Genomic DNA, 57357 nt, shown 5'->3' with positions numbered 1-57357 from the left:
CGGCTGCTGATGACCGTGCTCGCCGTGATGCTCGGCGTCGCGTTCGTCTCCGGCACCCTGGTCTTCGCCGACACCCTCTCCGACGCCTTCCGCAACCAGTCGGCGAAGAGCTACGACGACGTCGCCGTCTCCGTCTCCTCGTACGCCGACCCGGACGACCCCGAGGAAGAGCCGGGCCTGTCCGGCAAGGTCCTCGACGAGATCGCCGCCGTGGACGGCGTCGCCGGGGTGTACGGCCGCGTCGAGGGCTTCGCCGGGGTCGCCGACCCCGACGGGAAGCTGATCGGCGTCGGCTGGTCCAACAAGGGCTCCAACTTCGCCCCCGGCAAGAACGGCAAGGACGCCGCCTACACGTTCACCGACGGCTCCGGCCCGGTGAAGGACGACCAGATCGCCCTGGACGAGGAGTCCGCCGCCAAGGGCGAGTACAAGGTCGGCGACCGGGTGCGCGTCGCGACCAACGGCCCGGTGAAGGAGTACACCCTCAGCGGGGTGTTCACCACCGAGGACGGCGCCGTGAACGCCGGCGGCAGCCTCGTCCTGTTCGACACCGCCGTCGCCCAGAAGCAGTACCTCGAGCCGGGCTACTTCGAGAGCGTCACCGTCACCGCCGCCCCCGGCGCCGACGACGCGCGGATCCTGGACGCCGTCAAGCCGCTGCTGCCCGACACCGCCGAGGCGCGGACCGGCCGGGCGCTCGCCGACGAGCAGGCCGAGCAGATCGAGCAGGGCATGGGCAACCTCAAGCAGGTCCTGCTCGGCTTCGCGGGCATCGCGCTCTTCGTGGGGATCTTCCTGATCTCCAACACGTTCACGATGCTGGTCGCCCAGCGCACCAAGGAGATCGCCCTGATGCGCGCCGTCGGTGCGTCCCGCCGGCAGATCACCCGCTCGGTGCTCGCCGAGGCCGCGCTGGTGGGCCTGGTCGCCTCGGCCGTCGGCTTCGTCCTCGGCATCGGCCTGGCGGTCGGACTGCGCTCCGGCATGACCGCGTTCGACATGAAGATGCCGGACGGTCCGCTGGTCCTGTCCGCCACGCCGGTGATCGCGGCGTTCGCGGTGGGCGTGCTGATCACGACGTTCGCCGCCTGGCTGCCCGGCCGCCGGGCTGCGAAGATCCCGCCGGTGGCGGCGATGAACAGCGTCCACGCGGTGGCCACCACCAAGTCGCTGGTGGTGCGCAACTCCATCGGTGCGGCCGTCACCGCCCTCGGTGCGGTGGGGATCGTGGCGGGCGCCTCGACCGGCGGCGACGACGGCCGCGTGTACATCGGGGCGGGCGCCTTCCTCGCGCTGATCGGCGTGATCATCCTGATCCCGCTGCTGTCCCGGCCCGTGATCGCGCTCGTCCGCCCGCTGCTCGTCGGCCCCTTCGGGGTGGCGGGCAAGCTGGCCGGCCAGAACGCGGTCCGCAACCCGCGCCGCACCGGCGCGACCGCCTCGGCCCTGGCCATCGGGCTGACGCTGGTGACCGGCCTGTCGGTGCTCGGCGTCACCGTCGGCACGGCCATCGACAAGATGACCACGGACAACATCAAGGCCGACTACATGGTCCGGATGGCCAACGGCGGTGACCTCGACCGGTCGGCGCTGACGGCACTGGAGAAGGCCAAGGGCGTGTCCGCGGTCTCGCCGCAGCAGGACGCCTACTTCAAGCTCGACGGCAAGGACTTCGTCTCCGCCTCGGCGGTCACCCCCGGCGACCTCGAGAAGGTCCTGACCGTCGACGTCGTCAGCGGCAGCGCGGACTCCCTCGCCGAGGGCCGGATCGCGGTCGCCGAGAAGACGGCGAAGAGCCGGGGCTGGAAGACCGGCGACAAGCTCCCCGTCACCTTCGGCGACGACGAGAAGGCCACGCTGACGGTCGGCGCCGTCTACAAGGACAGCGAGTTCCTCTCCCCCGTCCTCATCGACCGGAAGGTCGTGGACCGGCACGAGACGAAGCCGTCCATCATGCAGATCTTCGTGAAGATCGACGGCGGCCAGACCGCGGGGAACGAGCAGGTCCTCGTCGACGCGCTGGGCGACAACCCGGCGATCACCGTGATGGACAAGCAGGACATCCGCAACGAGTTCGGCGGCGCCATCAACACCCTGCTGAACGTCATGTACGGCCTGCTGGCGATGGCCCTGATCATCGCGGTGCTGGGCGTGGTCAACACCCTCGCGATGTCGGTCTTCGAACGGCAGCAGGAGATCGGCATGCTGCGCGCCATCGGCCTGGACCGGCGCCGGGTGAAGCGGATGGTCCGGCTGGAGGCCGTGGTCATCTCGGTGTTCGGCGCGGTGGTCGGCATCGGTCTCGGGGCGTTCCTCGGCTGGGCCATCGGTGAGACCTTCGCCGACCAGATCCCCGGGTACGCGCTGGTCCTGCCCTGGGACCGGATCGGGATCTTCCTGGTGCTGGCCGGTCTGGTCGGCGTCCTGGCCGCGATGTGGCCGGCCCGCAACGCCGCGCGGCTGAACATGCTGAACGCGATCAAGGCCGAGTGACCTCGCCGCTGCGCGGTACGCCGAAGGGCCGGGTCCCCGTCACGGGGAGCCCGGCCCTTTCCGCTCATGTCCGGCTCAGTCCCGGGCGGGCGAACCCCAGGTGCGGGCCCGCAACGGCATCCCGGAGGCGCCCGACTCCGGGGTCCGGACGGCCAGGACCTGGTTGACGCCGATGCGGTTGCGCTCGAAGGCCAGGGCGGAGGCGGCCATGTACAGGCGCCAGACCCGGGCCCGCCCGGGGCCGGTGAGCAGCACGGCGCGCTCCCAGTCGGCCTCCACCCGGGCCACCCAGCGGCGCAGGGTGAGGGCGTAGTGCTCGCGGATCGACTCCACGTCGCGCACCTCGAACCCGGCGCGCTCCAGCTGGGTCACGGTGACGCCGACCGGCTGGAGCTCGCCGTCGGGGAAGACGTAGGAGTCGATGAAGGAGTCGACGCTGTACGCCGACTCGTCGCGCTGCGGGCGGCGGGCGATCTGGTGGTTCAGCAGCCGCCCGCCGGGCTTGAGCAGGTCGTACAGGTCGGCGGCGTACTCCAGGTACCGGTCGGCGCCGACGTGCTCGGCCATGCCGATGGAGGAGATCGCGTCGTAGGGGCCGTCGCGGACGTCGCGGTAGTCCTGGACGCGGATCTCGACCTTGTCGGTGAGACCCTCGTCGGCGACGCGCTTGCGGGCGTAGGCGGCCTGCTCCTGGGAGAGCGTGACCCCGACGACGCTCACCCCGTGTTCGCGGGCGGCGTGGACGGCCATCGAGCCCCAGCCGCAGCCGACGTCGAGCAACCGCTGACCGGGCTTCAGGCCCAGCTTGCGGCAGACGAGTTCGAGCTTGTCGTGCTGGGCCTGTTCCAGAGTGCTGTCCGGGGCGGGCCAGTAGGCGCAGGAGTACACCATGGACGGGCCGAGGACGATCTCGTAGAAGTCGTTGCCGACGTCGTAGTGGTGGCTGACGGCGCGCCGGTCGGTGTGCTTGGTGTGCAGGTGGCGCCGGGGACTGCGGACCTCCTCGGGGGGCGGGGAGGGCGGCAGCGGGAGGCCCCCGAGCCGGATCAGGCCGCGGACGGCGGTGCGCACCTCGGGATCGCGCAGGGCCTGGGCGAGGGTGCGGGCGTCCTCGCCGCGCTCCCAGACGATGCCGGCGAGCAGGTCGAGCATGGTGTAGAGGTCGCCCTCGATGTCCAGGTCGCCCGCCACCCAGGCGCGGGCCAGGCCCAGTTCGCCCGGCTTCCACAGCAGGCGGCGCAGGGCCCGGCGGTTGCGTACGACCAGCGCCGGGGCGCCCGGCGGACCCGCCTGTGAACCGTCCCAGGCGCGGATGCGCACGGGAAGCGGTGCTCCCAGCATCTGTGCGAAGAGGCCCTGCAGCCGCTGCGCGGCGTCTGCCATGGTGTACACCTCCGTGACGAGGATCCCGGCATGTCCGGACACCACGTAAACACCTGCGAAGCCCCGGTGCAGTCCCCGGCACGCGTCATGTCCGGGCAAAAACCGTTCTTCCCCCGCCCGGCGGGACGGGGCCCGGGCACACCGAAGGGCCTCCCGCACCACGGATGGCGGGAGGCCCTTCGGCGGACTGCTCGGGGAGCCGGGGTCAGGAGGCCTTGGCCTTCTCCTCGGTCTTCTCCTTCGGCGCGGCGGCGACCGGAGCCGGCTTGGCGGCCTCGTAGAACTCCTCGCGCGGGGTCTCGATCGCTCCGAGGGAGACGACTTCGCGCTTGAGGAACATGCCGAGGGTCCAGTCGGCGAACACGCGGATCTTGCGGTTCCAGGTCGGCATCGCCAGGCCGTGGTAGCCACGGTGCATGTACCAGGCGAGACGGCCCTTGAGCTTGATCTTCATCTTGCCCATGACGATCATCGCGACGCCCTTGTGGAGGCCGAGACCGGCCACCGCGCCCTTGTTGGCGTGCGAGTAGTTCTTCTGCGGGAAGCCCCGCATGCCCGACACCACGTTGTCGCCGAGGACCTTGGCCTGGCGCAGCGCGTGCTGGGCGTTCGGCGGGCACCAGGCGTTCTCGTTGCCCGCCTTGCGGCCGACGAGGTCCGGAACCTGGGCGTTGTCGCCGGCGGCCCAGATGTAGTCGGTGCCCTTGACCTGGAGCGTCGGCTCGCAGTCGACGTGGCCGCGGGGGCCGAGGGGCAGGCCGTAGCGGGCGAGGGCCGGGTTGGGCTTGACGCCGGCGGTCCACACGATGGTGTTGGAGTCGACCTCCAGGCCGTTCTTCAGCACCACGTGGCCGTCCACGCAGGAGTCCATGGAGGTGGACAGGTAGACCTCGACGCCGCGGCCCTCGAGGTGCTCCTTGCCGTACTTGCCGAGCTTGGGGCCGACCTCGGGGAGGATCTTGTCGGCGGCGTCGACCAGGATGAAGCGCATGTCCTCGCGGGACACGTTCTTGTAGTACTTGGCCGCGTCGCGGGCCATGTCCTCGACCTCGCCGATGGTCTCGGCCCCGGCGAAGCCGCCGCCCACGAAGACGAAGGTGAGCGCCTTGCGGCGGATCTCCTCGTCGGTGGTGGAGTCGGCCTTGTCGAGCTGCTCGAGGACGTGGTTGCGCAGGCCGATGGCCTCCTCGATGCCCTTCATGCCGATGCCCTGCTCGGCGAGGCCGGGGATCGGGAAGGTGCGGGAGACCGCGCCGAGGGCGACGACCAGGTAGTCGAAGGGCAGCTCGTAGGCCTCGCCGACCAGCGGGGAGACCGTGGCGACCTTGCGGTCCTGGTCGATGGTGGTGACCCGGCCGGTGAGGACCTCCGCCTTGGGCAGCACGCGTCGCAGCGGGACGACGACGTGGCGCGGGGAGATGTTGCCGGCGGCGGCTTCGGGGAGGAAGGGCTGGTAGGTCATGTACGACCGGGGGTCGACGACCGTGACGGTCGCCTCGCCGTAGCGCATCTTCTTCTGGATGCGCCGAGCTGCGTACAGGCCTACGTACCCACCGCCTACTACGAGGATCCTGGGACGCTCCGTGGTGCTCATGCCATCGAGTATCCACCCGCCTCAGGGGGGTGGCTCGTGCGCCCCTTCACAAGGTTGTGGAGGGGGTGTGCTATCCTCCGCCGCCCGCGTGATCCATGTCATGGTGACAACCGGGAGCGATTGTGCACCCCGGACCGTTGTCAATGCCGCGTGAGCTGCCTCTCTGGGTCTGACGACCCCCTGTGAGGACGTCGGGAAGTGGCGTGCGGCACCCCTCTCCGGAGCCCTCCATATCATGCTTCTGAACATGTTCAAAGGGCAGTTCGGCCCCCGGACGGGTCAACGAGGGCCCTTCGATCCCCCGCAGGGGCCGAAATCCTTGTGAAGAACTTCACGAACTTTCCCGACGGGCTGTCGCCGAGGAGCCCTCCGGACCCCCCGGCACACGCTCATCCGTAGCCCGTGCCTGCTCAGAAGGGGCTAGGCGACCGACCACGCGATGCCGTCGAGGATGTCGTGTTCGCTGACCACGACCTCCTGCGCCCCGGTGCGCTCCATGATCGACAGCAGGACCAGAGCCCCCGCTGCGATCACGTCGACCCGGCCCGGGTGCATGGACGGCACGGCCGCCCGCTCGGCGTGGGTGGAGCGCAGCAGCCACTCGGTGATCTCGCGGACCCTCTCCAGGGAGACCCGGGAGTGGTGGATGGCCTCGGAGTCGTACTCGGGCAGCTCCTGGGCGATCGCCGACACGGTCGTCACGGAACCGGCCAGGCCGACCAGCGTGCGGGCCTCGCGCAGCGGCACGGTCTCCTCGGCCAGGTCGAGGGCGGCCTCGATGTCGGCCCGCATCGCGGCGATCTGCTCCGGCGACGGCGGGTCGCTCACCACGCCGTCGCGGACCAGGTGCCGCTCCGTCATGCGCACGCAGCCGATGTCCACCGACCGGGCCGCACGGACCCGGTCGTCGCCCACGACGAACTCGGTCGAGCCGCCGCCGATGTCCACCACCAGGTAGGGCGTGGGGAGGTGGTCGCTCCCGGCCAGCTCCCTGGTGGCGCCGGTGAAGGAGAACTCGGCCTCCCGGTCCCCGGTGATCACCTCGGGCTCCACGCCGAGGATGTCCAGCACGCCGCGCACGAACTCGTCGCGGTTCCCGGCGTCCCGGGAGGCGGAGGTGGCCACGAACCGCAGCCGCTGCGCCCCGTGCTCCTTGATGATCCCGGCGTACTCCCGGCAGGCCGCGAAGGTCCGCTCCAGCGCCTCGGGGGCGAGCCGGCCGGTGCGGTCGACGCCCTGCCCGAGCCGCACGATCGTCATCCGGCGGTCCAGGTCGGCCAGCTCACCGGTGGCCGGGTCCGCGTCGGCGACCAGCAGGCGGATGGAGTTCGTACCGCAGTCCACGGCGGCGACACGGGTCACTGTCCGTCCTCCTCGAGCGGCTTGACGGCGAAGTGCCCCGAGTCCGTGCCGTCGGCCCGCCACCCGTCACCGCTCGGCGGCCCGGCGGGCGTCACGCAGGCCCCCTTGCGCCACCACTCCGGCAGCATGGCCAGCGCCTCGTCGCCCAGCGGGTTCACGCCCGGGCCCGCGGCCAGCGAGTGCGCGACCAGCACGTGCAGGCACTTCACGCGGTCCGGCATGCCGCCCGCGCTCGGGAAGTTCTTCAGCTCCTCGATCTCGTCGCGACGCCGGATGTAGTCCTCGTGGGCCGCCCGGTACGCCGCCGCCAGCTCCGGGTCCGCGGCCAGGCGCTCGGTCATCTCCTTCATGACGCCGTTCGCCTCCAGCGTGCCGATCGCCGAGTTCGCCTTCGGGCACGTCAGGTAGTACAGCGTCGGGAAGGGCGTGCCGTCGGGCAGGCGCGGGGCCGTCTCCACGACGTCGGGCTGTCCGCAGGGGCAGCGGTGCGCGATGGCCCGCAGTCCGCGCGGGGGCCGACCGAGCTGCTGCTTGAAGGCCTCGACGTCCGCGTCGGTGGGCTCGGTGCGCGGGGTGGTCGGCGGGGGCGTTTCCATGACTGTCTTCAGGGTGTCTTTCTCTGGGTTCTCTACGGGATTCACTGGGGCGCGTTCACCGGCCTGAGTCGTCGGCCTTGTCGACCCCGTCCCAGACGTTGGCGTACCAGGGGCGGTCGGCCGCGCCCAGGTCGGTGCGCGACTGCTTCGCCGCGTCCGGGTCGACGACGATGAATCCCGTCTCCCCCGGCATGACGTAGTGCAACCGCTGCCGGATCTGCTGCTCCGCGTACGCGTCGTCCTGCCAGCGGGCCTTGGCGTCGCGCAGCCTCTCGACGCGCTCGCGGGTCCGCTGCTGCTCGCGCTGCAGGTCCTCGATCTCGGCGCGCTGGGAGACGTACTGCCGCATCGGCCAGGCCAGGGCCACGATCAGCGAGCACATCACCAGCGCGAGCAGCGCGGCCCGGCCGGTCAGCCGGGAGCGGCGGGCCTGGCGCCTGGTCTGGGAGCGGTAGACCCGGGCCGCGGTCTGCTCACCGAGCAGCCGGATCCTGGTCGTGGTGGAGAACCGGTCCCGGTCCTTCACGGCCATGTCAGTCCGCCTCCCGCTCCGCCGTCATACGCGCGTACGTCCCCGGACACGGTACGGGACCGAGTACGGGGACGTACGTACGACGCTGCTGCCGACGGGCCGGGTCTGTCGCCGTCAGCCCTTGCCGTGCTTAGTGGTTCGCGGAGCGAAACCGCGGGAAGGCGCTGCGGCCGGCGTAGACCGCGGCGTCGTCGAGGATCTCCTCGATGCGCAGCAGCTGGTTGTACTTGGCCACGCGCTCGGAGCGGGCCGGGGCGCCGGTCTTGATCTGGCCGCAGTTGGTGGCGACGGCCAGGTCGGCGATGGTGACGTCCTCGGTCTCGCCGGAGCGGTGGGACATCATGCACTTGAAGCCGTTGCGCTGGGCCAGCTCCACGGCGTCCAGGGTCTCGGTCAGCGAGCCGATCTGGTTGACCTTCACCAGCAGCGCGTTGGCCGCGCCCTCCTCGATGCCGCGGGCCAGGCGCTCGGGGTTGGTGACGAACAGGTCGTCGCCGACGAGCTGGACCTTGTCACCGAGCTTGGCGGTGATGGTCTTCCAGCCCTCCCAGTCGTCCTCGAACAGCGGGTCCTCGATGGAGACGAGCGGGTACGCGTCGACGAGCTCCGCGTAGTACTCGGTCATCTCGGCCGCCGAGCGCTCCTTGCCCTCGAAGGTGTAGACGCCGTCCTTGTAGAACTCGGAGGCGGCGACGTCCAGGGCCAGGGCGATCTGCTCGCCGGGGGTGTAGCCGGCTTCCTTGATGGCTTCCAGGATGAGGTCGAGGGCCTCGCGGTTGGAGCCGAGGTTCGGGGCGAAGCCGCCCTCGTCGCCGAGGCCGGTGGCCAGGCCCTTGCCCTTCAGGACCTTCTTCAGCGTGTGGTAGATCTCGGCGCCCCAGCGCAGGGCCTCGGAGAAGGACTCCGCGCCGATCGGAGCGATCATGAACTCCTGGATGTCCACGTTGGAGTCGGCGTGCGAGCCGCCGTTCAGGATGTTCATCATCGGCACCGGCAGCAGGTGCGCGTTGGGGCCGCCCAGGTAGCGGAACAGCGGCAGGTCGCTGGCCTCGGAGGCGGCGTGGGCGACGGCGAGGGAGACGCCGAGGATGGCGTTGGCGCCGAGCGAGCCCTTGTTGTCGGTGGCGTCCAGGTCGAACATGGCCTGGTCGATCAGGCGCTGCTCGGTGGCGTCGTAGCCGACCAGCTCCGGGCCGATCTGCTCGATGACCGCGAGGACGGCCTTCTCCACACCCTTGCCGAGGTAGCGGTTCGAGTCGCCGTCGCGCAGCTCGATGGCCTCGAAGGCGCCCGTGGAGGCGCCGGACGGGACGGCGGCACGACCGGTGCTGCCGTCGTCGAGGCCGACCTCGACCTCGACCGTGGGGTTGCCTCGGGAGTCCAGGATTTCCCGGGCTACGACGACGTCGATGGACGGCACGAGCATCTCCTTCTGATGTGACGCGGTTACGCGGGTCGCGTGGACCCGGCGAGGTGCGGGCCGCGGTGGCTCGCGACATGAGCCTAACCGGCTCCGGGCGATCGGCCACCGGGTCGCCCACCCCATGGACAGAACCGAGAGTAAATTGTTTCCGAACGGAACAAAGCCGGTTCGCCAAGACCGGCCGAAACCTCCGCGAAGGCCCGGCCGGAAAACACCCCGCCCCGGCGTGTACGGGGGAACACGCCGGGGCGGGGAGCCCGGCCCGTGGGGACGGGGTGGGCCGCTGCTTACTTCAGGTGCAGCTGCTGGCCCGGGTAGATGAGGTTGGCGTCCTCGACGATGTCCTTGTTCAGCTCGAACAGCTTCTCCCAGCCGCCCTTGACCTTCTCCTCGGCGGCGATGGAGCTGAGGGTGTCGCCCGTGACGACCTTGTACTCGCCGTCGCCCTTCTTGACCTTCTTGCCGGTCGGGGTGGTGACGGTCTTCTTGGCGGCCGGGCGCTCGTCGGAGCGGGAGGCCGGCTGCTGCTGGGTCTCGCGGGACTCGGTGCTCTGCTGGCTCTGCTGGCTCTGCTGGCTCTGCTGCGAGGAGCCGGCGGAGCTGCCGGAGTCGCTCGAGGAACCGCCGCCGGTGTAGCCGGCGCTCGACAGGCCCTTGCCGCAGACCGGCCAGGCGCCCTTGCCCTGCCCGGCGAGAACCTTCTCGGCGATCTCGATCTGCTGCGCCTTGGTGGCCTGGTCGGCGGTGGAGGCGTACTTGGTGCCGCCGTAGCCGGCCCAGGTGGAGGCGGAGAACTGCAGACCGCCGTAGTAACCGTTGCCGGTGTTGATGGACCAGTTGCCGCCGGACTCGCACTGGGCGACCGCGTCCCACTCGGAGGCGGTGGCGGCGGAGGCGTTGCCGGCCGCCATCAGCGGAGCGGCGACGGCGGCGGAGGCGACGCCGGCGACGGCGATGGCGCGAGTGGCCTTGGACGGACGACGGTGCTTGCCCTTGCCGGAAAACAGCATGGATGGATCCCCTCACCGACGCCTGCGAGGTGAGCTGTCGGGTTCGGGCCGGTTGAGTTGCCCGGCCACGTCCCTCACGGGACGCGGCTCCACCCCTAGCCCTTCCGGCTCGACGAGCCGGTCGGGCACCTACCTTGGGTCCCCCGCTCCTGCCTACGGCGCTTGACGCGACGACTGTTCCCGTGCGGCCGCTGGCAGGATTCGGCGTTGCGGCAGCCGGGGCTCGCGGTGGCGAGCGGTCACGACCGTAGACAGGCGATCGCCGGAATTTCAAAGACGATCAGGGCTTCTGAGATCTATCTCTCACCGTGTCCATACGGGACATAGGCCATGAAACGGGGCGTGAACTCGCGTCGTTTCGGGGGGACTTCCGCCCCCGTTCCCCGCACTGCCCGAACGGCTACTTCCCGTCCGTTTCGTCCTCCGCCGTGAGCGTCTGACCGGGGAGAACGAGGGCCGAATCGCCGTCGGCCGCGTTCCCGTCCCCGGCGTCCTGCTCGTGCCATCCGCCGCTGATCCGGAGGGAGTCGGCGATGGACCACGAGCTGTCCCCGACACCGACGATGTAGGCGCCCTCGGACTCCTCTCCGGGCGCCTCCTCGCCGCGCGAGGCGTGCTTGCCGGAGGACCCGCCCGTACGGCCGTCCGTGGACTCGGCGCTCTCGTCGGCGCTGGGGCCGCGGTGCCGGCCGGAGCCGGTGTCGGCCACAGCCGAAGACCCGGCACTCGGACGCGAGTTGTCGGATTCGTCACTGCCGGGCGCGGCCGACCGCGAGTCGCCGGGCCCCTGACCGGCAGTGCGAGAGTCGGACGACTTGCCGGAATCAGCCGATTCGTCCGCAGATGCTGACGGAGTGCCAGACGGTGCCGCGCCCGACGGAGAGGAGGACGGAGACGCCGCCGACGGGGACGGCGAGGCGGAGGACGCGGACGAGCCGGGGGAGTCGAGCAATCCCGGCGAATCCGTCGGAGCGGATTCTCCGGACGCGCCGGACGCACCGGACGCACCGGACGCACCGGAGGAGCCCTCCCCGAGACCGGAGAGGAGCCCGCACGTGTGCCAGGCGCCGACCCCCTGGTCGGCGAGGATTCTCTCGGCCACGGCTATCTGTTGCGAGCGGCTGGCCAGATCGGCGCTCGCCGCGTACTCGAGGCCGCCGTACCTCTCCCAGTCCTCCTGGGAGAGCGCGAGGCCGCCGAAGTAGCCGTTGCCGCTGTTCTGGCTCCAGGCCCCACCGGTCTCGCAGTCCGCGATCCGGTCCCAGGTGGTGCCGTCGGCGGCGCTGGCACCGGAGGCCCCGAGGAGCGGGATCGCGATGGCGGAGCCGGTCACTCCGGCCGCGACGAGGAGAGCCGGAGCCTGGCGGGGGCGACGGTGACGACCGTTCCCGGAGAGCATACGGAGACCTTTCGCAAGACAGCAGTGACCTCCGCGGCGCCGTGACCGGGCCGCGTTGATGGGTGAACGTATCGGCACACGATCACTTGTCACAAGTTCATGCCGCGCAGATCACGTGAAGATCACAGACATGACGGCGTGTCATGTTTGGCCGGGGCCCTCGTCGGTCATGGCGGCCGTCACACCGCCGTGAACTCCACCGGGAGGGTCCGCAGCCCGCGCATGATGAGACCGCCGCGCCAGCGCAGCTCGGCGGGGTCGGCGGCGAGCCGGAGGTCGGGAAGGCGCGTCAGCAGCGTGGCGAGCGCGGTCCGGCCCTCCAGCCGGGCGAGGGGGGCGCCGAGGCAGTAGTGGATGCCGTGGCCGTATCCGAGGTGCTGGTTGTCCCGGCGGGACAGGTCCAGTACGTCCGGGTCGGCGAAGCGCTCCGGGTCCCGGTCCGCGGCCGCCAGCACCACCAGGACCGGGTCGCCGGCCTCGACGCGCTGCCCGCCGATGGTCAGCGGCTGGGTGGCGAAGCGCCAGGTGGCGAGCTCCACGGGGCCGTCGTAGCGCAGCAGTTCCTCCACGCCGGTCTCCAGCAGGCCCTGCTCCCCGGCGGCGAGGGACGCCTGCAGGCGGGCCCGCTGCCCGGGGTGGGTGAGCAGGGCGTAGATGCCGTTGCCGATGAGGTTGACGGTCGTCTCGAACCCTGCGAACAGCAGGATGAACGCCATGGCCGCCGCCTCGTTCTCGGTGAGCTGCTCACCGTGGTCGGAGGCGCGGATGAGGCCGGAGATGAGGTCCTCCCCGGGAGCCGGCTCGGCGGGCAGCGCCTCGCGCTTGCGGTGGATGAGCTCGGCGAGGTAGCCGCGCATCTTCTTCACCGAGCGGGCGACACCGCCGCGGGGCCCGCCCTGGTGACGGATCATCATGCCCGCCCAGTCGCGGAAGTCGTCCTGGTCCTCGCGGGGGACGCCGAGCAGGTCGCAGATGGCGTAGATGGGCAGCGGGAAGGCGAACTCGTGGATGAGGTCCGCCGACCCGGTGCGCGCGAACCCGTCGATGAGCCCGTCGGTCAGCTCCTGCACCCGGGGCGCGAACTCGGCGACCCGCCGGGGCGTGAACGCCTTCGACACCAGCCGCCGCAGCCGGGTGTGGTCCGGCGGGTCGATGTTCAGCAGGTGCGTCATCAGCTCCGCCTTGCGCTCCCCCGGGATCCCGGTCCTGCCCTTGGCGTGGGCCGGTTCGTCGTGGTGCGCCGGGTTCTTGGAGAGCCGGGGGTCGGCGAGCGTCTGCTTGGCGTCCGCGTACCGCGTGACCAGCCAGGCCTCCACCCCGCTGGGCAGCCGCGTCCTGTGCACCGGGGCGTGCTCGCGCAGCCAGGCGTAGGCGGGATAGGGGTCGCTCGCGAACTCCCACGTGAAGAGTTCGGGAGCGGTGGCGGGCGTGCTGGGCTGGGGCTGGTCGGTCACGGTCCGACGGTATCCGGCCGGCCGGCCCCGCCCCGCCCGGGTCCGCTCAACCCTCGGCCTGCCGGATCGCGTCCCGGTAGGCCCGGGCCGCCGCTCGCAGCGCCGCCTCCGGGTCCACCCCTTCTGCCTCCGCGCGGACCGCCAGGGCCAGCAGTTCGTAGCCGATGCCCTCGACCGGGGGCAGCGGTATGTCGAGCCCGGCCGTGCGGGCCCGGGAGGCGAGCTTGGCCGCCAGGGCCAGCCCGGGCTGGCCGAGGGGGACGCCCTCGGTGACCGAGGTGCGCTGCTTCTCGATCGCCTTGGTGCGCAGCCAGTGGGCCTTGACCTCCTCGGGGGTCGTGGCCGTCGCGTCGCCGAAGACGTGCGGGTGGCGGTGGACGAGCTTGGCGACGATGCCGCCCGCCACGTCGTCGATGGAGAAGGGCGCCTGCGGGTCCTCCTCGGCGATGCGGGCGTGGAAGACGACCTGCAGGAGGACGTCACCGAGCTCCTCGCGCAGTTCGTCGCGGTCGCCCTCCTCGATCGCCTCGACCAGTTCGTAGGCCTCCTCGATGCCGTACTTGGCCAGGCCCTCGTGGGTCTGCCGGGAGGACCAGGGGCACTCGGCACGGATGCGGTCCATCACCTGGACGAGGTCGAGGAGGCGGGCGCCGGGCAGGTCGTAGGAGGCCGGGAGCAGCTCCAGCTCCGGCATGGTGAGGCGACCGCCGCCGGCGAGGCGGGCGAGTCCGTCGGTCAGGGCCGGCTCGCCCTCGCCGGTCGCCACGACGACCACCGTGCGGCCGCCTGCGCAGGCGTCGACCAGCTCCTGCGCGGTGGGCGACGCCTCCTCCACGGCGACGCCGGCCTCACGCAGGTACGGCAGTTGGGGATGGGTTCCGTCCGCGCACAGCACCCGGTCGGCCGCGTGCAGCGCCTGCCAGGCGGGCCAGGACAGCAGGCCGGGGGCGACGCGGTGGCTGGTGGTGAGCAGGACGACGCGGCCGGGGGCGTCGGCCGCGCCGGGGGCGGCCTGCCGGTGGCCCGGGACGGCTTCGGGGCTGTTGGCGTTCACGTTTCGAAGCTATCCCACGTGGCCGGCGGTGGCGGACGTCGTCCACAGGGGGTGGGACCGGAAGGCCGCCGCCCGGCCCGCGGGCCGGGAGTCGTCCACAGGGCCGCTCCGGTCCCTCCCCGGCGTGCTACATGGACTGCTGTGCCTGCGCCGCCGTCACGTCGCGGACCCACGGGGTCTTGGCGTCGGCGCGGCTGCTCTTGCGGACGTCCCAGGTGCCGTAGCGCGGGTTGAGGTCGACGTCGAGTTCCTTGGAGGCGTCCGAGAGGGCCTTCCAGAACTCGGGGCGGCCGGTGTCGGTGCCGAGCTTCTCGGCGAGCTTCTGGGCCTCCAGCTGGAGGCGGAGGTTTTCCTCCAGGCGCCGCGGCGGGATGCCGTACTGCTGGAGCCAGGTCGTCTCCAGCGCCTTGGCGCCGCCGGCCTGCTTCTCCAGGCCGGAGCGCATCTTCTGGATCTCTTTGCGGGTGACGGTCACGCCGGCGTCCCGGGCCGCGCGGTGCAGCACCCGGTCGAGCACCATGGTCTGCAGGGTGTCCCGGGTGAGGGTGCCGGTCCGGGCGATGGCCTGCCGGTACTGCGCCTCGTCCCGCACGGCCGCCCGCTGGGCCGCCCGGACCTCGCCCACCCGCTCCTCCAGCTGGGAGACGGTGATGCGCTGGCCGCCCACCACGGCCGCGGCACCGGGATGCGCGTCGTTCCCGCAGGCGGTGAGGAGGGGCGCCGCGGCGGCGATCGCGGCGGTGAGGACGAGCGCGGTGCGACGGCGGCGGTGCAAGGAGACCTCCCGAGGAGATTGTGCGACGGTGCACAAGGTCTTGCGGTGATCGATGGTAGGCAGTGGGCAGGCTCTGGCCAACCCATTCGACCAACGATTCACCGGGACTTCCGGCATCGCCGCGCCGCCTCCGGACCGGGCCTCAGCCCCGCACCTGCCCCAGCCACTGCAGCGTGCGGCGGATCTCCACCCCCAGCGGGTGCCCCTGACCGTGCGTGCGTTCGACGTCGTGCAGCAGCCGGGCCAGGGTGTCGTGGGCGGCGCCCCGGTCGCCGAGGGCCAGCAGCAGGTGCCCGATGCGGCGGCGCACGTCGTGCGCCAGCTCCGGGCCGCCGGCGGCGACGTACTGGTTCTCGTAGTACGGCAGCAGCGCCCGGTACTCGGCGAGCGCAGCGGCCGGTTCGCCGAGCTGTTCGAGGCACTGGGCGGCCTCGTAGCGGAACCGCAGGCACTGCGGGTCGGCCTGGCCGGCCTCGGCGGCGCGTTCGTCGGCGAGGCGGCGCAGCTCGGGCAGGGCGCGCCGGTACTGGCCGTCGTCCAGCAGGGTGGCCGCGTACTGCCGGCGCAGGGTGCGCACCACCGGGGAGTGCTCGCCGTGCTGCCCGGCCGCGACGGGCAGGATCGCGCCGAGGATGTCGACGGCCTGGGTGATGCGGCCCTCGCCGAGCAGGCGTTTGACCTCGTCGACGGCCCGGGCGATGTCCGTGTTCCCCGGCGACTCCGGGACGGAGGTGGCGGGCGCGGGCTGCGGTGCGGGGGTGCGGGCCCGGTCCGGCCACGGGGCGTGCGGGCGCAGGAAGGGGCGGGTGGGGTCCAGGGACGCCCCGGTGGGAGTGCCGCGCGCGGGCAGGAGCGGTTCCAGGCGCTCGTACACCTCCTGGGCGGAGGCGGGCCGGTGCTGCGGATCCTTGGCGAGCAGGCGCAGCACCAGGGTCTCCAGGGCCTCGGGCACCTCGGGCCGCAGCCGGCGCACCGGGACCGGCGGTTCGTACAGGTGCCGGTGCAGGACGCCGAGCGCGGTGGAGCCGGAGAACGGGACGTCGCCGCTGAGCAGTTCGTGCAGGACCACGCCGAGCGCGTACAGGTCGGTGTAGGGGCCGACCGCGCCGCCCATCGCCTGCTCCGGGGCCATGTAGGCGGGCGAGCCGATGGGCGTTCCGGTGTGGGTCAGGCGGGTGGTGTCCGTCTCCATGACGGAGGCGACGCCGAGGTCGAGCACGGTGACCGTGCCGTCCTGCTTCACCATCACGTTGCGCGGCTTGAGGTCGCGGTGGACGATCGGCACGGCGTGCACGGCGCTCAGCACGGCGCACAGCTGGGCCGCCACCGCGACCGCCCACGGCCAGGGGTACGGGGTGCGCCCGGCGAGGTGACCGGCCAGGTCGGCGCCGTCGATGTACTGCATGACGAGGAACAGCTCCTCGCCCTCGCTGCCCGCGTCGTGCACGGTGACCAGGCCGGGGTGGGCGACCTGTGCGGTCACCCGGCACTCCCGAAGGAAGCGGCGGCGCAGCTCCTCCGCGTCCTGGCCGGCCACCTTGTCGGGCCGCAGCAGCTTCACGGCGACGCGCCGGTCCAGCCGCTGGTCGTACGCCGTCCAGACCTGGCCCATGCCGCCCTGGCCGAGGACGGCGGACAGTTCGTAACGACCGGCGACGACGCGTCCCGCCTCGGCGCTCACCTGCCGCCCTCGGGTTCACCGGGGGTGCCGTCCGGCCTGCCCTCCTGCCGGCGCAGGTAGTCGCTGAGCTCGTCGAGTTCGGCGCGCACCTGGTCGATGCGGGCGGGTGCGGGCCGCTGCGGGACCGGCGGGACGGGGTGCTGCGGCGGCTGGGGCTGCTGCTGCGGGACGGGCGTGGCGGCCGGGTTGTAGGGCGTCGCCTGGTGCGGGTAGCCGTACGGGGTCTGCGAGGAGACGAGGGTCGGCCCCTGCGAGGGCGGGTAGCCCGCGAACCGGCGCTGCGCGCCGTGGTGGCCGATGTCCACGATGAGGAAGTAGATCGCGGACCCCAGGCCGAGCAGCATGATCACGGCGAGCGCTATGTCGGTGCGGTGGTCGCCCTCCGGGAGCGCGCCGATCACCACGAAGCAGATGACGGACAGGGGCAGGCTGACCCAGGCCGCGATCCAGTCGTACACCTTGCCGCGCAGGACGGCGGCCCGGAACAGCGGGACGCAGGCCAGCACGCCGCACGTGAGGACTCCGGCTGCGGCGATCAGCACGCGCAGGAAGATGACCGTTGCCGCGCTGCGGGGAGGCGGCGCCGCGCCGTGGCCGTACATGACTGCTCCTGGTCCGGTGTGGGCCGAATGGGACGGGTGCGTGCGGGTGACAGAGCACGGTGGGGAGTCCGAGCGTATAGCCCGACACGGACCACCGGTCACGGGTTGTACCGAACCGTTGTCGTGCTGATCACTTCGCGTGTCAGGAGTGCGGAAAGGGACGTGGGTCCTATCCCCCGCACTGCTTCAGCATCGTCTCCTTGTCCGGTGCCGTCACGGGCAGGTCGTACTTCAGGGACACCTGGGCGAAGCGCACGGCGTAGGCGCAGCGGATCCGCTTGTCCGGCGGCAGCCAGGACGCCGGGCCGGAGTCTCCCTTGGAGCCGTTGGTCGGCCCGTCCACCGGCATCAGGTTGAGCGGGTCGTTGGCGATCGCCTCCCGCTTGTCCCTGCTCCAGCGCGAGGCGCCCATCTGCCAGTCGTAGGACAGGGGCATGACGTGGTCGATCTGCACCTCGGTGGCCCGGGACTTCCTCCACTCGATGACCTTGCCGGTGTAGGGGTCGTGCAGCGTCAGCGAGACGACGACGCAGTCCGAGCCCGAGCGGAAGCGGAGCTTGTCGCCGTCCCGCTTCAGGAGGTCGTTGCGCGAGTCGCAGCCGTTGTGCGAGAAGGGGACCTCGCGCGGTGCCGAGTCCATCCAGGCGTAGCCGAACTTGTCGCGCTCGTAACCGGTGCGCGGGCCGCGGCCCTTGGTCCGCACCTTCCCGATCAGGGTGCGCGCCTCGGCCTGGTCGGCACCGGAGGTGACCGGTGCGAGTCCCGGCTCGGTGCCGTCCGGGTTGTCCAGCGGGTTCACCGCCCGGCCGTCCCCGGCGGCAGGCGCCCCGGAGCCCGAGGCTCCGCTCCCGTCCTGCGCAGGAGCGAGCCCTTCGCAGCCGGCCAGCGCCGCACCGGTGAACACCATCGCGACAGCCAGTGCCGCCCCACCCCTCAGACGCCTCACCGTGCGCCCCTCCCTGCCCTGTTCGTTCCGCCTGCGCACGGGCGGCCCGTGCCTGGTCCCACGGTAGCGAGGCAGAGGTACAGACCACAGGGGGTGACAAGGGGCATACGGCGCATGCCGCGCGTATCGTCGGCCCTGAGTCACCTCCGGAAGGAGTGCCGGATGGGCATCTTCGACACGTTCAAGAGCCAGGCGCGGAACCGGGGCAGGCAAGGCTCCGGCACCGCGGAACAGCAGATCGACGAGAGGACCGGGGGCACGTACGAGGACCAGGTCGACTCCGGCCGGCAGCGCGGCGAGGGCGCGCTGGACATGGAGCGCGACCGGAACCGGCCCGAGCAGCAGTAACGCCCCCGGGACGGGAGGCCGTCCGCTGAGACACCCTGCGGGGCCGCTCCAGCGGGCGGCTTCCTCGCGCACCCGCCGCCGAGTCGGGGAACTGCCGGGTGGGCCCGGGGGCAGGGGGACGGGTGGCGCCGGGCTCAGGCCTTGCCCGGGCCCGACGCCGACGACGGGGTCTTCCTCAGGATCCCAGCACCGACGTGAGGAACTCGCCGACCCAGGCGAGGAGTTCGCGGCCGACCAGGGGCTTGCCGCCCACCTTGGCCGTCTTCGGGCGCGGCACCAGGACCTGGTGGGCGGCCGGCTTGATGACGGCCCCCGGGTAGAGCCGCTTGAGCCGCAGCTCCTGCGACTCGCGCAACTCCACCGGCGCGAAACGGACGTTGGTGCCCTGAAGCACGATCTCGCCGACGCCGCACGCCCGCGCGAACATCCGCAGCCCCGCCACGAGCAGCAGGTTCTCCACCGGCTCGGGCATCTTGCCGTACCGGTCGACGAGTTCCTCGCGGACCGCCTTGATGTCGTCCTCCGAGTTCGCGGAGGCGATGGCCCGGTACGCCTGCAGGCGCAGTCGCTCGCCGGGCGCGTAGTCGTGGGGGACGTGCGCGTCGACGGGCAGCTCGATCTTGACCTCGAGCGGCGGCTCCTCCTCGATCTCGCCGCTCTCCAGCTGGCGCCGGTAGTCCGCGACGGCCTCGCCGACCATCCGCACGTACAGGTCGAAGCCGACACCCGCGATGTGGCCGGACTGCTCGCCGCCGAGGAGGTTGCCCGCGCCGCGGATCTCCAGGTCCTTCATGGCGACGTACATGCCGGCGCCCATCTCCGTGTGCTGGGCGATGGTGGCCAGGCGCTCGTGGGCCGTCTCCGTCAGCGGCTTCTCCGGCGGGTAGAGGAAGTAGGCGTAACCGCGCTCGCGGCCCCGGCCCACGCGGCCGCGCAGCTGGTGCAGCTGCGAGAGTCCGAAGTTGTCTCCGCGCTCGACGATCAGGGTGTTGGCGTTGGAGATGTCGATGCCGGACTCGACGATCGTCGTGGACACCAGGACGTCGAACTTCTTCTCCCAGAAGTCGACGACGACCTTCTCCAGCGCCGACTCCGACATCTGGCCGTGCGCGGTGGCGATGCGCGCCTCGGGGACGATCTCGCGCAGGCGGGCGGCGGCCCGGTCGATGGACTCGACCCGGTTGTGGATGTAGAAGACCTGGCCCTCGCGCAGCAGTTCGCGGCGCACGGCCGCGCCGATCTGCTTCTCCTCGTAGGGGCCGACGAAGGTCAGCACCGGGTGGCGCTCCTCCGGCGGTGTGGTGATCGTCGACATCTCGCGGATGCCGGTGACCGCCATCTCCAGCGTCCTCGGGATCGGGGTCGCGGACATCGTCAGCACGTCGACGTTCGCGCGCAGCTTCTTCAGCTGCTCCTTGTGCTCGACGCCGAAGCGCTGCTCCTCGTCGACGATGACCAGGCCCAGGTCCTTGAACCTGGTCTCGGACGAGAACAGCCGGTGCGTGCCGATGACGATGTCGACCGAACCCTCGCGCAGGCCCTCCAGGACCGCCTTGGCCTCGGTGTCGCTCTGGAAGCGGGACAGCGCCCTCACGTTCACCGGGAACTGCGCGTACCGCTCGCTGAACGTGCCGAAGTGCTGCTGCACCAGCAGGGTCGTCGGCACCAGCACGGCGACCTGCTTGCCGTCCTGGACGGCCTTGAAGGCGGCCCGGACCGCGATCTCGGTCTTGCCGTAGCCGACGTCGCCGCAGATCAGGCGGTCCATGGGGATCGACTTCTCCATGTCCTCCTTGACCTCGGCGATGGTGGTGAGCTGGTCGGGCGTCTCCGCGTAGGGGAAGGCGTCCTCCAGTTCGCGCTGCCAGGGCGTGTCCGGCCCGAAGGCGTGCCCGGGGGCGGCCATGCGCGCGCTGTAGAGCTTGATGAGGTCGGCGGCGATCTCCTTGACGGCCTTCTTCGCGCGGGCCTTCGTCTTCGTCCAGTCGGCGCCGCCCAGGCGGTGCAGGGTGGGCGCCTCGCCGCCGACGTACTTGGTGATCTGCTCCAGCTGGTCGGTGGGGATGTACAGCCGGTCGCCGGGCTGGCCGCGCTTGGCGGGCGCGTACTCCACGACCAGGTACTCGCGGGTGGCGCCCTGCACGGTGCGCTGGACCATCTCGATGTAGCGGCCCACGCCGTGCTGCTCGTGGACGATGTGGTCGCCCGGCTCCAGGGTGAGCGGGTCGATGGTCTTGCGGCGGCGGGCCGGCATCCGGGCGCCCTCGCGGCCGGAGGCCTTCTGCCCGGTCAGGTCCGTCTCGGTGAGGACGGCGAGTCTGAGGGCCGGATCGACGAAGCCGTGGTCGATCGACCCGCACGCCACGTGCACGACCGACGGGGAGATCTCGCCGAGGTCGCCGTCCAGGCGGGCGGCGATGCCCTCGCCGCCGAGCACCTCCACCGTACGGGCGGCCGGGCCGTGGCCCTCGGTGACGAACACCGCGCGCCAGCCGTCGGCGAGCCAGCCCTTGGTGTCGGCGAGCGCCTTGGCGGTGTCCCCGCGGTAGGTCTCCGGGGCGTGCATGCCGAGCTTGAGGGTGTCCCCGTGGAGCTCCTCGTCGGCGGCGAACGGCGACACCGACCACCACATCATGTCCAGCTCGCGGGCGCGGTCCCGGACGTCGGCGATGGACCACAGGGAGGCCGCGCCGACGTCGATGGGCGCCTCGCCGCCGCCCGCGGTGGCCGCCCAGGACGCCTGCAGGAACTCCTGCGAGGTGGCGACCAGGTCCGACGCGCGCGTGCGCACCCGCTCGGGGTCGCAGACGACGGCCATGGCGCCCTTGGGCAGCACGTCGAGCAGCAGCTCCATGTCGTCGACGAGGACGGGGGCCAGGGACTCCATGCCCTCCACGGCGATGCCCTCGGCGATCTTGCCGAGCAGCTCGCCCAGCTCGGGGTGGCGCTCGGCCAGGGCGCGCGCCCGCTCGCGGACGTCCTCGGTGAGCAGCAGCTCACGGCAGGGCGGGGCCCACAAGCCGTGCTCGGCGACTTCCAGGGAACGCTGGTCGGCGACCTTGAAGTAGCGGATCTCCTCGACGTCGTCGCCCCAGAACTCCACGCGCAGGGGGTGCTCCTCGGTGGGCGGGAACACGTCGAGGATGCCGCCGCGCACGGCGAACTCGCCGCGCTTCTCCACCAGCTCCACGCGCGCGTAGGCGGCGGCCGCGAGGGCTTCCACCACCTCGTTCAGATCGGCGCTCTGCCCGGTCCGCAGCGCCACCGGCTCCAGGTCGCCCAGGCCCTTGACCTGCGGCTGGAGGACGGAGCGGACAGGGGCCACGACGACGGAGACCGGGCCGGTCTCGGGGTCGTCGGGGCGTGGGTGGGCCAGGCGGCGCAGCACGGCCAGGCGGCGGCCGACGGTGTCGCTGCGGGGGCTGAGCCGTTCGTGCGGGAGCGTCTCCCAGGACGGGTACTCCACGACGCCCTCGGGGGGCAGGAGGGAGCGCAGGGCGGCGGCCAGGTCCTCCGCCTCGCGGCCGGTCGCCGTGACCGCGAGGACCGGGCGGCCCGTCTCGCGGGCCAGGGCGGCGACCGTGAAGGGGCGGGCGGCCGGCGGGCCGACCAGGTCGACGTGCATGCGGTTGCCGTCGGCGGCGGCCCTGATCGCTTCCGCGAGGGCGGCGTCCTTGGTGACGGCGTCGAGCAGACCGTGCAGGCTCATTCGGGGCTTTTTCCGTCCAGGGGGGTGGGCAACACGACGGGCCCGACGCGCGCTGCGGGCCGGGGGTCTCCAGCGTACGTCGCTGCGCGGCTCGGCGTCGGGGCCTGTGGATGACGCCCCCGGGGGTGAGGTGCTCGGCGTCGGTGTCCTGGCCCGCCCGGGGGGCTGCGGCTTCCGGACCCCCGGGACCTGCGCCCCCCGGCCGCGCGGAGCGGCCGGACAGGAAACCGGGCACGCCGGTCGTGACAGCACCCGGCGCCGGGAAGTCCCGTCCAGGACCTCCGGCGCCGGGTCCCCCGCAACCCCCGTGTGCGGTGGTTCTCGGCGGCGGTCCGCTACTCCGTCGCGATCGCGTTCAGCACGTTCATCCGCCCCGCCCGGAACGCCGGGACCAGGGCCGCGAACAGGCCCACGAACGCCGAGCCGACGAAGACGCCGATGATCGTCGGCCAGGGGATGTCCAGGACCATCAGGCCCTCCAGCTCCAGCAACTGCTGGGCCGTGGCGCCCCAGCCCATGCCCAGGCCGAGGCCCAGCAGGGCGCCGAAGAGGGCGATGACGACCGACTCCATGCGGATCATGCGGCGCAGCTGACGGCGCGAGAGGCCGATCGCCCGCATCAGGCCGATCTCCCGGGTGCGCTCCACCACGGACAGGGCCAGGGTGTTCACCACGCCCAGGACGGCGACGATGATCGCCAGGGCCAGCAGGCCGTAGATCATGTTGAGCAGCTGGCCGATCTGGTCCTTCAGGGCTTCCTTGTAGTCGGTCTGGTCGCGCACCGTGTACTGCGGGTAGTCGTGCAGCGCCGACTTCAGGGACGTGTAGGCGGCGTCCTGCTTGCCCTCCTCGGCCGAGGCGAACAGCAGGGTGTCCAGCGGCATCTTGTCGGCCGGGACGTACTCGGCCATCGTCGCGATGGACGTGTACATCGCGCCCGCGTCGATCACGACGTCGCTGCTGGTGATCGCCCGGACGGTGAGGTCGGCGGTCTCGCCGTCCTCGAAGGCCACCCGCACCTTGGAGCCGAGGGTGATGCGGTGGTCCTTGGCGAACTTCTCGTGGACCGACATCGAGTCGGGCTTGTAGGCGTCGGTGAGCGTGCCGGCGACCGTCTCGGTGCGCAGGTCGGTCGCGTAGGAGGGGTCGGCCGCCGTGATGGCGGTGTCCTTGAGGGTCTTGCCGTCGGGGGTGGTGAAGTCGGCCTGGGTCCACTTGTACTCGGTGACCCGCTCCAGGTCCGGGGCGGACTTGACGGCCTGGACCGCCTGCGGGCTGATCAGCTGGCCGCTGTCGGACTGGATGATGAAGTCCGTGCCGACGGTCTTGTCGAGCTGGTCGGTGGCGGAGGCCACCATGGAGGAGCCGACCACGGACAGGCACGCGACCAGGGCCAGGCCGATCATCAGGGCGGCGCCGGTCGCGCCGGTGCGGCGCGGGTTGCGCAGGGCGTTGCGCTCGGCCATGCGGCCGACGGGGCCGAACATGCGCAGCAGGACCGCGCCGAGGACGCGGACCACCGCACCGGCGAGCAGCGGGCCGACGACCACGAAGCCGATGAGCGACAGCACCACGCCGAGGCCGAGCCAGAGCGACCCCTCGGTGGCCTTGTCGGCGGCGGAGGCCAGGTAGAGGCCGAAGACGCCCGCGCCGGTCAGGACGGTGCCGATGACGCCGCGGATCCAGCCGGCCTTGGCGTCGGCCGGGGCTCCCGCGTCGCGCAGGGCGGCCATCGGGGAGATCTTCCCGGCCCGGCGGGCGGGCAGGTAGGCGGCGAGCACGGTGACGACGACGCCGAGGACGAGACCGACCACGGGGGTCGTCCAGGCCACGGTGAGGTCGTCGGTGGACAGCTCCATGCCCATCTGGCCCATGAGCTTCATCAGGCCGACGGCGAGGCCGACGCCCGCGCCGACGCCGAGCAGCGAGCCGACGAGGCCGAGCAGCAGCGCCTCGGCGAGCACGGAGCGGTTGACCTGCTTGCGCGAGGAGCCGATGGCCCGCATCAGGCCGATCTCGCGGGTGCGCTGGGCGACCAGCATGGAGAAGGTGTTGATGATCAGGAAGATGCCGACGAGGAAGGCGATCCCGGCGAAGCCGAGCATCGCGTACTTCATGACGTTCATGAAGCCCTCGACGTCCTTCTGGTTGGCGTCGGCGGTCTCCTTGGCCGTCTTGACCTGGTAGCCGCTGCCGAGTTCGGCCGCGACGTTCTTCTTCAGCTGCGCGTCGCTGACGCCGGTGGCCGCGGTGACGTTGACGTTGGTGTAGACGCCGGTCTCGCCGACCAGGGCCTGCTGGGCGGTCCTGGTGTCGAGGTAGAAGATCGCGGCACCGGGGTTGGTGACGGTGAAGTCGGCGATGCCGGAGATCTTCGCGGTGTGGTTGCCGACGGCGGTGAGCACGGCGATCTCGTCGCCGAGCTTCAGGCCGTGCTTGTCGGCGGTGTCGGCGTCGACCATGATCTGGTCGGCGCCCCGGGGCGCCGCACCGGAGGTGATCTTCATGGTGCGGGCGTCGTTGCGGTTCCAGCTGCCCACGACGGTCGGGGCGCCGCTGGAGGGCGACAGGCTGTCCTTGTCGGCGTCGACGACCGTCACCGAGGTGGAGAAGACGGTGCCCTCGGCGGACTTCACGCCCTGGGCCGTGCGGACCTCGCCGAGCACCGAGGCCGGGATGACCGGCGGCTTGCCGTTGTCGGCGGTGGTCTCACCGCTGTCGGAGGCTCCCTTGGCACTCACCGTCACGTCGGAGGAGGTGGCCGCGAACAGCTTGTCGAACGTGGTGGACATGGTGTCCGTGAAGACGAGCGTGCCGCAGACGAAGGCGACGGACAGCAGGACGGCGATCGCCGACAGGGCCATGCGCCCCTTGTGCGCGACGAAGTTGCGCATCGAGGTCTTCATGACGGTCATGACGTGCGCCCCCGGGCGTCGAAGTCCTTCATGCGGTCCAGGACGGCCTCGGCCGTGGGCTTGAGCATCTCGTCGACGATGCGGCCGTCGGCGAGGTAGAGCACGCGGTCCGCGTAGCTGGCGGCGACCGGGTCGTGGGTGACCATGACGATGGTCTGGCCCAGTTCGTCGACCGAGCGGCGCAGGAAGCCGAGGACCTCGGCGCCGGCGCGCGAGTCGAGGTTGCCGGTCGGCTCGTCGCCGAAGATGATCTCGGGCCGGGCGGCGAGGGCCCGGGCCACGGCGACGCGCTGCTGCTGGCCGCCGGAGAGCTGGGTCGGCCGGTGCTTGAGCCGGTCGGCCAGGCCCACGGTCTCCACCACCCGCGTCAGCCACGCCTGGTCGGGCTTGCGGCCCGCGATGTCCATGGGCAGCGTGATGTTCTCGATGGCGTTGAGGGTCGGCAGCAGGTTGAACGCCTGGAAGATGAACCCGATCCGGTCCCGGCGCAGCTGCGTCAGCCTCTTGTCCTTGAGACCGGTGATCTCGGTCTCGTCGAGGTAGATCTGCCCGCCGGTGACGGTGTCGAGCCCGGCGAGGCAGTGCATCAGCGTGGACTTGCCGGAGCCCGAGGGGCCCATGATCGCGGTGAACTGGCCGCGTGCGATGTCCACGTCGACGTGGTCGAGGGCGACGACCCGGGTCTCACCGGACCCGTACGCCTTCACGACCTGCCGCGCCCGCGCGGCAACGGCCGTACGCCCTCCAGTACCCCCGTGCCTGGGAATGGTCACAGCCGAAGTCACGGTATGTCTCCTATATCGGTCAGCAGATGGTGAAGGCGGTCGCCGGGCCGGCGGCCGCTGGTGCGGTGCCGGGCCGGGCGGTCCGTCCGACGTGTGCCAAGTCTCGTGGCGGGAGGGGGTCCTGCGCCCTGGTGTCCAGCGCAGTCTTTTGCTGAGGAAAACCCCACCCCCGCCGGTGTGCCCACCGCCCCCCGGCGGCGTAAAGCCAGGTTAAGGACGGGCCCCCGCCCCTCTCGTCCTCCGTCGGTACGAACCCTCCCCAGGTCGTAGTACGGAGGTACCCCTAGGGGCAGTCCACCGTGGGGTGGAGGCCGTCTCAGGGTCGGCTCCGTCCGTCGGCTCACCCAGGTTCCACCCTCCCGCGACGTCAGGGTCAAGTGGGAAGCTGTCCGGCGGCAGATAGGTGCAAGGGGCAGGCGGAGTCGAGGGGGAGGATCCGGGGTGGGGAGCACCAGTTCCGCGGCGCGTGAGACGGCGGCGCCCGCGGCGGACCGGCGGAGGTCGGCCGTCGTGGCGGCCCTGATGCTGTCGATGGCGCTGGCGGCGCTCGACGCGACCGTCGTGTCCACCGCCGTCCCGCAGATCGTGGGGGACCTCGGCGGGTTCTCCGTGTTCTCCTGGCTGTTCTCCGGCTATCTGCTGGCCGTGACCGTCACCCTGCCCGTCTACGGCAGGCTCTCCGACACCTTCGGCCGCAAACCCGTCCTGGTCGCGGGCTCGGTGCTGTTCCTGCTGGGGTCCCTGCTGTGCGCGCTGGCCTGGAACATGGGGGCGCTCATCGCCTTCCGCGTCGTGCAGGGCCTGGGCGGCGGCGCGCTGCAGGGCACCGTGCAGACCCTCGCCGCCGATCTGTATCCGCTGAAGGACCGTCCGAAGATCCAGTCGAAGCTGTCGACGGTGTGGGCGGTGTCCGCGGTCGCCGGCCCGGGCCTGGGCGGAGTACTGGCCGCGTACGCGGACTGGCGGTGGATCTTCCTGATCAACCTGCCGATCGGCGCGGTCGCGCTGTGGCTGATCGTGCGTCACCTGCACGAGCCCGAGCGGGAGCCGGTGCCCCGCGCACGCGTGGACTGGGCGGGCGCACTGGCGGTCTTCGCCTGCGGCGGCGTGCTGCTGACGGCTCTGGTGCAGGGCGGGGTGGCGTGGCCGTGGCTGTCGGCGCCCTCGCTCGGCCTGTTCGGCGCGGGACTCGCCCTGGCCGTGGTGGTGGTGCTGGTGGAGCGCCGGGCCGCGGACCCGATCATCCCGGGGTGGGCGTGGCGGCGCCGGACGATCGCCGCGGTCAACCTGGCCCTGGGCGCGCTCGGCCTGCTGATGGTCGCGCCGACGGTCTTCCTGCCCACGTACGCGCAGTCGGTGCTGGGCCTCGCACCCGTCGCGGCCGGGTTCGTGCTGTCCGTGTGGACGCTGAGCTGGCCGGTGTCGGCCGCGCTCAGCCAGCACGTGTACCGGCGGATCGGCTTCCGCGACACCGCGATGCTGGGCATCGGGGCGGCCGCCCTGATCCTGTTCGCGTTCCCGTTCCTGCCCTACCCCGGGCACGCCTGGCAGCCCACCGTGCTGATGCTGCTGCTCGGGGCCGCGCTGGGCCTGTTCCAGCTGCCGCTCATCGTCGGGGTGCAGTCGACGGTGGGCTGGGCCGAGCGCGGCACGACGACCGCCTCGGTGCTGTTCTGCCGTCAGACGGGCCAGACGATCGGCGCGGCGGTCTTCGGCGCGGTCGCCAACGGGGTGCTGGCCGCCCGGCTCGGCGGCTCCGGCGACCTCGACTCGGTCACCAGGGCACTGGACGCGGGCGTGGCGCCCGAGGCGACCCGGCGGGCCATCGCCGACGCGGTGCACGCCGTGTACCTGGGCGCGGCGGGGGCCGCCGCACTGGCGTTCGCGGTGCTGCTGCTCCTGGCCCCGCGGAAATTCCCGGTGCTCAAGGACTGAGCTCCCCTACGCTCGCGGCCATGGTGACCTTGGAACCGCTGACGGCGGATCACGCGGACGCGTTGCTGGCCTTCGAGCGGGAGAACCGCGCGTACTTCGCCCGTACGATCCCGGACCGCGGCGACGCCTACTTCACTTCCGAGGGCTTCGCCGCGCGGCACCGGGCGCTGCTGGCCGAGCAGCACGCGGGAGCGTCCCGCTTCCACGTCGTCCTCGAGCAGGGGGACGTGGTCGGGCGGGTGAACCTGCTGAACCTGGCGGACGGCAACGCCGAACTCGGCTACCGGGTGGGCGAACGGGCGGCGGGCCGCGGCGTGGCGACGGCGGCGGTCGCCCAGGTGTGCCGGCTGGCCGCCGCCGCATACGGGCTGCGGACCCTCACGGCGCTGACGACGTGTGACAACCTCGCGTCGCAGAGCGTCCTGGCCCGCAACGGCTTCCTGTGCGTGGGCGAGGCCGAGGTGGGCGGCCGGCCCGGACTGCGTCACGAGCGCCGGGACCTGGGCTCCACGCCGCCCCCGGCGCCCGGACGGGACGGTCACCGCGGGTGACACCCGAGGTCGCGGACGGCACCGGCTCGCCCGGAAAGCGGCCGAGGACCTGATCCTGGCGGGTGCGGGACGCAAGGACGACGGAACCGGACGGCGCGGCGGGCCGGAGGGGCCGCCGTGCCGCATCCCGTCGAGGGGGAAGGGAGCGCGGTGGCCCGCCGGATGCCGTGTCACCTTCGGCGAAGCCCGCGGCCGGCCGGAGACCCGTCGGTCACCGGGCCGGTCACTGCGCCGCCCGGCCCGCCCACGCCGTCAGGCGGGTGTGGACGCGGTCGATGTGCTCACGGACGGCGTCCCCCTGCCGCGCGTGCTCGCACAGCACCCGCTCCGTCTCCTCCTCCAGCGCCGCGGCCCGCTCACGGGCCCGCTCCACCGTCGCCGCGGCACAGGCGCGTGCCTCCTCCTCCAGCCGCCGGGCCTCCTCCTCCGCCTCCGCGAGAGCCCGCTTCGCCGCCGACAGCGCGCTCTCGGCACGCGCCACCGCCTCCGAGCCGTCCGCCTCCAGCCCCGCCGCGCAAGCGGCCTCCGCACGCTCCGTCCCGGCCCACCGCTCGGCCCGTTCCTTCTCCTGCTCGGCGAGCATCCCGGCGGTGCGCTGCCGCATCTCCCGCAGCGCGGCCCGCGCCTCGCCGCGTCGCCCGTCCGCCTCCCGCCGGGCCGCGCCCAGGATCCCGTCGGCCTCCGCACGGGCCGCGAGCAGCCGCTGCCGGGCCCGCTCGTCGGCCTCGGCGCGCACCGCATCGGCGTACGCCTGCGCCCCGCCCCGCACACCGTCCGCCGACTCCCGCGCCCCGTCGACGCGTTGGTGCGCCTCTCGCCGCGCTCCCTCGCGGACCGCGGCGGCCTCCTGCTGCCCGAGGGCGAAGAGCCGCCGCGCCCGCTCCCCGAGCGACCCGTAGGACTGCGGCACCAGTCGCGCCACGGCGTGCCGCAGCCGCGCCAGCTCCTCGTCCATCCGCCGGGCGAGCACCGTCAGCCGGGCGGCCCGCTCCCAGGACGCGTCACGGTCGGCACAGAGGGCCTCGGCGTACGCGTCGGCCTGCTCGGGACGGTAGCCGCGCCCCCGCACGGCCCGGAAGCCGTGCGGCGACACCGGTGCGCTCCTCATCCTGGGACCCCTCTCCACCACACGGACACGACGCCCGACGCGGCATATGCCTGTTCCGCGCACATCTTGGTGGATCGGCCATAACGGTGCATAACGCGACACTCCGCATCGAGGTCACGGGACCGTAGACGGTGCGACGGCCGGACGCGAACACCCCCGGCGCAGACACGAAAGAGCCGGGCCCGTCGCACCGCGCGACCGGACCCGGCTCCCTCTGCGCACCTCAGCGGTGACGGCGCCTCACAGCAACCCGTCCCACATCTGCTCCAGGAGCACCGACCACCAGCTCTCCGGCGACCCCAGCGCCGCCGGGTCCAGCGCGGCCAACTGGGCCTGGAAATCGACGGTCCAGCGGCCCGCCTGCTCCTGGTTCAGCCCGAACCTGAGCCGCCACATCCGCCCCAGCAACGCCAGGCACCGCGCGAACTCCGGCAGCCCGGTGTTCACGAACTGCGGCGGTACGGGCGCACCGCCCGGCCCGGCCTCCACCGGCACCGCCACGATGTTCGCCGTGCCGTACTGGACGCAGATCGCCTTGCCGAAGTCACTGCCCATCACCAGGTAGGAGCCGGCGTCCGCGGCCGGCTGCACACCACGCTCGGCCGCCAGCTCCGCCAGCGTCGGAACGGGCCGCCCGGGCTGGGCCTGCGCCCAGAAGAACGGGCCCATGTCCAGCGGCAGACCGGCCACCACCAGGGTGTGCGCCACGACCGGCGGCACCCCCTGCCGGGACACGGCGGCCTGCTCGAACCGGAACACCCCCGGCCCGAACGCGGCTGCCAGCTCCTGCGCGACGGCCTCCGGCGGGATGGGCGGCGCCGCCTGCACCGGCGGCAGCGGGGCACGCACCGGCGCCGGACGCGCGGGACCGTCCGCCACCTGGTGCAACTCCCCCTGGTGGGCGAGCAGTTGCCGCATGCCCTGCTGGCGGCTCGCGTGGTCCGTGCCGTAGGGCGCGATGGACGCGATCCGCGCCTGCGGCCACTGCTCGCGGATCATCCGCGCACAGTAGGCACCCGGCAGCTCGCACGACTCCAGCTCCGTGTGCAGCTCCAGCACCTGGTCCGGGGGCACGTTCATGGCCCGCAGCTCGTGGAAGATCTGCCACTCCGGGTGCGGCGTGCCCGGCGCCGAACGCCGGATCAGCTGCTGCTCGGAACCGTCCTGCGCGCGGTAGCGCAGCACGGCCTGGTAGCCCGGACCGACCGTCGGCTGCCCGGCCGGCTGCTGCGGATAGCCGTAACCCTGCGAGGGCCCGGGCACCGGCTGGCCGGACGGGGGCAGCACGCCGGGCGGCATCGCCCCGTGCGGCATCGGCGGAGCGCCGGGCGCACCCGGGGCCGCGGGCGGCGCGCCGGGGGCCTGCGGGGGCGGAGGCACGCCGGGGCCGCCCACCGGGGGTGCGGCCAGCACGGTCTCCGCGTGGTGCACGGGACCCGGACCGCCCGGGACACCCGGACCGCCCGGAGCGCCCGGAGCGGCAGGGGGGTGCGGAACGCCGGGCCGGTGCGGGGCACCCGGATGTTGGGGCGCCCCCGGCGCGCCGGGTCCTCCGTGGCCTCCCAGTCCTCCCGGCGCACCGGGAGGCCCGGGCGGCTGCGGCGCTCCCGGGCCCGTCCGGCCCGGGTCGGCCAGCATCGTGGCCGCGTGGTGGACACCGCCGGGGGGCGTACCCCCGGGGGCACCGGGCGGCTGCGGGGCGCCGGGCGCGCCCGGCGGCTGCTGCGGGGGCTGCGGCACCCCCGGGCCCTGCGCGGACCCTGCGCCCGAAGAACCACCGGGGCCGCCGGGCGCCGAACCCGCCGGTGTCCGCGGTCCCTCCGGGCCCAGCGCCGACACCATCTGCGTCGGCACGTACGCGCCACCGGGCGCACCCGGAGCGCCGGGACCCGACGGTGCGGCGGTACCGCCCGGCCGCGCACCCGGCGTACCCGGGGCGCCCGGCGGGGGCGGTGTGGACGGGCCGTTGCCCCGGCCGCGGCCCGGCGGCGGGGCCGCCTTGCCGGTCGCCGCGTCGGCGATGTCCCCGGCGTGCGGCACGAGCGGCCGCCCGGGCGGGGACCCGGCAGGACCCTGCGCGTCGGCGTACGGCGCCCCGCCCGCCGCGGGCGCAGGCGGAGGCGTGCTCCCGTGCGGCACCCCGCCCGGCGGCGTCCCCTGCGGCGCACCGGGAGCTGCGGGTCCGCCGGAGGTGGCTGCGGGTCCGCCGGAGGTGGCCGGTCCGGCGCCCGGCCCGGCCGGGTACCCGTACGCGGGACCGCCGGAAGCACCCGCACCCGGCGCGTTCGGGCCGCCGATCGCCGGCGAGACCGCCGTCGGCGGCAGCCGGCTGCCGCCCGACATCAAGGTCGTGCGGGCCTCGGGCGCCGCCGACGGGGGCGGCGCCTCCTCGTCGGTCCCGCTCAACGGCGGCGCGAACACCGTCGCGGGCAGCGGCACCGAACGGTCCTCACCCGCGTCGGCGTTGGTGTCCGTACCGGCCCAGGGCGTCGCCCCGGCCGGCGCCTCCGGCGCTCCCGCCGCCCCGGACGGGCCCATATCGGTCCGCACGTCGCCGCCCCCGGCCGCCGGCCACGCCGTACCGCTCCCGGGCGCGGCGGGTGCCCCCTGCGCGGCGGCGGGCGGGGCGTCGGCGGGCTCCGGCGGTGCGGCGGGCCCGGCGTCGGACGCCGGCGGGGACGCGGCCCCGGCGGTCGCGGCAGCGACCGCACCCGCGTCCGGCCCCGGCCCCGGCCCCGGAGCAGTCCCGGGCCCGGAAGGATTCCCGGGCCCGGAAGGATTCCCGGGCTCGGAAGCAGCGCCCGCCACCGCACCGGCGGTGGCCCCGGAGCCGGCCGACGCCCCACCGCCCCGCCGGTCCGGAATGCCCATCCGGTCCGCCGCCTCCTGCAACCACTCCGGCGGAGTCAGCAGGAACGACGTCTGGTTCAGGTCCACGCGCGCGGGCGCCGCCGGAGCCGGCTCGGGCGCCGCGTCGGCACGGCCGTACTCCTCCTCGTACCGGCGGATCACCTCGCCCACCGGCAACCCGGGCCACAGCGTCGCCTCACCGCTGTCCCGCGCGATCACCAGCCGCTGCCCGCCCCCGTCGGAGCGCGGCCCGTCCGCACGGTCCTCGGCCCACACCACGAACCCGAGGCCGAACTCCCGCACCCGCACCTCACGGTGCTGGTACGACGGCACGTCCCCGTTGATCCACTCCTCGGCGCGCTCCTGCGCCTGTGCGAAGGTCACCATCGCCGAGTCACTCCCCCACCGCCGGGGACGACACCGCGCCCACCGGCACCTCACGCGCGAACCCGCCGTCCACCATCAGGTCCGCCACCGTCTCCAACTCCGGCGGACTGCCCGCCAGCCGCGACAGGAAGTCGTCGAAATCGTCCCCGCACGGCAGCAGCAGCCGCTCCACCCGCTCCGCCGGCGGCAGCGACGGATCCACGTCCCGCGCGTCGTCGTAGGCGCAGAACCACACCGAGCCGATCCGCTCGCCCTTCACCTTCACCGCGAGCAGCCCGCCCTGGACGAACGAGACACCCAGATAGTCCTTGGTCAGATGGTCACGCAGGCACTTGTTCACGTACACCAGGTCGTTGACCGCCGCCTCGTCGCGCACCGTGAAGAACGGCTGGTCCACCAGCAGCCCCAGCTCCGCGTCCAGCGCCACTCCCACCGGCGCACAACCGCCCGCCGCCTTCAGGAACGACCGGTACGCACCCGGCAGCCGGTACCCGAGGTCCTCCTCGACACCCTGCACCTGCGACTCGGTCACCGCCACACCCGACTTCGGCAGCCCGAAGTGCGCCGGACGCGTCTCCTGCAACGGCCGCGTCCCCCGCTTGGACTGGTCCACACCCGACGTCGCCACCCCGCCGTGATGCCGCAGCAGCGCCTTCACCTCGACCGGAACCAGCTCCAGCCGCCGCGTGTCCACCACGTGGTGCCACGTCCAGCCGTGCGGCGTCGCCACCGCCGGCACCGTGTCCCACAACTCGTGACCCGACGCCGCCAGCGCCGTGTTCGCCGACACGTAGTCCGTCAGCCGCAACTCGTCCACACCGAAACCCTCCGGCGGCTCCGCGATCTCCGCGGCCGCACGCGCGTAGGGCGAGAAGTCGGGGTAACCACGCTCGTCGACCCGTACCCCTCTCGGGTGACGGGCCGCCCGGACCGGATCCGGGAAATGCACGACCTGCCCGGCGTAGGCCGCGTTCGGCGGCGCTGCGTGTCCCCCGGCCTGGCGGCCGGGAGGCGCCCCCAGCCCGAGCCGACCTGTCGTCATGGCGGTTGCCCCCTGCGGCACTCTGTACGACCCGTATTGACCACCCTTGGCGCACTACGGCCCGTATCGACTGTCACGTCTGCTGATGCGACTTCCTGCACGTCACTACGTCCCCGGCCCCCGCGGATCACCCTTCCGGTTCACTGCATCGAACCCCGAACGGATCACCGCATCGACCGCGGTGCCGACAGCCTATGCGGTACGACGGCACCGGTCACCGGCACCGGCCGCCGCCCCCCGGCGCGCCCGTGACCCCCCGTCACCCTGCCGTCACGACACACCCCGCTCCGGGCGTGTCGTCCCGCCCCAGCTTCCGCACCGGCCACGGCATTTGGCAGTCTGTGACCACCCGGGGGGATGCACGGAGGGGAATACGATCATGAACGCGACACAGACGGGACCACACACCGGCAGGCCCGCCGGCCACCGCGAAGGCGACCCGCGGGGCGGCATCCCGCACCCCGCCGACCCCCACGGCGGCGACCCCCGCATCGGCTGGAGCGCCACCGGAACGGGCCACGCCCCCGTCCTGCGCCACCGCCGCGACGGCATCCTCCCCACCGTCGCCGCCGCCCTCTCCGTCCGCGGCACCACCCTCACCGGCACCGCCGCCCGCGGCGACACACCCCCCGCCCTGCACCCCCTCGTCCAGGACTTCCTCGACACCCTCACCAGCGCCCAGCGCGACCGCTTCACCGGACGCTGCGCCGAGACCATCCTCATCTCCCGCCACATCGCCGCCGCCGACGCCGCCCGCAGCAAACGCGCCGCACGCAAACCCATGACCAACGGCGAAGCCCGCAAAGCCCTCAAGCACGCCAAACTCACCGCCCGCCGCATCCGCGAGGACGGCGACCCCCTCCACGGCAGCTTCGCCACCCCCTGCCGCGCCTGCACCGCCCTCAGCGCCCACTTCGGCGTCCGCATAGTCGACACCGCCGACCAGAACGCCTGACGCGCCCGCGGGCCCAGGCGGCCCCCGCCACCCCACCACACACCCCGGCGCACCCGGCACGCACCACCCCGTCACCTCGACGAGACAAAGGCAGATGCACACCGACCGCACCTCCACCACCCGCTTCGCCGTACCCGTCGACGCCGCCCTGCGCGCCGCCGGCTGGCAACCCGGACGCTGGGACATCAAACAAGCCGAGATCTGGGCCGACGCCCTGCGCGACCACGTCTCCCCCGCGGGCCACCGCCACGCCGTCTTCCCCGCCGCCGTCGAAGCCTGGGCCGAGTTCGGCGGACTGCACATCACCCCCACCGGCCCCGGCCGCCAGGTCGCCCCCGCCGCCCTCCACCTCGACCCGCTGCACGGCCTCCACATGGCCCGCACCCTCGGCGACCTCGGCCGGGCCCTCGACACCGAGGTCAGCCCCCTGGGCGCCGAGACCGACACCCAGGCCCTCCTCGCCATCGACACCGACGGCCGCGTCTACACCCTCGACCACACCGGCGACTGGTACCTCGGCACCGACATCGACCAGGCCCTGGCCACCCTCATCGCCGGCACCGCACCCGCCCGCCTCACCACCCACTGACCCGGAACAGCCACACCCCCCGGCCCCGACCACCCCGGCACCGACGCCCCCGGACCGGGGACGCACCGGGCACCGACCACCCCGGCCGGCCAGGAGCCGTGCGGCGCCGAGCCCGTCCAGCGGCGCCTCGCCCACCAGGGGCCGCACCTGACGGACGCGCTCCCACGACTGACGGACGCGCCCCTACGAGGCCGGAATCACCGCCGACACCCGGAAACCCCCCGCGTCCGTCGGCCCCGACACGAACACCCCGCCCAGCGCCGACACCCGCTCCTTCATCCCCACCAGCCCGTTCCCCCCGGACGGCAGCCGCGCCGACGACGCCGCCGCCTCGGGCGGCTCGTTCTCCACCTGCATCGCGATCTCCGACACCCGATGCGCCAGCCGCACGTACGTCTTCGCCCCCGCCGCGTGCTTGTGGACGTTCGTCAACGCCTCCTGCACCACCCGGTACGCCGTCTGCTCCACCACCGGCGCGTACGACCGCGCGTCCCCCTCCACCGACAGATCGACCACCATCCCCGCCGCGGCCGACTGCCCCACCAGCTCCTCGATCTCCGCCAGGCACGGCCCGTCGTCGTCCGCCGCCCGCGACGCCGCCGCAGCCGCCGCGGCCCCCACCGCCGCCAACGGCACCGACGCCGCCCGCTCACGCCGCTCGTCCCCACCGCTGCGCAGCACCCCGAGCATCTCCCGCAACTCGGTCAGCGCCTGCCGGCCCATGTCCCCCACCAGCGCGGCGTTCCGCACCGCCTTCTCCGGGTCCTTACGGGCCACCGCCTGCAGCGCCGCCGCATGCACCACCATCAGACTCACCCGGTGCGCGACCACGTCGTGCATCTCCCGCGCGATCCGCGTCCGCTCCTCGTTCCGGGCCCACTCGGCCCGCTCCTCCGCCCGCTCCGCCAGCAGCTGAAGCTCCCGCTCCAGACTGTCCGCACGCTCCCGCAAGCTCTCCATCAGCCGGCGCCGCGCCCCCACGTACAGACCCAGCAGCACCGGGGGCGCCGTGAAGCCCAGCGACATCGTGACCGCCGCGAACGGCACGAACCAGTCACCGATCTGCAGATCCCCGCGCGCCATGTCCTGCCGCGTCTTCACGAACGTCACGATGAGCGTCCCCACCAGGGACATCCCCGCCAGCGAGGCGATGATCCGCCGGGGCAGCTCGGCCGCGGCCAGCGTGTACAGGCCGACGACGCCCATCATCAGGCCCATCTCGGCGGGCGTGATCGCGATGGCCACCAGCACGACCGCGATCGGCCACCGCCGGCGCACCACCAGGACGGAACCGGCCAGCACACCGAAGACGACCCCCGCCGCCACCGGAATCCCGGCGTCCCTCGCGAACGGGATCCCCTCCAGCGCGCACTCCAGCGCGGACACCACGGCCAGACTCACGTCGAACACGGCACTGCGCCGCCTGGCCCACCACAACGGCCCTCCCCGGGCCGTCACATGGTCTTCCCCCGTCGCGGTCATGCCCCCAGCCTACGGGCGCCCCCCGCCGGTTTTCCGCTGAGTTTCCCGTACTGGGCCACACCACACCGGGTGACCGTTCAGCCGCGAAACCACCCGATATCCCTCGAACTGCTGAATCGCTCACCGTTCGACCCCGGAACCTTCCATTCCGCCCGGACGGTATGCGTATGGCACATGCAGCGGACAAGTACGACGACTTCGAGACCCTGCGCGAGAAAGCGGTGGCGCTGCGCCGCGAAGGGCTGAGCAGGCGGCAGATCCGCGACCGACTGCACGTCGACAACAACGACATCCTCAATCGGCTGCTGGAGGGCGAACCCCCGCCCGCCTGGACCAAACGCCCGAACGCCAAGGACGACCTCCGGGCACGGGCCAGGGAGCTGCGCCTGCAGGGCTGGACGTACGACCGGATCCAGGTCGAGTTGGGTTGCTCGAAGAGTTCGATCTCCTTGTGGGTGCGGGACCTGCCGAAGCCGGAACGCAAGCGGACCCCCGAGGAAGCGTCCGCCATCGCACGGCGAGGCTGGGAGGCCACCATGCGCCGGCGGGACGAGGAACGGCAGCACACGAAGACGGCGGCCCGGCAGGCCGTGGGTGCGCTGTCGCCGCGCGAGCTGTTCCTGCTGGGCGTCGGCCTCTACTGGGCCGAGGGCGCCAAGGACAAGCCGTACGACCGCCGTGAGAACGTCTGCTTCGTCAACAGCGACCCCGGCATGATCGAGGTGTTCCTCGCCTGGCTCGACCTGCTCGGGGTGGAGCGGGACCGGCTGCGGTTCGCGGTGATGATTCACGAATCGGCCGACGTCAAAGGCGCGGAACGGTACTGGGCCGAAGTTGTCGGCGCCCCGGAAACCGCATTCCACAAGACGACCCTGAAGAGGCACAACCCGAAGACCCGCCGCAAGAACACGGGCGATTCCTATCGGGGCTGCCTGGCCCTCAAAGTCCTGAAGGGTGCCGATCTGTACCGTCGCATCGAGGGCTCCTGGTACGGCATAGTGGAGTCCGCACGCAGCCGACCCATGAGATCGGACGTAGCGCGCATTCCATCCCGGATCGTCTAAGGGCAGGACAAACGGTTTTGGTCCGTTGAATGAGGGTTCGAATCCTTCTCCGGGAGCCCACGACAGACACGAGTGCGTTCGGGTCCTGACCGATGTCACGCCGGTCAGGGCCCGCCCTCATGTCGGCGAGAAAACCCCCCGGTATCCTGCGGATGACACCCCACCCCATCCACAGCCGAAGGGCATCCCGTGAGCGCCAACCGCCCGGCAGCCGTCGTCGTTCTCGCAGCGGGTGAGGGCACCCGTATGAAGTCGGCCACACCCAAGGTCCTGCACGAGCTCTGCGGTCGCAGTCTCGTCGGGCACGTCCTCGCCGCCGCGGGCGAGCTGGACCCCGAGCACCTGGTCGTCGTGGTCGGGCACGCGCGGGAGAAGGTCACCGCGCACCTGGGCGAGATCGCGCCCGGCGTCCGCACCGCCGTACAGGCCGAGCAGAACGGCACGGGGCACGCCGTGCGGATGGGCCTGGAGGAGCTGGGCGGCTCGGTCGACGGGACGGTCGTGGTCGTGTGCGGGGACACCCCCCTGCTGACCGGCGCGACGCTGCGGGCGCTCGCCGGGACGCACTCCGCGGACGGCAACGCCGTGACCGTGCTGACGGCGGAGGTGCCGGACGCGACGGGTTACGGCCGGATCGTGCGGGACGAGGCCACGGGTGCCGTCACCGCGATCGTCGAGCACAAGGACGCCACCGAGGCCCAGCGGTCGATCCGGGAGATCAACTCGGGAGTGTTCGCGTTCGACGGCCAGTTGCTGGCCGACGCGCTGAAGAAGGTGCGCACGGACAACAGCCAAGGCGAGGAGTACCTGACGGACGTCCTGGGGATCCTGCGGGAGGCCGGGCACCGGGTCGGTGCGTCGGTGGCCGGTGACCACCGTGAGATCGCCGGCATCAACAACCGCGTGCAGTTGTCGGAGGCCCGCCGGATCCTGAACGACCGGCTGCTGACCGAGGCGATGCTCGCGGGGGTGACCGTCGTCGATCCGGCGACGACCTTCGTCGACGTCACCGTGACGTTCGAGCAGGACGCCGTCGTCCACCCCGGCACGCAGCTGCACGGCTCGACGCATCTCGGCGAGGGCGCGGAGGTCGGGCCCCACACACGGCTGACCGACACCCGGGTGGGTGCCGGCGCGCGCGTGGACAACACGGTGGCCGAGGGCGCCGAGGTGGGTGCGGGCGCTTCGGTGGGGCCGTACGCGTACCTGCGCCCGGGGACGCGGCTGGGGGCGAAGGGCAAGATCGGGACGTACGTGGAGACGAAGAACGCCTCGATCGGCGAGGGGACGAAGGTGCCCCACCTGTCGTACGTCGGTGACGCGACGATCGGCGAGTACACGAACATCGGTGCCGCGAGCGTGTTCGTGAACTACGACGGCCAGGAGAAGCACCACACGACCATCGGCTCGCATTGCCGTACGGGCTCGGACAACATGTTTGTGGCGCCTGTCACGGTGGGGGACGGTGCGTACACCGCTGCGGGGTCCGTGATCACGAAGGACGTGCCGGCGGGTTCCCTGGCCGTGGCCCGTGGTCAGCAGCGGAATATCGAGGGTTGGGTGGCTCGCAAGCGTCCGGGGAGCGCGGCCGCGAAGGCGGCGGAGGCGGCTTCCCGGGGGTCGGCCGAGGAGGGCTGACCGGAAACCGATGCCTCAAACACGGCGTACGGTGATAAGTGCACACCCGCACCCCCACCAGCTGAGACGGCCTCCGGCAAGCCGGCTGCGAGGTCTCTCGACACCCAGCTGCGACACCTCTGAGGAGACAGTGCTGTGACCGGGATCAAGACGACCGGCGAGAAGAAGTTGATGTTCTTCTCCGGCCGCGCCCACCCCGAGCTTGCCGAGGAGGTCGCCCAGCAGTTGGGTGTCGGGGTCGTCCCGACGAAGGCCTTCGACTTCGCGAACGGTGAGATCTATGTGCGTTATCAGGAGTCGGCGCGTGGTGCCGACTGCTTCCTGATCCAGAGCCACACGGCTCCGATCAACAAGTGGATCATGGAGCAGCTGATCATGATCGACGCGCTGAAGCGTGCGTCGGCCCGCTCCATCACGGTCATCGTGCCGTTCTACGGTTACGCGCGGCAGGACAAGAAGCACCGCGGGCGTGAACCGATCTCGGCGCGTCTGATCGCGGACATGATGAAGACCGCGGGTGCGGACCGGATCCTGACCGTGGATCTGCACACGGACCAGATCCAGGGCTTCTTCGACGGTCCGGTGGACCATCTGTTCGCGCTGCCGCTGCTGGCGGACTACGTGGGCCGGAAGGTGGACCGGGAGAAGCTGACGGTGGTGTCTCCGGACGCGGGCCGTGTGCGGGTGGCCGACCGCTGGTGCGACCGGCTGGGCGCGCCGCTGGCGATCGTGCACAAGCGCCGGGACAAGGACGTCGCGAACCAGGTCACCGTCCACGAGGTCGTGGGTGAGGTGAAGGGTCGCGTGTGCGTCCTGGTGGACGACATGATCGACACGGGTGGGACGATCTGTGCCGCGGCGGACGCGCTGTTCGCGCACGGTGCGGAGGACGTGATCGTGACGGCGACGCACGGTGTGCTGTCGGGTCCGGCCGCGGACCGGCTGAAGAACTCGCGGGTGAGCGAGTTCGTGTTCACGAACACGCTGCCGACGCCGGGCGAGCTGAGCGGTGACATGGACAAGATCTCGGTGCTGTCGATCGCGCCGACGATCGCCAGGGCCGTGCGTGAGGTGTTCGAGGACGGTTCGGTGACGAGCCTGTTCGACGAGCAGTAGAGATCGCCGACGGGATCGCTGTAGAGATCGTTTTGGGTGCGGCCTCCCCTGCCGAGTAGACTGCTGCAGTTGCTCGGCGAGGGAGGCCGTTCCCGTTCGTTGCGGGATGCGGCGGTCCGTTATCGACGCGCTCTTCGTAGCAGGCCGTTCGTGGCCGGGTGACCACGTCCGTTTCTGACTATGAGGAGTGATCATGTCCGAGGTGAAGATCGCCGCCGAGACGCGCACCGAGTTCGGCAAGGGTGCCGCCCGCCGTATCCGTCGTGAGGACAAGGTTCCCGGCGTGCTGTACGGGCACGGTTCGGACCCGATCCACCTGACCCTGCCGGGTCACGCGCTGCTGCTGGCGCTGCGTACGCCGAACGTGCTGATCGCGCTGGACATCGACGGCAAGTCGAACGAGCTGGCGATCCCGAAGTCCGTGCAGCGCGACCCGCTGAAGGGCTTCCTGGAGCACGTGGACCTGCAGCTGGTCCAGCGTGGCGAGAAGGTCACGGTGGAGATCCCGGTGCAGACCGAGGGTGAGCTGGCTCCGGGCGGCAACCTGCTGGAGCACGTCCTGAACGCGCTTCCGGTCGAGGCCGAGGCCACGCACATCCCCGAGTCGGTGACCGTGTCCGTGGAGGGCCTGGAGGCCGGTGCCTCGATCCTCGCCAAGGACATCGAGCTGCCCAAGGGCACGACGCTGGCCGTCGAGGAGGACGCCGTCGTCCTGCAGGTCCTGGCCGCGCAGGCCGAGGAGGCCCCGGAGGGCGAGGAGTCCGCCGAGGACGAGGCCGCCCAGGCCTGATCCTCTGCGTCGTCGTTTCGTCGGCCGCTGTTCCCGTGCGGGGCAGCGGCCGACGCGTATGAAGGAGACATGGACGTGACGACCGATGCGGCCGCGCCGTGGCTGATCGTGGGGTTGGGCAACCCGGGGCCGGAGTACGCGGGGAACCGGCACAACGTGGGCTTCATGGTGGCCGATCTGCTGGCCGAGCGGATCGGGGGGAGGTTCAAGCGGGCCGGGAAGGCGCAGGCGCAGGTGGTCGAGGGGCGGATCGGGCCGCCGGGGCCGGCGGGCCGGCGGGTGGTGCTGGCGAAGCCGATGTCGTACATGAACCTGTCGGGCGGGCCGGTGAACGCGCTGCGGGACTTCTACAAGGTGCCGGTTGCGCATGTGGTGGCGGTCCACGACGAGCTGGACATCGACTACGGGGTGCTGCGGCTGAAGCTGGGCGGCGGGGACAACGGGCACAACGGGCTGAAGTCGATGACGAAGGCGTTCGGTGCGGACTATCACCGGGTGCGGTTCGGGATCGGGCGGCCGCCGGGGCGGATGCAGGTGGCGGATTTCGTGCTCAGGGACTTCTCGTCGGCGGAGCGCAAGGAGCTGGACTACTTCGTGGACCGGGCGGCGGACGCGGTGGAGTGTCTGGTGATCGACGGTCTGGAGCGGGCGCAGAGTACGTACAACTCCTGACTTGTCACCCGGCGAGGTTGACGGGCTGTTCAGGCATGGCCAATGATCCCGGCCATGCCTGCCCATGCCACGCCCTCCCGTCCGGTGTCGGCCGTCGCGCTGCGGTTCGGGCGGTTCGCCGTGATGGGCGCGGTGGCGGTGCTGATCCTGGTGGCGGGGGTGTGGGCGTCGTGGGGGACGGCGCACCACGTGATGCTGACGAAGGGCCGGGAGCAGGGGACGGTCGAGGTCACGCGGTGCGGCCAGGACACGTGCTCGGGCCGGTACACGCCGCTCTCGGCGGGGTCGCAGCCGCGGTCGCGGGTGGTGCTGGAGAAGTCGGTCGCGGTGGAGCAGGGCCGGACGTACGCGGTGGTGCTGAAGCCGGGTGGTGAGGACGCGGTGCGTTCGGGTCCGGCCGGGGTGCTGTACGCGTGGATCCCGCTGGGCGGCGCGTTGCTGCTGGCGTCGGTGGTGGTGGCGGGGGGTCTGCTGCGGTCGCGGGCGGCGTGGGTGCTGGCGGTGTCGGGGGTGGCGTTGCTGACGGCGGCTTTCGTGTCGGTGTGAGGTGCTGCCCGCCGCCGGTGTGAGGTCGTGGCGCACCGGGTGCGGGCGTGCCCCCGGGCCCTTGCGGGTCCGGGGGCACGGTCGTGTGCGGGTGCGGGTCAGCCGGTGTTGCGCAGGCCCGCTGCCACGCCGTTGACGGTGAGGAGCAGGGCGCGGGCGAGCAGCGGGTCGGGCTGTTCGCCGGCGGCGACCGCGTCGCGCTGCCGCTTGAGCAGGGCGACCTGGAGGTAGGAGATGGGGTCCAGGTAGGCGTCGCGGATGGTGAAGGTCTGCTTCAGCACGGGCGCGGCGTCGAGCAGTTCGTTCTCGCCGGTGACGCGGAGGACCTCGGCGACGGTCAGTTCGTGTTCGGCCTTGATGGTGTCGAAGACGTGCTTGAGCTCGTCGGGGACGAGGGTGTCGACGTAGTGCTGGGCGATGCGCAGGTCGGTCTTGGCCAGGGTCATCTCGACGTTGGAGATGAAGTTGCGGAAGAAGTGCCACTGCTGGTGCATCTCGTCCAGGACGGTGTCGAGGCCGGCTTCGCGCAGGGCCTTGAGTCCGGAGCCGACGCCGAACCAGCCGGGGACGATCTGCCGGGACTGGGTCCAGCCGAACACCCAGGGGATGGCGCGCAGGCCGTCGAGCGAGACGCCGGAGCCGGGGCGGCGGGAGGGCCGGGAGCCCAGGTGCAGGTCGGCGAGCTGGTCCACCGGTGTCGAGGCGAGGAAGTACGTCGGCAGGTCGGGGTCCTCGACGAGGCGGCGGTAGGCGGCGTGGGCGGCGTCGGAGACGACGTCCATCGCGGCGTCCCAGCGGGCGAGGGCCTCGGTGGACTGGCGGGGCGCGGTGTGCAGGGCGGAGGCCTGGAGGGTGGCCGCGACCGTCAGTTCCAGGTTCTCCCGGGCCAGGGAGGGGATGAGGTACTTGTCGGAGATGACCTCGCCCTGTTCGGTGACCTTGATCTCGCCTTCGAGGGTGCCCCAGGGCTGGGCGAGGATGGCGTCGTGGGTGGGACCGCCGCCGCGGCCGACGGTGCCGCCGCGGCCGTGGAAGAGGCGCAGGCGGACGCCGTAGCGGTGGGCGACGTCGCGCAGGCGGCGCTGGGCGCGGTGGATCTCCCACTGGCTGGTGGTGATGCCGCCGAACTTGGAGGAGTCGGAGTAGCCGAGCATGACCTCCTGGACGTCGCCCCTGAGCGCGACGAGGCGCCGGTAGGACGGGTCGGAGAGCATGTCCTCGAGGATGGTGTCGGCGGCCTTCAGCTCGTCGGTGGTCTCCAGCAGCGGGACGATGCCGATCTTGGCCCAGCCTGCGTGGAGGTCGATGAGGCCGGCCTCGCGGGCGAGGACGGCGGCGGCGAAGACGTCGTCGGCGCCCTGGCACATGGAGATGATGTAGGACTCGATGACCTCGGGTCCGAAGACCTCCAGGGCCTTGCGCACGGTCCGGAAGACGCCGAGGGTCTTCTCGCCTGCCGCGTCGACGGGTGCCGGGGTGGGGGCGAGGGGCCGGCGGGAGCGCAGTTCCTTGGCGAGGAGCTTGGCGCGGTAGTCGCGGGGCATGTCGGCGTAGCGCCAGGATTCCTCGCCGAGCCGGTCGAAGAGCTGGCCGAGGGCGTGGTGGTGGGCGTCGGCGTGTTCGCGGACGTCCATGGTGGCGAGCTGGAGGCCGAAGGCGGCGAGGGTGCGGATGGTGCGGGCGAGGCGGCCGTCGGCGAAGAGACCGCCGCGGTGTGCGCGCAGGGAGTCCTGGATGATCCGCAGGTCGGCGAGGAGTTCGCCGGTGCCGAGGTAGTCGCGTCCGGCGACGTGGGGGGTGCCCTCGGCGAGGCGCTTCTTGGTGTTCTCCAGCTTCTGCCGGATGCAGGTGGCCTTGAGCCGGTAGGGCTCCTCGGCGTTGAGGCGCTTGTAGCGGGGGCTGATCTCGGGAAGGTTGTCGAGGTCGGCCTGGAGGGAGGTGAGCAGGTCCTCGGTGGCGCCGGCGTAGCGGATGGAGTTGGACAGGAAGCCGCGGAGCTCGTCGATGGTGTCCAGGGCGTCGTTGATGCCGTGCTCGTGCTGGAGGATGAGGACGTCCCAGGTCACCTGGGGGGTGACGTTGGGGTTGCCGTCGCGGTCGCCGCCGATCCAGGTGCCGAAGGTGAGGGGGCGGGTGTCGTCGGGGAGCTTGACGCCGGCGCGCTCCAGTTCGGCGGTGAGGTCCTCCAGGACGTCGCCGACGGCGCCGGCGTGCAGCTCGTCGAGGTAGTAGATGGCGTTGCGGGCCTCGTCGGCGGGCTCGGGGCGCACGACGCGCAGTTCGTCGGTCTGCCAGACGAGGTCGATGTTCTCGGCCAGCCGGGTGTCGAGGCGGCGGCGGTCGGACTCGATGACCGGGGTCTCCAGGAGCGCGGCGATGCGCCGGAGCTTGTTGAGGACGGACCGGCGTGCGGCCTCGGTGGGGTGGGCGGTGAAGACGGGCCGGACGTTGAGGTTGCGGACCGTCTCGCGCAGGTGCTCGGGGTCGGCGTCCTTGAGGCGGTCGGCGGTGCGGGCGAGGAGTCCGCCCTCGGCGGCGCGGCGGGCGCGCAGTTCACGGCCGCGGTGGACCTGCTCGGTGACGTTGGCCAGGTGGAAGTAGGTGGAGAAGGCGCGGACCAGCTTGGCCGCGGTGTCGAGTTCGGTGCCGCGCAGCAGCTCGGCGGCGGCCTCGCCGTCCTCGCGGGTCAGTCGGCGGACCTTCTCGACGAGGTCCAGCAGCTCGGGGCCCTCCTGCCGGACGAGGGTCTCCCCGAGGAGGTCGCCCAGGCGGCGGATGTCGGCACGCAGCTCACTGCTCGTCGTGGTCTGGTCGTCGGCACTGCTCACAGGTGCGGCTCCTTGCAGTGTTGAAGCTCGTCTGGGAGGGGAACCCGGACGGCGTCTCGCGCGGCGGGCGCCGCTTGCGGGGCGGGACGTCCGGGAAGAAATCAGAGCGGACCGCGCTGTCCGACCGACTCAAGGATAGGTGTCGGCCGGGACGCGCAGGCCGTCGGGCTCTTGCCGCGGAGCGACGCACTGCCATACTTACGATGCCGTAGGTTACGGAACCGTAGGGAGCACCGCACGGATTGCCGTGGCCCGGCCACACCTTCTCCATCCACATACCCCCCAGGGGACGCGTATGACCAGTAGTTCCGACGTGATCGAGGACGCCGCGAAGGCGCCCGGTCAGGCCAGCGACACCGCAGCAGCCTCCGCCACGCTGGGTGGCGAGAAGAAGCGGTCCATCGAGCAGCTCGCCCTGCTCCTCTTCATCATCGTCCCGTTCGTCGCCCTGCTGGCGGCCGTGCCGCTGGCGTGGGGCTGGGGAGTGAGCTGGCTGGACCTCGGTCTGCTGGTCTTCTTCTACTTCCTGGGGTGCCACGGCATCACGATCGGGTTCCACCGCCACTTCACGCACGGCTCCTTCAAGGCCAAGCGGCCGCTGAAGATCGCCCTGGCGATCGCCGGGTCCATGGCGGTCGAGGGGCCGCTGGTGCGCTGGGTGGCCGACCACCGCAAGCACCACAAGTTCTCCGACGCGGAGGGCGACCCGCATTCGCCGTGGCGGTTCGGCGAGACGCTGCCGGCCCTGATGAAGGGCCTGTGGTGGGCGCACATCGGCTGGATGTTCGACGAGGAGCAGACGCCGCAGGAGAAGTACGCCCCGGACCTGATCAAGGACAAGACGCTCCGGACGATCTCGCGCCAGTTCGTGCTCTGGACGGTGGTGTCGCTGGGTCTGCCGGCGCTGATCGGCGGTCTGGTGACGATGTCCTGGTGGGGCGCGTTCACCGCGTTCTTCTGGGGTTCGCTCGTGCGGGTGGCCCTGCTGCACCACGTGACCTGGTCGATCAACTCGATCTGCCACGCGGTGGGCAAGCGCCCGTTCAAGTCGCGTGACCGGTCGGGCAACGTGTGGTGGCTGGCGATCCTGTCGTGCGGCGAGTCCTGGCACAACCTGCACCACGCGGACCCCACGTCCGCGCGGCACGGTGTGATGCGCGGGCAGGTGGACTCCTCCGCCCGGCTGATCCGCTGGTTCGAGCTGGCGGGCTGGGCGTACGACGTGCGCTGGCCGTCACGCTCGCGTATCGATTCGCGCCGTGACGGCGGGGAAGGCGGCTCCCGGCGCGGGAAGGAGCCCGTCGAGGCGGCATGATGGTCGCTGTGGCGACCGACTCGAGCAGCAATCCGAGCAATGACAAGCCGCGGCGAGTGCGTCGCACCCGTATGACCGGTGCCGAGCGCCGTCAGCAGCTGCTGGAGATCGGTCGCACGCTCTTCGCCGCGAAGGGTTTCGAGGGCACGTCGGTGGAGGAGATCGCGGCCAAGGCCGGGGTCTCCAAGCCGGTGGTCTACGAGCACTTCGGCGGCAAGGAGGGCCTGTACGCGGTGGTCGTGGACCGCGAGATGCGGTGCCTGCTCGACATGGTGACCGGTTCGCTGACCGCCGGTCACCCGCGCGAACTGTGCGAACAGGCGGCGTTCGCGCTGCTGGACTACATCGAGGAGTACACGGACGGGTTCCGCATCCTGGTCCGTGACTCGCCCATCCCCCAGTCGACGGGGTCCTTCGCGTCGCTGATCTCGGACATCGCCACGCAGGTCGAGGACATCCTGGGCCGCGAGTTCAAGAGCCGCGGCTTCGATCCGAAGCTGGCCCCCCTGTACGCCCAGGCCCTGGTCGGCATGGTCGCGCTGACGGGTCAGTGGTGGCTGGACGTGCGCAAGCCGAAGAAGGCCGAGGTGGCCGCGCACCTGGTGAACCTGGCGTGGCACGGCCTGGACGGCCTGGAGGCCAAGCCCCACCTGATAGGGCGCCGCAAGGCCTGACCGGCGCCGGCGGAAACGTCCCCGGCCTCAGCTCTCCCTGCGGGCCACGGCGAAGACGCGGCGGAAGGGGAACGGGGTGCCGTGCGGGCCGGGCGGGTAGGCCTCGCGCAGGGCCGCGCGGTACTCGGCGACGAACGCCCCGCACGCCCCGGGATCGTCGCCGAGAGCGGTGAGCACGGGCCGCAGCCCGGTCCCCTTGACCCAGTCGAGCACCGGGTCCTCGCCGTGCAGCAGGTGGAGGTACGTCGTCTCCCACACGTCGGCCGCGCAGCCGAGCGAGGTCAGCCGCTCGTGGTAGGCCGCGGGGGTGAGCACGGCGTCGGCGTGGCGCAGGACGCCGTCGAGCCGGTCGCGCCAGCGGGGTGACGCGGCGAGGTCGCGCATGAGGCGGTGGCTGGGGGCGTCGAAGTTGCCCGGCACCTGGAAGGCGAGGGTGCCGCCCGGTTTCAGGGCGGCCGTCCAGTCGGCGAACCGCTCGGCGTGGCCGGGCACCCATTGCAGGGTGGCGTTGCTGATGATCAGGTCGTGCGGTGCGCCGGGTGTCCAGGTGCGGGCGTCGGCGGGGGCGAAGTCCAGCCGTCCGCCGCCCGCGGTGGGCCCCTCGTGGTCCACGTGGGCCTGGTCGAGCATCTCGGTGGAGTTGTCGTAGCCGGTGATCCGGGCGGTGGGCCAGCGGGCGGCGAGCAGGGCCGTGACGTTGCCCGGGCCGCAGCCGAGGTCGGCGATGCGGGGGCGGTCCGGTGGCTGCGCGGGCAGCTCGGGGACGCGGGCGAGGAGGTCGGCGAAGGGGCGGGCGCGGTGCCCGGCGTGGCGCAGGTACTGGGCCGGGTCCCAGGCGGGGGTGGCGGCGGGCATGGGTCCTCCTGGCGTCCGGGCGGTGTCCTGGTGCTTCCGTGGGGTGTGCACCCAGCGTGATCCCCACAGTATCTTGATGTCAAGAAGATCGACGTCAAGAGACTCTACGTCGACACAACCACTACACTGATCGTCATGGAGGACGAGGTCGATCGGCTGGTCGCAGCGTGGCGCCGGGAGCGCCCGGACCTCGACGTGGAACCGCTCGAGGTGCTCAGCCGCGTGAGCAGGCTGGCCCGGCACCTGGACCGGGCCCGGCGCCTGGCCTTCTCGGAACACAACCTGGAGCCGTGGGAGTTCGACGTGCTGACGGCGCTGCGCCGGGCGGGCACGCCGTACCAGCTCTCGCCGGGGCAGCTCCTCACCCAGACCCTGGTCACCTCGGGCACGATGACCAACCGCATCGACCGGCTGGCGAAGAAGGGCCTGGTGGAGCGCCTGCCGGACCCCAGCGACCGCCGGGGCGTGCTCGTGCGGCTGACGGACGAGGGACGGGACCGCGCGGACCAGGCCCTGTCCGGGCTGCTGGACCAGGAGCGGGCGATCCTCGCGGAGCTGTCCCGCAGCCAGCGCGGGGAACTGGCCGGGTTGCTACGCCAGTTGACCGCCCCGTTCGACAACATCCCCGGCTAGGTCGACCGGTCCGACACCGGCCCGCCGGGCCAGGGCGACGGCGGCGAGGGTGGAGTGCACGCCGAGCTTGCCCAGCACGTTCTGCATGTGGGTGCGCACGGTGTGCGGCGACAGGTACAGGCGCTCGGCGACGGCCTTGCGCCCCAGCCCCGCCACCATGCACCGCAGCACCTCGCGCTCACGCGGCGTGAGCGACTCCACCAGGCGCTCGCTCTCGGTGCGGTGCTTGCGGGCGGCGGTGAGTTCGCGCAGCACTCCGGTCAGCAGCGCGGGCGGCAGGTGCGTCTCGTCGCGCAGCACCCCGCGGACGACGGTGAGCAGCCGGGACAGCGAGCAGTCCTTGGCCACCCAGCCGCAGGCCCCGGCCTGCAGGGCGAGCGCGGCCCGCCGCGGGTCGTCCTTCTCGGCGAGCACGACGATCCGTACGTTCGGCTGCGCGTTGCGCACCCCGGTGACCAGGGAGATCCCGTCGACCAGCCCGTCCTCGTCGCCCTCCTGCACGGGTACGGCCGGGCGGGCGCCCGGGACCCTGCCGCCCAGGTCGGCGTCGACGAGCAGCACGTCGTAGCGGCGCCCCTCGGCGACCGCCCGCTCCAGGCTGCGCAGGGCGGCCGGGCCGCTGCCGGCCGCGGACACCTCGACATCCGGCTCGGCGGCCAGGGCCGCGGCGAGCGACTCGGCGAAGATGCGGTGGTCGTCGACGACCAGGACTCGGATGCGAACCACGTAACCCCCTTCCCCGTTGCTCCCGAGGAGCAGGGGATCCCCATCGTCGGAAGACGGCACCGCGCGGGCACGACGCCGGAGTGCGGTGACCGGCCGCGTCCGTCCCTGTCCGCAGCCCCACCGGGGCGCCGCAGCCGCACGGCCGCCGCCGTGCGGAACCGGCACCCCCACCCCGGGCGTCGTACCCGGCTGTCTCGCCCCCTGAGCGGCACCGGCCCCCACCGGTGCTGTTCATCAGAGTACGGACGGGTGCCCGGAGCGGAAGGTTATTTGCAGAACTGACTGTCCGACGCGTTTATGGTGTGCCGCATGTTCCGTCTTGAGACAGAAGTCGACAAGGACCGACGTGATCTGCTCCGCACCCGGTTGCGGGACTCCAACACGGCCGCCTCCGCGATCCTGCGCTCGCTGCGCGGCACGCCCGGCGAGCGGGACGTCCCCTTGCATGTGTGGGCTGTGAACGAGACGGACGGCACCCTCGCCGGCGGGCTCGTCGGCTACACCTGGGCGACCTGGCTGCACGTGACGCACCTGTGGGTCGACGACCGCCACCGCGGCGCGGGACTGGGCAGCCGCCTGCTCGCACGAGCGGAGGACGTCGCGCGCACGCAGCGCTCCTGCCGCTTCTCCCGCCTGGAGACCTGGGACTTCCAGGCCCCCCGCTTCTACGTGAAGCAGGGGTACCGGGTGGCGTGCACCGTGCCGGACTATCCGCCGGGCATCACGGAGTACTTGCTGACGAAAACGCTCGGGTGAGGCTCAGGCCAGCCGGCGGGCGCCCGCCGACGGCACCGCCTCGAAGACCCGGGGCGCGGTGAAGCCCGCCGCGGCGAAGGCCTCCGTCACCGCCTTCGTGATCGCGTCGACGTCCGCCTCCTCGGCCAGGACGATCGCCGAGCCGCCGAAGCCGCCGCCGGTCATGCGGGCGCCCAGGGCGCCGGCCGACAGGGACGCCTCGACGACCAGGTCCAGCTCGGGGCAGGAGATGCGGAAGTCGTCGCGCAGGGAGGCGTGGCCCTCGACCAGGACGGGGCCGATGCCTCGGGTCTCGCCCGATTCGAGGAGGGAGACCACGCGCTCCACCCGCCGGTCCTCGGTGACCACGTGCCGGACCAGGCGGCGGACCTCCTCCTCGTCGCCGAGGCGCCTCAGGGCCGCGTCCAGGTCGTCGTAGGCGATGTCGCGCAGGGCGTCGACGCCCAGCAGGGCCGCGCCCTTCTCGCAGCCCGCGCGGCGCTTGCCGTACTCGCCCTCGCTGTGGGAGTGCTTGACCTGCGTGTCGACGACCAGCAGGCGCATGCCCCCGGCCGCCAGGTCGAAGGGGATCTGCCGCTGGGAGAGGTCCCGGGTGTCGAGGAAGAGGGCGTGGCCCTCCTCGCAGCAGGCCGACGCCGTCTGGTCCATGATGCCGACGGGCGCGCCCACGTAGACGTTCTCCGCGCGCTGGCACAGGCGGGCCAGTTGCCAGCCGCGCAGGCCCAGCGCGAACAGGTCGTTCAGGGCGAGCGCGATGACGACCTCCAGGGCCGCCGAGGACGACAGGCCAGCGCCCGAGGGGACCGTGGAGGCCAGGTGGACGTCCGCGCCGGTGACCGCGTGGCCTGCCTCGCGCAGGGCCCAGACCACGCCCGCCGGGTACGCCGTCCAGTTCTTGTCGGACCCGGGGGCGAGGTCGTCCAGGCGCAGTTCGACGACGCCGGAGTCGACGTCGGCGGAGTGCAGGCGCAGCACGGCGTCGTCGCGGGGCGAGACGGCCGCGACCGCCGTGTGCGGCAGGGCGAACGGCATGACGAAGCCGTCGTTGTAGTCGGTGTGCTCCCCGATGAGGTTCACGCGGCCCGGCGCCGCCCAGACCCCCTGCGGCGCGGTGCCGTACAGCTCGGTGAACCGTTCGGCGACCGTCTCGGCAACAGCCTCGCTCATGCCCTGCTCCCCTGACTCTTTCGTAGCTACTGCTCGGCGTGCCGCTGCGCGAAGTCCCACGCGTCGGCGACGATGCCCGCGAGATCCGCGCGGGACGGGTTCCAGCCCAGCTTCTCGCGGGCCGTGGCGGCGGACGCCACCAGGACCGCCGGGTCGCCGCCCCGGCGCGGGGCGACGATCTCGGGGATCGGGTGGCCGGTGACCCGGCGGACGGTGTCGATGACCTCGCGGACGGAGAAGCCGTTGCCGTTGCCCAGGTTGCAGATCAGGTGCTCGCCCGGGGTGGCGGCCTTCAGGGCCAGCAGGTGGGCCTCGGCCAGGTCGGCGACGTGGATGTAGTCGCGCACGCAGGTGCCGTCCGGCGTCGGGTAGTCCTCGCCGAAGACGGAGATCGCCTCGCGCCGGCCCTGCGCCACCTGCAGCACCAGCGGGATGAGATGGGACTCGGGGTCGTGGCGTTCGCCGTACTGCCCGTAGGCGCCCGCCACGTTGAAGTAGCGCAGGGAGACGGCGCCCAGGCCGTGTGCCGCCGCCTCGCCGGTGATCATGTGGTCGACCGCGAGCTTGGAGGCGCCGTAGGGGTTGGTCGGCCGGGTGGGGGCGGTCTCGACGATCGGGACCTGCTCCGGTTCGCCGTAGGTGGCGGCCGTGGAGGAGAAGACCAGCGTGCGCACGCCGGCCTCGCGCATCGCGTCGAGCAGGGCCATGGTGCCGCCCACGTTGTTGTCCCAGTACTTCTCGGGCTTGACGACCGATTCGCCGACCTGGGAGGAGGCGGCGAAGTGCAGCACGCCGTCGAAGGAGGAGTCCAGCCATTTGGCGGCGTCGCGGATGTCGCCCTCGACGAAGGCGGCCCCGGCCGGGACGCCTTCGCGGAAGCCGGTGGAGAGGTCGTCGAGGACGACGACCTCGTGACCGGCCTCCAGCAGGTGCTGCGCGACCACGCTGCCGACGTATCCCGCGCCGCCCGTCACCAGGTACTTCCCGCTCATGAACTCGCTACCTCTCGCAGTCGCTCGGCCGCGCGCTCCGGCGGCACGTCGTTGATGAACACGTTCATGCCGGACTCGGAACCCGCGAGAAACTTCAGCTTGCCGGAAGTGCGGCGGATGGTGAAAAGCTCGAGGTGCAGTGCGAAGTCCTCGCGCACCACGCCGTCGAACTCCTCCAGCGCGCCGAACGGTGCCTGGTGCCAGGCCGCGATGTACGGCGTCGGCGGCTCGCCCTCGCCGAAGATCCGGTCGAAGCGCCTCAACAGTTCCAGGTAGACCTTGGGGAATTCTGTGCGGGCGGCCTCGTCCAGGGCGAGCAGGTCGGGCACCCGCCGCTTGGGGTAGAGGTGGACCTCGTAGGGCCAGTGCGCCGCGTACGGCACGAAGGCCACCCAGTGCTCGCCCTCCAGGACGACCCGCTCACCGGCGAGTTCGCGCCGCACGACGGCGTCGAAGAGGTTCTCCCCGCCCGTCATCTCCTTGTGGGCCGCGGCCGAACGGAGCATCAGGGCGGTGCGCGGGGTGGTGAAGGGGTAGGCGTAGATCTGCCCGTGCGGGTGCTGGAGCGTCACCCCGATCTCGGCGCCCCGGTTCTCGAAGCAGAACACCTGCTCGACGGCGGGCAGGTGGGACAGCTCCGACGTGCGGTCGGTCCACGCCTCCAGCACCAGGCGCGCCTGCTCCTCGTCGAGGTCGGCGAAGGAGGCGTTGTGGTCGGAGGTGAAGCAGACGACCTCGCAGCGGCCCGAGTCGCCGGCGAGGGAGGGGAAGCGGTTCTCGAAGACGACGACGTCGTAGGAGGAGTCGGGGATCTCGCTGAGCCGGTCGCCCTCCGAGGGGCACAGGGGGCACTCGTCGGCCGGCGGGTGGTAGGTGCGGCCCTGGCGGTGCGAGGCGATGGCGACCGCATCGCCGAGCAGGGGGTCGCGGCGGATCTCGGACGTGGTGACCGTGCGGCCCAGGGGGCGGCGGTCGGCCGCGTCCCGGACGGTGTCGTCACGCAGGTCGTAGTAGATGAGCTCGCGGCCGTCGGCCAGCCGGGTCGAGGTCTTCTTCACGCCGGACTCCCTCATCCTGCTCACTCATCCTTCAAACATAACCCAACATATTGAAACACAACTCACCACAGCGGGTCAACATCACAATCAAACAAAGTGCACCACCGGACGTGTTCAATGACTGAACGCGGAGAAGTAGATTCCGCCAGGTATCGGTTCGCGCAACGAAGCGAGGGCTCATGCATCCCCCCCTGTATCTGTCGGCCGAGCTGCGGCTCCCCACCAACTGGCTCGACTACACGATCCTCGGCATCTACTTCGTCGTCGTCCTCGGCATCGGCTTCGCCGCCCGCCGGTCGGTGAAGACCAGCCTGGACTTCTTCCTGTCGGGCCGCTCCCTGCCGGCCTGGGTCACCGGCCTGGCGTTCATCGCGGCCAACCTGGGCGCCACCGAGATCCTCGGCATGGCCGCCAACAGCGCCCAGTACGGCGTCTACACGACGCACTGGTACTGGATCGGCGCCATCCCGGCCATGGTCTTCCTGGGCCTGGTGATGATGCCCTTCTACTACGGCTCCAAGGTCCGCTCGGTCCCCGAGTTCCTGCTGCTGCGCTTCGACAAGGCGGCGCACCTGCTCAGCGCGGTCCTGTTCGCCTTCGCCGCCATCCTCATCGCCGGCGTCAACCTGTACGCCCTGGCCATCGTCGTCGAGGCGCTGCTGGGCTGGCCGGAGTGGGTGGCGATCGTGGTCGCCGGGTTCTTCGTGCTGGCGTACATCACGCTCGGCGGTCTGTCCTCGGCGATCTACAACGAGGTGCTGCAGTTCTTCGTCATCCTGGCCGCGCTCATCCCGATCACCGTGCTCGGGCTGAAGAGCGTCGGCGGCTGGGACGGGCTGTCGGACTCCCTCACCGAGTCCCGCGGCGCCGACTTCATGACGTCCTGGGGCGGCACCGGCATCGGCAGCGACAACCCGCTGGGCGCCAACTGGCTGACCATCGTCCTCGGGCTCGGCTTCGTGCTGTCCTTCGGCTACTGGACGACGAACTTCGCCGAGGTGCAGCGCGCCCTGTCCGCGAAGAACCTCTCGGCGGCCCAGCGCACACCGCTGATCGCCGCGTTCCCGAAGATCTTCATCGTGTTCCTCGTGATGATCCCCGGCCTGGTCGCCGCGGTCCTGGTGCCGAAGATCGGCACGGCCGGCTCGGACCTGCAGTACAATGACGCGATCCCCTACCTGATGGAACAGCTCCTGCCCAACGGCGTGCTGGGCATCGCCGTGACGGGTCTGCTGGCGGCGTTCATGGCGGGCATGGCGGCCAACGTGTCGTCGTTCAACACGGTGTTCACGACCGACATCTGGGCCAAGTACGTCGTGAAGGACCGCGAGGACGGGTACTACGTCCGCTTCGGCCGGCTCATCACCGCGATCGGTGTCCTGGCCTCCATCGGCACGGCGTTCCTGGCGTCGTCCTTCTCCAACATCATGAGCTACCTGCAGACGCTGTTCTCCTTCTTCAACGTGCCGATGTTCGTGGTCTTCATCATCGGCATGTTCTGGAAGCGGGCGTCCATGAAGTCCGGCTTCTGGGGACTCCTCGCGGGCACCACCGCCGCGATGGTCAACTACTTCGTGCTCTACAAGCAGGACGTCATCGACATCCCGTCCGACCAGGGCGCGAACTTCGTCTCGGCGATCGCGGGATTCGTCGCGGGCGCGGTCGTGATGGTGGCGGTGTCGCTGTTCACCAGGCCCAAGCCGGCCGCGGAACTCCAGGGTCTGGTCTACGGCACGACCTCGCCCGGCATGTCGGAGCCGCCGGCGCCCGGGGACGAGGCGTGGTACCGCAAGCCGGCGCTGCTGGGCTGGGGCGCCGTGATCCTGGCCGCGGCCTGCTACATCCCGTTCTCGTTCTGACCGTTCCCGCGTTTTAGAGGGAGGATCGACAGATGTCCGAGTTCTACTCCGAGAAGGACGTGCAGCGGGAAGTCACCGAGCTGCAGGGCAAATCGGCGACGGCCGCCCGGCTGTTCGACATCCGCCGCATCATCGGCGGGCTGTTCGTGCTCTACGGCGTCATCGTCACGATCGCCGGCTTCACGGCGTCCGACGCCGACATCGACAAGGCGGAGGGCGTCAACATCAACCTCTGGACCGGGCTGGGGATGCTGGCCCTCGGCCTGTTCTTCCTGGTGTGGCTGAAACTGCGGCCGGTGGCTCCCCCGCCGCCGGACGTGACGCCGGACCAGGAGCCGAGGGACTGAGGGATCCCGGTCGCCCAGGGCCTGCCGAAGCCGGAACTCACCGGCTTCGGCAGGCCTTCGCCGTCGGCTCGGGACCGAAGAGCCGGCACGTGAGGACGGGTGCTTCTCAGGGTTCCCGGCCCGGTGGCGGGGCTGCTCGGTCCAGGAGGCCCGTTCGGGCCGCCAGGGCCGCTGCCTCCAGGCGGGAGCCGACGCCCAGTTTCATCAGGACCCGCTGGACGTGCGTGCGGGCCGTGGAGGGGGCGATGCCCATGCCCGCCGCGATCAGGCGCGTGTCCTCGCCGTCCGCGACGCGGACCAGGACCTCGACCTCCCGGGGCGTGAGCATCGACAGCAGCCGCTGCCCCTCGTCGTCCGGCTGGGCCGCAGGGTTCAGCAGCTCGGCGAACGCCCCCTGCAGGAGCTGCGGCGCCACGGCCGCCTCCCCCGCCCGGGCCTTCATGATCGCCCGCTCGACGCCCTCGATGCGCTCGTCGTGCCGGACGTACCCCGACGCACCCGCGGCGAAGGCCGCCGCGATGCCGCGCGGGCTCGGCACCGGCCCCAGCACCAGCACCGCGACCTGCGGCCGCTCCCGCTTGATCCGCACCACCGGGTCGAAGATCCCCGGCTCCGCCGGTGCGGCCGTGCCCAGCAGGCACACCTCCGGCGCACGCGTGATCACCAGCTCCGCCGCCCCCGCGGCCGGCGCCGCGGCGGCCAGCACCCGGTGCCCCCGCAGCTTCAGCGCCGAGGCCAGCGCCTCGGCCAGCAGACGGTGGTCGTCGACCACCATGAGCCGCACTCCCATCGAGCAACCCCCCAGTCACCCCGGTCCCCCGATGGAAGCCCCCCGGCTCCCCCGCCTTCATGCCCCCGGAAGCTACACGCTTGTTCGACGTCGCGCTCCCCCTACCGGTGAGAATCGCCCCGGATCGCGGATATTCCTCGCACACGGGGTTGACCGGCCGAAACGCGAGCGGTCCCGCCCCCGGGCGGGGACGGGACCGCTCTGCCCGCCGGCCGGTCAGGAACCGACCGGAAGGCGATCAGCTCGTACCGAAGCCGACCGCGAGGTACTCCTCGTCGCCCGAGGCGGACCGCTTGCTCGCGTACACCCGGGACATGAACAGCTGCCCGTCGGCGTAGAGGTACTCGGAGTAGTCCGGGGACATCCGGGTCTCCACGTCCCGCACCTGCTCGGTCGCCGGGTTCTCCAGCAGCTTGGTCTGCCGGAAACTGCCGCCGTCGATGCTGACGACCTGCCCGCCCTTGTCGTACGGGGGGCGCTTGTAGGCGATCACGTTGCCGCCGTCCATGCGCAGCGGCGAGATCGTGTAGCCGTCACCGGCGTCGGCCCGCTGGCCGGTCTGCTTGCCGGT

Annotated in this window: 47 protein-coding genes, 1 tRNA gene and 1 riboswitch (2 of these 49 cut by a window edge); of the genes, 19 read left to right on the top strand and 29 right to left on the bottom strand. The window is 72.1% G+C overall.

The genetic code is table 11. The features are described from left to right. Positions 1-2493 carry the 3' portion of an ABC transporter permease gene (locus Q5694_RS24715; RefSeq protein WP_333935505.1) on the top strand. It extends 42 nt beyond the left edge of the window, so the window shows 2493 of its 2535 coding nt (coding positions 43-2535); its start codon lies beyond the left edge, outside the window; its stop codon occupies positions 2491-2493. A gap of 75 nt (positions 2494-2568) precedes the next feature. Here the strand turns inward: Q5694_RS24715 and Q5694_RS24710 are convergent, their stop codons facing one another. From Q5694_RS24710 to Q5694_RS24645, 14 genes are all read right to left on the bottom strand, one after another. Beyond that, entirely contained in the window at positions 2569-3876 is a 1308-nt protein-coding gene (locus tag Q5694_RS24710; protein WP_333935504.1) for a class I SAM-dependent methyltransferase, read from the bottom strand. A gap of 205 nt (positions 3877-4081) precedes the next feature. Further along, positions 4082-5470, bottom strand: a complete 1389-nt coding sequence (locus Q5694_RS24705) for an NAD(P)/FAD-dependent oxidoreductase (protein ID WP_333935503.1) — start codon at positions 5468-5470, stop codon at positions 4082-4084. 420 nt (positions 5471-5890) lie between these two features. Continuing rightward, the gene (locus Q5694_RS24700) at positions 5891-6832 is read right to left on the bottom strand and encodes a Ppx/GppA phosphatase family protein (RefSeq protein ID WP_333935502.1); all 942 of its coding nucleotides are present in this window, start codon (positions 6830-6832) and stop codon (positions 5891-5893) included. Further along, on the bottom strand, positions 6829-7428 hold the full coding sequence (locus Q5694_RS24695; protein ID WP_333935501.1) for a DUF501 domain-containing protein: 600 nt from the start codon (positions 7426-7428) through the stop codon (positions 6829-6831). The genes Q5694_RS24700 and Q5694_RS24695 overlap by 4 nt, the downstream gene beginning before the upstream one ends. A 55-nt stretch (positions 7429-7483) precedes the next feature. After that, positions 7484-7960 carry an FtsB family cell division protein gene (locus tag Q5694_RS24690; protein ID WP_333935500.1) on the bottom strand — a complete coding sequence of 159 codons (477 nt, stop codon included), beginning with the start codon at positions 7958-7960 and terminating at the stop codon, positions 7484-7486. Between the two features lie 130 nt (positions 7961-8090). Further along, entirely contained in the window at positions 8091-9380 is a 1290-nt protein-coding gene (gene eno, locus Q5694_RS24685; RefSeq protein WP_333935499.1) for a phosphopyruvate hydratase, read from the bottom strand. A gap of 290 nt (positions 9381-9670) precedes the next feature. After that, positions 9671-10393 (bottom strand): transglycosylase family protein, encoded by a 723-nt coding sequence (locus Q5694_RS24680; RefSeq protein WP_333935498.1) that lies wholly within the window; start codon positions 10391-10393, stop codon positions 9671-9673. 4 nt (positions 10394-10397) lie between these two features. Next, positions 10398-10564, bottom strand: a riboswitch (cyclic di-AMP (ydaO/yuaA leader). A gap of 229 nt (positions 10565-10793) precedes the next feature. Continuing rightward, positions 10794-11792, bottom strand: a complete 999-nt coding sequence (locus Q5694_RS24675) for a transglycosylase family protein (RefSeq protein WP_333935497.1) — start codon at positions 11790-11792, stop codon at positions 10794-10796. Positions 11793-11971: 179 nt separating this feature from the next. Continuing rightward, positions 11972-13246: a cytochrome P450 family protein gene (locus Q5694_RS24670; protein ID WP_333935495.1), complete on the bottom strand. Its 1275-nt coding sequence runs from the start codon at positions 13244-13246 to the stop codon at positions 11972-11974. A 46-nt stretch (positions 13247-13292) separates the two neighbouring features. Then, on the bottom strand, positions 13293-14300 hold the full coding sequence (locus Q5694_RS24665) for a nucleoside triphosphate pyrophosphohydrolase (protein ID WP_333935494.1): 1008 nt from the start codon (positions 14298-14300) through the stop codon (positions 13293-13295). Between the two features lie 127 nt (positions 14301-14427). After that, positions 14428-15075 (bottom strand): SurA N-terminal domain-containing protein, encoded by a 648-nt coding sequence (locus Q5694_RS24660; RefSeq protein ID WP_333935492.1) that lies wholly within the window; start codon positions 15073-15075, stop codon positions 14428-14430. Positions 15076-15217: 142 nt separating this feature from the next. Further along, positions 15218-16714, bottom strand: coding sequence for a serine/threonine-protein kinase (locus tag Q5694_RS24655; protein ID WP_333935587.1), 1497 nt, complete (start codon positions 16712-16714; stop codon positions 15218-15220). A gap of 38 nt (positions 16715-16752) precedes the next feature. After that, the gene (locus tag Q5694_RS24650; RefSeq protein WP_333935491.1) at positions 16753-17358 is read right to left on the bottom strand and encodes a hypothetical protein; all 606 of its coding nucleotides are present in this window, start codon (positions 17356-17358) and stop codon (positions 16753-16755) included. A 169-nt stretch (positions 17359-17527) separates the two neighbouring features. Next, on the bottom strand, positions 17528-18304 hold the full coding sequence (locus Q5694_RS24645) for an HNH endonuclease family protein (protein ID WP_333935490.1): 777 nt from the start codon (positions 18302-18304) through the stop codon (positions 17528-17530). 162 nt (positions 18305-18466) lie between these two features. Here Q5694_RS24645 and Q5694_RS24640 point away from each other — a divergent pair, with 162 nt between their 5' ends. Further along, on the top strand, positions 18467-18652 hold the full coding sequence (locus Q5694_RS24640; protein WP_333935489.1) for an antitoxin: 186 nt from the start codon (positions 18467-18469) through the stop codon (positions 18650-18652). Between the two features lie 175 nt (positions 18653-18827). Here the strand turns inward: Q5694_RS24640 and mfd are convergent, their stop codons facing one another. The 3 genes from mfd to Q5694_RS24625 form a co-directional block, all read right to left on the bottom strand. After that, the gene (gene mfd / locus Q5694_RS24635) at positions 18828-22361 is read right to left on the bottom strand and encodes a transcription-repair coupling factor (protein WP_333935488.1); all 3534 of its coding nucleotides are present in this window, start codon (positions 22359-22361) and stop codon (positions 18828-18830) included. Between the two features lie 335 nt (positions 22362-22696). Continuing rightward, on the bottom strand, positions 22697-25276 hold the full coding sequence (locus Q5694_RS24630; protein ID WP_333935486.1) for an ABC transporter permease: 2580 nt from the start codon (positions 25274-25276) through the stop codon (positions 22697-22699). After that, positions 25273-26061, bottom strand: coding sequence for an ABC transporter ATP-binding protein (locus tag Q5694_RS24625; protein WP_333935485.1), 789 nt, complete (start codon positions 26059-26061; stop codon positions 25273-25275). The genes Q5694_RS24630 and Q5694_RS24625 overlap by 4 nt, the downstream gene beginning before the upstream one ends. Positions 26062-26502: 441 nt before the next feature. On the opposite strand from Q5694_RS24625, the gene Q5694_RS24620 reads away from it, so the two are divergent. Both Q5694_RS24620 and Q5694_RS24615 read left to right on the top strand, forming a co-directional pair. Further along, entirely contained in the window at positions 26503-27996 is a 1494-nt protein-coding gene (locus tag Q5694_RS24620; protein ID WP_333935484.1) for an MFS transporter, read from the top strand. 20 nt (positions 27997-28016) lie between these two features. After that, positions 28017-28547 carry a GNAT family N-acetyltransferase gene (locus tag Q5694_RS24615; protein WP_333935483.1) on the top strand — a complete coding sequence of 177 codons (531 nt, stop codon included), beginning with the start codon at positions 28017-28019 and terminating at the stop codon, positions 28545-28547. Between the two features lie 223 nt (positions 28548-28770). On the opposite strand, the gene Q5694_RS24610 is transcribed toward Q5694_RS24615, so the two are convergent. The 3 genes from Q5694_RS24610 to Q5694_RS24600 all read right to left on the bottom strand — a co-directional run bounded on the left by Q5694_RS24610 (position 28771) and on the right by Q5694_RS24600 (position 33934). Next, positions 28771-29655 (bottom strand): cellulose-binding protein, encoded by an 885-nt coding sequence (locus Q5694_RS24610; RefSeq protein WP_333935482.1) that lies wholly within the window; start codon positions 29653-29655, stop codon positions 28771-28773. A 240-nt stretch (positions 29656-29895) separates the two neighbouring features. After that, the gene (locus Q5694_RS24605) at positions 29896-32892 is read right to left on the bottom strand and encodes an SUKH-4 family immunity protein (RefSeq protein WP_333935481.1); all 2997 of its coding nucleotides are present in this window, start codon (positions 32890-32892) and stop codon (positions 29896-29898) included. Between the two features lie 7 nt (positions 32893-32899). Further along, on the bottom strand, positions 32900-33934 hold the full coding sequence (locus Q5694_RS24600) for an SMI1/KNR4 family protein (protein WP_333935480.1): 1035 nt from the start codon (positions 33932-33934) through the stop codon (positions 32900-32902). A 379-nt stretch (positions 33935-34313) separates the two neighbouring features. Here Q5694_RS24600 and Q5694_RS24595 point away from each other — a divergent pair, with 379 nt between their 5' ends. Then, the gene (locus tag Q5694_RS24595; protein WP_333935479.1) at positions 34314-34889 is read left to right on the top strand and encodes a YwqJ-related putative deaminase; all 576 of its coding nucleotides are present in this window, start codon (positions 34314-34316) and stop codon (positions 34887-34889) included. Between the two features lie 94 nt (positions 34890-34983). Next, positions 34984-35478, top strand: coding sequence for an SUKH-3 domain-containing protein (locus Q5694_RS24590; RefSeq protein ID WP_333935477.1), 495 nt, complete (start codon positions 34984-34986; stop codon positions 35476-35478). Positions 35479-35661: 183 nt separating this feature from the next. Here the strand turns inward: Q5694_RS24590 and Q5694_RS24585 are convergent, their stop codons facing one another. Continuing rightward, positions 35662-36960, bottom strand: a complete 1299-nt coding sequence (locus Q5694_RS24585) for a sensor histidine kinase (RefSeq protein WP_333935476.1) — start codon at positions 36958-36960, stop codon at positions 35662-35664. A 167-nt stretch (positions 36961-37127) separates the two neighbouring features. On the opposite strand from Q5694_RS24585, the gene Q5694_RS24580 reads away from it, so the two are divergent. From Q5694_RS24580 to Q5694_RS24550, 7 genes are all read left to right on the top strand, one after another. After that, entirely contained in the window at positions 37128-38024 is an 897-nt protein-coding gene (locus Q5694_RS24580; protein WP_333935475.1) for a hypothetical protein, read from the top strand. Further along, positions 38010-38080, top strand: a tRNA-Gln gene (locus Q5694_RS24575). Before Q5694_RS24580 ends, Q5694_RS24575 begins: the two co-directional genes overlap by 15 nt. A gap of 133 nt (positions 38081-38213) precedes the next feature. After that, the gene (gene glmU, locus Q5694_RS24570) at positions 38214-39662 is read left to right on the top strand and encodes a bifunctional UDP-N-acetylglucosamine diphosphorylase/glucosamine-1-phosphate N-acetyltransferase GlmU (RefSeq protein WP_333935473.1); all 1449 of its coding nucleotides are present in this window, start codon (positions 38214-38216) and stop codon (positions 39660-39662) included. Positions 39663-39797: 135 nt separating this feature from the next. Then, positions 39798-40778: a ribose-phosphate diphosphokinase gene (locus Q5694_RS24565; protein ID WP_333935471.1), complete on the top strand. Its 981-nt coding sequence runs from the start codon at positions 39798-39800 to the stop codon at positions 40776-40778. Positions 40779-40971: 193 nt separating this feature from the next. Then, positions 40972-41568 (top strand): 50S ribosomal protein L25/general stress protein Ctc, encoded by a 597-nt coding sequence (locus tag Q5694_RS24560; RefSeq protein WP_333935469.1) that lies wholly within the window; start codon positions 40972-40974, stop codon positions 41566-41568. 69 nt (positions 41569-41637) lie between these two features. Continuing rightward, positions 41638-42240, top strand: coding sequence for an aminoacyl-tRNA hydrolase (pth, locus tag Q5694_RS24555; RefSeq protein WP_333935468.1), 603 nt, complete (start codon positions 41638-41640; stop codon positions 42238-42240). Positions 42241-42294: 54 nt separating this feature from the next. Further along, positions 42295-42786 (top strand): hypothetical protein, encoded by a 492-nt coding sequence (locus tag Q5694_RS24550; RefSeq protein ID WP_443040932.1) that lies wholly within the window; start codon positions 42295-42297, stop codon positions 42784-42786. Positions 42787-42884: 98 nt separating this feature from the next. On the opposite strand, the gene ppc is transcribed toward Q5694_RS24550, so the two are convergent. Then, entirely contained in the window at positions 42885-45614 is a 2730-nt protein-coding gene (ppc, locus tag Q5694_RS24545) for a phosphoenolpyruvate carboxylase (RefSeq protein WP_333935466.1), read from the bottom strand. A 295-nt stretch (positions 45615-45909) separates the two neighbouring features. Between ppc and Q5694_RS24540 the strand changes: the two genes are divergently transcribed. Both Q5694_RS24540 and Q5694_RS24535 read left to right on the top strand, forming a co-directional pair. After that, positions 45910-46929: an acyl-CoA desaturase gene (locus tag Q5694_RS24540; protein WP_333935465.1), complete on the top strand. Its 1020-nt coding sequence runs from the start codon at positions 45910-45912 to the stop codon at positions 46927-46929. Then, the gene (locus tag Q5694_RS24535; RefSeq protein WP_333935464.1) at positions 46926-47603 is read left to right on the top strand and encodes a TetR/AcrR family transcriptional regulator; all 678 of its coding nucleotides are present in this window, start codon (positions 46926-46928) and stop codon (positions 47601-47603) included. Before Q5694_RS24540 ends, Q5694_RS24535 begins: the two co-directional genes overlap by 4 nt. Positions 47604-47630: 27 nt before the next feature. Here the strand turns inward: Q5694_RS24535 and Q5694_RS24530 are convergent, their stop codons facing one another. Beyond that, positions 47631-48458 carry a trans-aconitate 2-methyltransferase gene (locus Q5694_RS24530; RefSeq protein ID WP_333935463.1) on the bottom strand — a complete coding sequence of 276 codons (828 nt, stop codon included), beginning with the start codon at positions 48456-48458 and terminating at the stop codon, positions 47631-47633. A gap of 135 nt (positions 48459-48593) precedes the next feature. Here Q5694_RS24530 and tamR point away from each other — a divergent pair, with 135 nt between their 5' ends. Next, positions 48594-49091 (top strand): MarR family transcriptional regulator TamR, encoded by a 498-nt coding sequence (gene tamR, locus Q5694_RS24525; protein WP_333935461.1) that lies wholly within the window; start codon positions 48594-48596, stop codon positions 49089-49091. Here tamR and Q5694_RS24520 read toward each other — a convergent pair. Next, positions 49050-49817: a response regulator transcription factor gene (locus Q5694_RS24520; protein WP_333935459.1), complete on the bottom strand. Its 768-nt coding sequence runs from the start codon at positions 49815-49817 to the stop codon at positions 49050-49052. The two genes, tamR and Q5694_RS24520, sit on opposite strands and share 42 nt — an antisense overlap. Positions 49818-50114: 297 nt before the next feature. Here Q5694_RS24520 and Q5694_RS24515 point away from each other — a divergent pair, with 297 nt between their 5' ends. Next, positions 50115-50573: a GNAT family N-acetyltransferase gene (locus Q5694_RS24515; protein ID WP_333935458.1), complete on the top strand. Its 459-nt coding sequence runs from the start codon at positions 50115-50117 to the stop codon at positions 50571-50573. 3 nt (positions 50574-50576) lie between these two features. On the opposite strand, the gene galK is transcribed toward Q5694_RS24515, so the two are convergent. Genes galK through galT form a run of 3 tightly spaced genes read right to left on the bottom strand, consistent with a single transcriptional unit; the run spans position 50577 to position 53790 of the window. After that, entirely contained in the window at positions 50577-51740 is a 1164-nt protein-coding gene (galK, locus tag Q5694_RS24510; protein WP_333935456.1) for a galactokinase, read from the bottom strand. A 26-nt stretch (positions 51741-51766) separates the two neighbouring features. Beyond that, positions 51767-52732 carry a UDP-glucose 4-epimerase GalE gene (gene galE / locus Q5694_RS24505; protein ID WP_333935455.1) on the bottom strand — a complete coding sequence of 322 codons (966 nt, stop codon included), beginning with the start codon at positions 52730-52732 and terminating at the stop codon, positions 51767-51769. Then, positions 52729-53790 carry a galactose-1-phosphate uridylyltransferase gene (gene galT, locus Q5694_RS24500; protein WP_333935454.1) on the bottom strand — a complete coding sequence of 354 codons (1062 nt, stop codon included), beginning with the start codon at positions 53788-53790 and terminating at the stop codon, positions 52729-52731. The genes galE and galT overlap by 4 nt, the downstream gene beginning before the upstream one ends. Positions 53791-53969: 179 nt before the next feature. On the opposite strand from galT, the gene Q5694_RS24495 reads away from it, so the two are divergent. Together Q5694_RS24495 and Q5694_RS24490 are read left to right on the top strand one after the other, a co-directional pair. Then, positions 53970-55649 (top strand): sodium:solute symporter family protein, encoded by a 1680-nt coding sequence (locus Q5694_RS24495; RefSeq protein ID WP_333935453.1) that lies wholly within the window; start codon positions 53970-53972, stop codon positions 55647-55649. Positions 55650-55681: 32 nt separating this feature from the next. Beyond that, the gene (locus tag Q5694_RS24490; protein WP_333935451.1) at positions 55682-55996 is read left to right on the top strand and encodes a hypothetical protein; all 315 of its coding nucleotides are present in this window, start codon (positions 55682-55684) and stop codon (positions 55994-55996) included. A 106-nt stretch (positions 55997-56102) separates the two neighbouring features. On the opposite strand, the gene Q5694_RS24485 is transcribed toward Q5694_RS24490, so the two are convergent. Together Q5694_RS24485 and Q5694_RS24480 are read right to left on the bottom strand one after the other, a co-directional pair. Further along, the gene (locus tag Q5694_RS24485) at positions 56103-56786 is read right to left on the bottom strand and encodes a helix-turn-helix transcriptional regulator (RefSeq protein WP_333935450.1); all 684 of its coding nucleotides are present in this window, start codon (positions 56784-56786) and stop codon (positions 56103-56105) included. A gap of 238 nt (positions 56787-57024) precedes the next feature. Beyond that, positions 57025-57357, bottom strand: the end of a protein-coding gene (locus Q5694_RS24480; RefSeq protein ID WP_333935449.1) for an outer membrane protein assembly factor BamB family protein. It continues 1548 nt past the right edge of the window; only the last 333 of its 1881 coding nucleotides appear in the window; its start codon lies off the right edge, out of view; its stop codon occupies positions 57025-57027.

Source organism: Streptomyces sp. AHA2, from assembly GCF_036857595.1.
Taxonomy (GTDB): Bacteria; Actinomycetota; Actinomycetes; order Streptomycetales; family Streptomycetaceae; genus Streptomyces.
The sequence above is the reverse complement of the archived record's forward strand: the minus strand, read 5'-3'. Positions and strand labels throughout refer to the sequence as shown.

Excerpts from the sequence above, each read along its gene's own strand:
- Q5694_RS24490 (WP_333935451.1), top strand. The coding sequence starts at position 55,682 with ATGTCCGAGTTCTACTCCGAGAAGGACGTGCAGCGGGAAGTCACCGAG.
- Q5694_RS24540 (WP_333935465.1), top strand. The coding sequence starts at position 45,910 with ATGACCAGTAGTTCCGACGTGATCGAGGACGCCGCGAAGGCGCCCGGT.
- pth (WP_333935468.1), top strand. The coding sequence starts at position 41,638 with ATGGACGTGACGACCGATGCGGCCGCGCCGTGGCTGATCGTGGGGTTG.
- Q5694_RS24590 (WP_333935477.1), top strand. The coding sequence starts at position 34,984 with ATGCACACCGACCGCACCTCCACCACCCGCTTCGCCGTACCCGTCGAC.
- Q5694_RS24585 (WP_333935476.1), bottom strand. The coding sequence starts at position 36,960 with ATGACCGCGACGGGGGAAGACCATGTGACGGCCCGGGGAGGGCCGTTG.
- Q5694_RS24535 (WP_333935464.1), top strand. The coding sequence starts at position 46,926 with ATGATGGTCGCTGTGGCGACCGACTCGAGCAGCAATCCGAGCAATGAC.
- Q5694_RS24710 (WP_333935504.1), bottom strand. The coding sequence starts at position 3,876 with ATGGCAGACGCCGCGCAGCGGCTGCAGGGCCTCTTCGCACAGATGCTG.
- Q5694_RS24695 (WP_333935501.1), bottom strand. The coding sequence starts at position 7,428 with ATGGAAACGCCCCCGCCGACCACCCCGCGCACCGAGCCCACCGACGCG.
- galK (WP_333935456.1), bottom strand. The coding sequence starts at position 51,740 with ATGAGCGAGGCTGTTGCCGAGACGGTCGCCGAACGGTTCACCGAGCTG.
- Q5694_RS24485 (WP_333935450.1), bottom strand. The coding sequence starts at position 56,786 with ATGGGAGTGCGGCTCATGGTGGTCGACGACCACCGTCTGCTGGCCGAG.
- Q5694_RS24675 (WP_333935497.1), bottom strand. The coding sequence starts at position 11,792 with ATGCTCTCCGGGAACGGTCGTCACCGTCGCCCCCGCCAGGCTCCGGCT.
- tamR (WP_333935461.1), top strand. The coding sequence starts at position 48,594 with ATGGAGGACGAGGTCGATCGGCTGGTCGCAGCGTGGCGCCGGGAGCGC.
- galE (WP_333935455.1), bottom strand. The coding sequence starts at position 52,732 with ATGAGCGGGAAGTACCTGGTGACGGGCGGCGCGGGATACGTCGGCAGC.
- Q5694_RS24640 (WP_333935489.1), top strand. The coding sequence starts at position 18,467 with ATGGGCATCTTCGACACGTTCAAGAGCCAGGCGCGGAACCGGGGCAGG.
- Q5694_RS24610 (WP_333935482.1), bottom strand. The coding sequence starts at position 29,655 with ATGAGGAGCGCACCGGTGTCGCCGCACGGCTTCCGGGCCGTGCGGGGG.
- mfd (WP_333935488.1), bottom strand. The coding sequence starts at position 22,361 with ATGAGCCTGCACGGTCTGCTCGACGCCGTCACCAAGGACGCCGCCCTC.
- Q5694_RS24650 (WP_333935491.1), bottom strand. The coding sequence starts at position 17,358 with ATGTACGGCCACGGCGCGGCGCCGCCTCCCCGCAGCGCGGCAACGGTC.
- Q5694_RS24705 (WP_333935503.1), bottom strand. The coding sequence starts at position 5,470 with ATGAGCACCACGGAGCGTCCCAGGATCCTCGTAGTAGGCGGTGGGTAC.
- Q5694_RS24580 (WP_333935475.1), top strand. The coding sequence starts at position 37,128 with ATGGCACATGCAGCGGACAAGTACGACGACTTCGAGACCCTGCGCGAG.
- Q5694_RS24605 (WP_333935481.1), bottom strand. The coding sequence starts at position 32,892 with ATGGTGACCTTCGCACAGGCGCAGGAGCGCGCCGAGGAGTGGATCAAC.
- Q5694_RS24515 (WP_333935458.1), top strand. The coding sequence starts at position 50,115 with ATGGTGTGCCGCATGTTCCGTCTTGAGACAGAAGTCGACAAGGACCGA.
- Q5694_RS24600 (WP_333935480.1), bottom strand. The coding sequence starts at position 33,934 with ATGACGACAGGTCGGCTCGGGCTGGGGGCGCCTCCCGGCCGCCAGGCC.
- Q5694_RS24690 (WP_333935500.1), bottom strand. The coding sequence starts at position 7,960 with ATGGCCGTGAAGGACCGGGACCGGTTCTCCACCACGACCAGGATCCGG.
- Q5694_RS24550 (WP_443040932.1), top strand. The coding sequence starts at position 42,295 with ATGCCTGCCCATGCCACGCCCTCCCGTCCGGTGTCGGCCGTCGCGCTG.
- Q5694_RS24530 (WP_333935463.1), bottom strand. The coding sequence starts at position 48,458 with ATGCCCGCCGCCACCCCCGCCTGGGACCCGGCCCAGTACCTGCGCCAC.
- Q5694_RS24615 (WP_333935483.1), top strand. The coding sequence starts at position 28,017 with ATGGTGACCTTGGAACCGCTGACGGCGGATCACGCGGACGCGTTGCTG.
- Q5694_RS24680 (WP_333935498.1), bottom strand. The coding sequence starts at position 10,393 with ATGCTGTTTTCCGGCAAGGGCAAGCACCGTCGTCCGTCCAAGGCCACT.
- Q5694_RS24630 (WP_333935486.1), bottom strand. The coding sequence starts at position 25,276 with ATGACCGTCATGAAGACCTCGATGCGCAACTTCGTCGCGCACAAGGGG.
- Q5694_RS24560 (WP_333935469.1), top strand. The coding sequence starts at position 40,972 with ATGTCCGAGGTGAAGATCGCCGCCGAGACGCGCACCGAGTTCGGCAAG.
- Q5694_RS24595 (WP_333935479.1), top strand. The coding sequence starts at position 34,314 with ATGAACGCGACACAGACGGGACCACACACCGGCAGGCCCGCCGGCCAC.
- Q5694_RS24495 (WP_333935453.1), top strand. The coding sequence starts at position 53,970 with ATGCATCCCCCCCTGTATCTGTCGGCCGAGCTGCGGCTCCCCACCAAC.